Source organism: Saccharibacillus sacchari (genome assembly GCF_037722395.1).
Classification (GTDB): domain Bacteria; phylum Bacillota; class Bacilli; order Paenibacillales; family Paenibacillaceae; genus Saccharibacillus; species Saccharibacillus sacchari_A.
The window spans coordinates 1-55734 of sequence record NZ_JBBKAR010000031.1 but is presented as its reverse complement, the minus strand read 5'-3'; the positions used below and the strand labels follow the sequence as shown (position 1 = coordinate 55734).

Sequence of the window (55734 nt, the reverse complement as noted above, 5' to 3'; positions counted from 1 at the left end):
GAGATCGGAGCGGATCGTTACTTCGTGCTGTCGGACGAATTGTTTGCCGCGGAAGCGGAAGCGATGGTTAACAATCCGGTCTGGAAATCGCTCGACGCGGTCAAAGAAGGACATACGTACGACGTGAGTTCGACGCTGTGGATCGCGTATTACGGTCCTCTCGCCATCAATCTGATCGTGGATCAAGCGTCCGAAGCCCTGCTGGGATCGAACTGATATGAGCGGCTACCTCTCCACGGATCTTTGGCGACAGACCGCAGACAAGCACTCGATCCTGCTCGGCAAGCCGCCTGAAAACTGCGTACGCGCCGTGGCTTTGCACGAGCTGTACGAAGAAGACGCGTGCCGCGCGTATATCGATTGGTTTCGGCAGTATATCGACGCGCCGGATCGGAGAGTGGCCGCATCCATGCTGGCCAAGCGGATCGGCTACCTCTGGACCGCTCCGCTGGTAACGGCCATGACTTTTCATCATCAGCATGTTTCGTTGGAGCTGCGGGACAGTTTTTTGTATCATCCCGCGGATGAGTCGGTGACGCGTTTTCCTTTTTTGGCGGCCGACGGCCTTCGGGCTGAAGCGCTGACGCATGACAGGGAGAGAAAGCGGGAGAAAGCGGTGGCGGACATGTTCGCGTCCCAGCTCACGCCGCTGTTGAAGACGCTATCCAAAGTCTCCGCGCTACCGATGAGCATTCTTTGGGAAAATATCATGGTGCGTATCGGCCCGCTGTATACGCCCGACGCTGACGATTCCGAACAGGAAATCCGGCAAGCGAGATCCGACTTTGCTTATCTGACGCAAGAAGCGCCCGGACAGGCATTCGACGAAAGAAAAAATCCGCTGACCCGCTTCACCACCTGCGAGAACGAGTTTCCGGTTGCCAAAAGCGAACGGATCACTTGCTGCTTTTACTACCAAATGTCGGACGAGTATTGCCGAAAGTGCCCGAAAATTGACACTGAGAATAAATCTCAACTAAAATGACAACAGCAACAACCTTACCTTTGCCGATAGTCTAGCCGCTTTTCGGCCAAGGATGCTATTGTCAGGAGTTGAGAAAAATGCCGCTGCACGAACAAACAAGCCTATGGAGCGATACGACGATCAAGATGCTGGACGGGTATAGCGGTACGTTACAGACAAGCCACACGCTTACTTTTGACGAAACCGAAGTGACCTCGAATCTGCTGCTGCTGGCGGTAGGCGGGGAAGGGGAGCTTGCAATGAACGGCGAAGTTTGCCACATTGGAGCTTCTTTTGCGTGCCATGTGGTAAAAGGAGCTTCTTTTACGCTGACGTCCAGATCGGACGAACTCTACTATATCGTGATTACATACAAAGCTTCTTCGCTAACCGGAGTGTCCCATGATCTGCCTTCGTATCGCAAACACCCGCTGCAAATCTCGTTTATTCAAAGCACGATGCTGCAAAACGAATGGGTGCAGACCGCGGAAAAGATCATCGCCAAATGGCGCCGCGGCGAAGGATTGGAATGTTTTCACGCCAATGCGCTGCTGCAAGGCATGATCTACGAGCTGATTATGGAATACGAATGCGGCCAAGGCGGCGAGGAGTCGGATATCGTGGAAATCGTCGCCTCGTATATCGCCTCGCATTACCGTCAGGACCTGGAGCTGAAAGATCTGGCGGCGCTTGCCGGATGCGGCGTCAGACAATTGCAGCGGCGGTTCAAGCAGGAAAAGCAGTTGGGACCGATGGAGTACGTGATTCAGTTGCGGATGGCAAACGCTTCGCGGATGCTGCATCATACGGAAGCTTCCGTCGGGGAGATCGCTGAACGGGTCGGCTATAGCGATACGTATTACTTCAGTCGCGCTTTTAAAAAAGTGTACGGCGTTCCTCCGCTGCATTACCGGCTGAACAAAGTATCGAAAACGGACGCGGATTACGCCACGGCTTTGCTGGAAAATCGCCTGGCTTCTTCATACGATTCTCCGCAAGGGCCGGTGATCTGCCATATGCGTGGCGAGTATCCGGTCACGGAATCGCCGCGGCGAATCGCCGTGCTTGACGTGCAATACGCGGATCATTTGCTGGCGCTTGGGTTGTGTCCGGCGGGAAGCGTGGGATCGGGCAGTTTGTCGGTCCATTTTCCGCAGTATATCCGGGCCGGGCTTCAAGATACGGAGCTGCTCGGAACCTACGAATACCCGGATCTGCCTGCCGTGGAAAAACTGTCGCCGGACCTCATCGTTTGTACCGAGGTGCATGAACCCTACATGGAACGGTTAAGCGCGATCGCTCCCGTGCTGATGTTCAAGCGCAACGAAAGTTGGCAGACCATACTGAGATTGTTCGGCGAACTGACCGGCAAACGGGCAGAAGCGCAGCGCATTTTGGCGGATTACCATCGGCGCACCGCTTTGCTGTCCGAAGAGTTGGCTCCCGTATTGGCGGGGAAAAGCGTGGCGTTGATCCGTCCGCTCGATTCGCTGGTTCGGGTGCATTCGGCGGCTCATCGCACAGGTGCCGTGTTGTATCGGGATTTGGGCTTGCCCGCGCCGTTGTTCGTAGCCGATGCTTCGGATACGGCGTATCATATTTCGGTCGATCGGCTTCCCGCCGTGCAGGCGAGTCACTACTTTTTGCTAAGCAACGAAGCGATGCAAGGCGGAATATCCGCGACCGAGCAACGGGTTCGGGTTATGCTGAATGCGGGCGACCGACAGCATATCCATGCGGTGGACGCGGCGACCTGGATCGGCTGCTACGGCCCGACAGGAATCAACGGCATCGTGGATCAGATCGAGCAAGCTTTGTTGGTTGGCGAGATCGGCAGGACTGCAAGCGAACGTATCGAATACTAAAGAGCAGAGCACAAGACATCGGCGGTCCTGTCCGGTGTCTTGTTTGAGGTTCTATACTGTAACGAAAAAGGAGCACTACCATGAACTTGATCCCCGAACAATGGCATTCCGCAAGACTCAGTCTATCCGATTTGAAAGAAAACGAAATCCCGGCTGTGCAAAAGCTTTACGAGACGAGTCGGTATATGAACGAATGGGACGGCGAAACGTACAAGCCCGACCATATCCAAAATTGTTTGTTCAACGGCAACCTGCCTCCCGGAGGAGTGTTGCGAAATTATAGGATGCAAACGGTCAGAAATCGGGAAAATGCGTCGCTTATCGGCATATTGAGCGTTTATCACGGGCATCCGAGCAGTGAATCCGTATATCTCGAATTTTTATATATCGATTCGAATATTCAAAAACAAGGCTTCGGTCAAGAGTTGACCAACCGATTCACGGAAGTCGTGGCCGATCTCGGTTATCGGGAAATTCGGCTTAACGTCGCGTTGAAAAATTGGCCGGCTTTACGGTTTTGGACGCAATGCGGGTTTGACCGCATCAGCGGCATATTCGGCGATCGCCAAATTTCGGACAACGCCTTCGCGAATTTGGAATTGGTCAAGACGTTATAACGGTATGGACATCTCGATGAACCTTGAACCGCACGGCTGGCTGGACGTTCTGCTTATATCCGATGCGGGCGAACGAATAGAAATCCCGGTTTCTTTTTTAACGGATGCTATTCATGATTGGGCCGAGCAAATATCCAGGCTGAAAGGCGACGTCCGCCAAGTCACGATCGTCATGCAGACCGAACCCGGAGAGTATCGGGCACGGATTTCGAAAATTTCGGATCAAGAAGTTCGATTCGAACTGCTCTGCATGAACGATAATTTCAGCTCGCAGCCTAACGAAGCGGGGAAAAAAGTGTTTGATCAGAATACACGCACGATAAAACTGAAAAAAACGGTGTACCGGGAATTGACCAAACTCAAAAATTTAGGGGCAGACGAGTACAAAAAAAGATGGGCTGAACCGTTTCCTTCGGAAGCCTATGAAAAAATCGACCGATCGCTCGGTTATGCAAACTCAACGAAAGGCTGGATGACATGAAAGCTTATATCCAAACCAACGCAAACGGCGAATTTTATAATATCAACGCTTTTTCCGCTTACGAAGGGTTTGCCGCGCTGGGGTGGGAGATCGTCAAATTTTACAACGTCGAGCAAATCGCGGATCGCGACCCGGCAACTATCGTGGTCGGCGGAATCGGCAATGTCCGAAAAAGGCTTGAACTGCTAGGCATGGAAAAAAAGACGGCCGAGATCGATTACCCGGATTCGCTGCAACCGTATTTCGGCAGAAAAATTTGGGCGACCACGCTTCGGACGCTGTTCGAGGACGAGCCAAGTTGGAACGTGTTTATCAAGCCGAAAGACATCACAAAAAAATTCGCCGGAAAAGTCGTCAAGCAATATGCGGACTTTATCGGATTGATGGAAGAAGGCACGGATACCGAGATATGGTGCTCGGAGCCTGTGGACTTCGTGACGGAGTGGCGCTGCTTTATCCGCTACGGCGAGATTCTCGATATCCGCGTGTATAAAGGAGCCTGGGATTCCAAATTAGACCTCGACGTGATCCGCAGCGCGGTGCGCGATTTTGCCGACGCGCCTGCCGCTTACGGTCTGGATTTCGGCATTGACCGCGACGGAACCATGAAGCTGGTCGAAGTGAACGACGGCCATTCTTTGGGAACGTACGGCATCGCGCCCGTGAATTATGCCAAGTTTCTTGCGGCCAGATGGGCGGAGTTGACGGGGACGACCGACGACCTGGTTCATTTATAAAAGGAGGGTTAAGATGAACGACTTTCTCGCAAAGTTCGAAGCACATTTTAAAGCCAACTTCCTGCAAGACCTGACGGATACGCTCGCCCAGACGCAAAACGAAAAAGTGTATGCCTGCGCGTTTGGAACCGACAGCGACTTTGGCACTCTATTCCTGGCGGTCAACACGGAAGAATCATTGGCTCGCCACATCGCCGACATGAAGCAAAAAGACTTATGCGATACGCCCGAGGACGAGATCTACTACCGCTGGGGCTGCTCCGAATATCAATATGGAGAAGACACACACCTGAACGGAATCAGTGACATCCTTCAGGAGATCGACAATGCTTATGATTACAAATACCGGATCATCGAGATTATCGTTCAAGTTCTGCGCGATACGGACGAGGCGGTCTTTCGGCAATATGGTCAATCCAAGACCGACATTGTCTTCTTCGTATCCATAACGGACGACGATGAGGCGGAGCGATTGGAGAACGAAACCGTCGTGCAGATGACAGAAGCGAAGCTTGCCGCCAGTTTCTTGAAGCGGTACGACGGGCAGCAGTAGGCGTATGCCATGCAATGTCTAAGGACTATCCAGCTGCGAACTTCAGTCCTGACGATGGTCAGAGACAGTCGCAGATCGCTATTCTTTTTCACAACCCGATCGCTGCCGCCCGTCGCCACACCATTGCTCTCCGCTCCAACGGAACCGTCTTCGCTACTGGAGACAGCCGCCAAGGCGAATGCAAGGTGAACGGCTGGCGGAATATGATCGCTGTAGCTGCCGCCAATGTTCACCAAGCAAGCAACACGGGAAGTTCGCATACCGTCGGACTGCGCTCGGACGGAACGGTACTCGCTGTCGGCTGGAATCAACAAGGCCAATGCGAAGTCAGCGAATGGCAGGACATTATCGCGATTGCTGCCGGTTGGCGTCGCACGATCGGTTTGACCGCGACAGGAACAGTTGTTGCAACTGGTCGCAACAACGAAGGCCAATGCGAGGTGAACGACTGGCACGATATCGTAGCGCTTGCGGCAGGCGATTGGCATACGCTTGGCTTGCAATCGGACGGTACGGTGATGAGGTCGGGCAATCGTCGGTACGGTCTGGCAGACTCGGATCGTTGGCGCGATATCAGAGCGATAGCGGCGGGCTATCTGCATAGTGTGGGAATACGGGCAGACGGAACAGCCGTCGCGGCAGGTTCCGACCAACATGATCAGTGTCAGGTGGATACGTGGCAGGATCTATCGGCAATCTCGGCGGGCAGCTATCACACCATCGGCTTGAAAAAAGACGGGACGGTACTCGCCACAGGCTCCAACGAGTACGGGCAATGTGACGTTGGCTCTTGGCGTGACGTTATCGCAATCTCCGCAGGCTGCACGCATACGCTTGCCCTTCGATCCGATGGCACGCTTTTGGCCGTAGGCAGCAATGAATATCGTCAATGCGAGGTGAAAAGTTTCCTGGGAAATTGACTTCCGATCTGCTGGATTCCAAGCTTCGCTTCGAACAGGGATTGTCCGTCTCATGGTCGTTCCATGCCAAAGGGCAGCGGTGGCGATTCCAGATCATGAAGAATATCCTGTTTACGAGCCGCACTGAATGAGTAGGAAAGGAGCCTTGCCTAATATGCACGCAATTACGCTGCAATCGACGCTTTCGCTGGATGCCTATCTTCAGCCTTCGGATTATATTGATTTTCATGATGCCGATATTCAGGAACGTATTCGAACCTTCGATCAGCCGACAGAGCTTGAACGGATTCAGGCTGCTTACGAGTTCGTACGTGATCAGATCGACCACTCGATGGACATTCGCAGCTCCGAAGTCACACGCCGGGCTTCTGAGGTTCTGCGGAAAGGCCACGGTATTTGTTACGCCAAATCGCATTTGCTGGCCGCGCTGTTAAGAGGAATGGGCATTCCGGCAGGGATGTGTTATCAACGGCTGGCTTGGGACGATACGGTTGAAGGCGGATATGTTCTTCATGCGTTGAACACGGTCTATTTGCGGGAAAAGGAGCAGTGGATCAGACTCGACGCGCGAGGGAATAAAACAGGCATAAACGCCCGGTTTTCCACACAGATCGAGCAATTGGCTTACAACACGCGATCTGAATTTGATGAAGTCGATTACGAGACCAACTTCCACGAGCCGCATCCTGCGATTATTGAGGCTTTGGAGAATCATTCAGACTGTATGCAGATGTGCGCTACGGGACTGCCGACGGAGTTAATTGACTAAGAGTTTGACTTGCCAATCAGGGAAAAAGCTGATCCATCGGCCATGATGAATCATTTATCGCAAGTGTGTCGTTCTTTGATCAAAGCAGTCTCGGCTATATACGCGGAGGCTGCTTTTTAATAGGTAGTAGAGTGGGAGGTAACGGGTAATGCTTGTTGAACGTTTATTCGTTATGGGAAAGGGGTAGCGTAGCTTATGTGTTTTTCAGACGAAGCAAAGATTGATTGGCAGAAATCGCAAATGGAAGAGTCGCATTCTCCGCTTTGGTCGTCAACACCGTGCATGGCTTGCAAAAACTGACCAAGGAAAAGGTGGAAGCAGAAATGAGGTCGAATTATACAAGATGCCTCCTGCCGAATCTCCAACTTAAAAACCGGGGAAGAACATATTAAGATCGAACAAATTCAGCGTTGAACAGATCGATGAGGAGGTAAACCCTATGAGCGAGAATAGGATCCAGGCGAAAAACGCTACGATTTGCACAGAGAGCTTCGGCGATCCCATTCATCCAACCTTGCTACTGATTATGGGCGCACAGTCTTCAATGATCTGGCGGACGATGCGATCCATGTGCTGGATGCTTACGGCATCGAGCGGGCGCATATTTTGGGGATGTCGCTCGGCGGGATGCTGGCACAGATAATCGCATTGCGGTATGCAGAGCGTGTCCAGAGTCTGGTTCTGCTCGCGACTTCCAACTTTGCTGTACATCTTCCGCCGATGGAGGAGAAGGTCGCGACCTTTTTTGCCAATATGGGAGCGGTTGATCTGACGGATCGGGAGTCTTTTGTTCGGTTTACTATCAATCGCTCAAGAGTGTTAGTGGGATCGAAGCATACGTTTGACGAGGAAAAAGTGGATACATTGGCGCAGCTGGATTTCGATCGAGCGAACCGTCCAAGCAGCATGACTAATCACGCGCTGTTAGCCGGTGGAGAGTCTGATATGGCGAGAACGAGCGAAATTACAGTGCCAGCTCTGGTTATTCACGGCGCCGAAGATCCGATTATTCCTCATGTGCACGGAGAGCATCTGGCGAGCGTTCTTCCGAATGCAGAGCTGTTGACCCTTGTAGGGAGTGGGCATGAGCTGCATGAGGATGATTGGGGTGTGGTGATTGGAGCGATTGTCGCACATGTGCAATAAACAAGGGGAGGTGTCGCATGCAGCAAATCTTTTTGGATATTAGGAATGGAAATGTGGAAGGGATCAGGAACATTTTAAAAGCCGGTGTTGACCCGAATCAAATCTACGAAAACAGTTGGACCTTACTGAAAGCAGCAGCCGAACATGAGCAAGTGGAAATCGTTCGACTGTTGGTGGAAAGCGGGGCAGATGTCAACCTACAGCCCAACGGAGGGTGGACAGCACTTCATCAAGCGGTGGACATGGCTATCGACGGAACGATCCAGACTGGCGGACAGACAGGGGATGAGCCGGTAGACCTTATTCAATATTTGTTGGAACATGGAGCCGATGCAGAGCTGCGGGATGCAAACGGAGATAGCGCTTTGGATATCGCAGAAGCTTATCAGTCGAAGAAGGTAATCGAAGTTTTGCGCAGCAACCTTAGCTGATAACGATACAGAATCCACAACTTTCGAAAGGATCGTGTCCCATGACAAAAGTAATCTTCGGTATGACGATGTCGCTCGACGGATTTATTAGCGATAAAGATGGCAACATTTCTATGCTGTATCCGAATCATCAGGAGTTTGGCGAATCCGAGATTATGCAAGAGGCCATTCGAGATACCGGAGCTGTCGTGATGGGGCGTCGAACCTTCGAATTGGCGGGTGATACCGACCATTATGCGGTGGATTATGAGTTTCAAGTGCCGATCTTTATCGTGACCCATCATACTCCTGACAAAAAGCCGCAAGAGAACGAAAGTATCAGTTTTACCTTTATAGATAAGATCGAGCAGGCGATTCAATTGGCGAAGCAAGCGGCTGGAGATCGGGATGTTACGGTAGTCGGCGGAGTGAGCATAGGTCAGCAATTGTTAAAAGCAGGGCTGGTGGACGAATTGCAAATCGGAATTATGCCGTTATTGCTGGGTAGCGGACAGAGATTGTTCGATGGACTTGGGGAGCTACCGATCACGCTGGAGAAAACGAGAGTGGTCGAAACGGGAGCGCGTACGGACATCTTTTTTGCGGTGAAAAATAAAGAAATCGGGGAGTAAGCATGCTGGATTCGCTTTTTAGTTTTTATAGGAAAAATTTGACGACTTATCGACTTGTGTTCCAATTCATGCGGACTTGGTATGTATTGATGCAGGTTTCTTTTCTTTGCTTTCTGTGTTCGACCTACTTTTCGGTTTACGGAGCTTTGGTCATGTTGCTTACGCAGGAATTGGTTTGGTTTAAAAGCGGAGTGATTGCGTTTATAGGCTCGGCTCTGTTTTTTGCGTTTTCGACATGGGGATTGAACGAGAAGGCCAAATGGATTTTGAAGCATCAATACGGTATGGGAACGATTAAAGGTATATGGAGAACTCCGGAATACGAGAATCTGCAAGCCGATCTGCTAAAAGACTATCTGAACGAACATCATCTGTACACGGACGAAAAGCTGAAGCTGTTGATCGAAGGCTATGAAAATGAGACTCGAAAAAACAAATATCCGGTCTTGCTGAATTCGGGGATCGTGATCTCGCTATCCGTCCCGTTATGGATTCAGTATGTGACGTTTATTTTCAGATCCGTAACTACGTTGGAAGAAGCGACTAGAGTTTTGATAAACGGTATTATTTTCGTTCTGATCGTGATCGCTTTGATCGGATTTACGAAATGGTTTTTCGGCGAATTCCATGAGGCTTTTCTTTTTGGAGAAAAAGCGCATCGCAAAACGTTGATCGAAAAACTTCAGGATGCAAGACTACGTTACCGAAAAGAGAAAGCTGCGGATAACGAAATTGCTCCTATCGCGAACCTGCGCAGAATTCGAGGAAGTTCGTCGCCGCGTATTTTAAGAACGTCTCGAAAGAAACGATGATGAAAAAAGAGTTCAAACCTACCTATAAAATCAAGCACTAACGAAGTTTATTTTACATAGAAAACAGGTGACCTATGGGGTGTATGGTTTTTATCGTGGCCTTGATCTTGTGCGGACTTGATTTCAAATGAAGATTACATCCGGTGAAGGAGACAGGTACATATGGGAGGTTGTCTAAAAAGTATTTTTGTTTTTATTGTGAGCTTGTTTGCTTCTTATTTTTTTTATATGTCTTTGGGGAGCATCATTATTGACTATATGAGCCAATTGTTTAGAGGGGAAAAAGTAGAAGTCATGGCTTACGCTTTTCAATGGGCGCCGTTATTGAGTTTGATGACTGCTTTGATTCCTACAGTTCTTGTTTTGCGAAAACAATACGCGGATCGGGCGGAAGCGTTGAAACAAAAAAGCGAAGAGGAACATTCAGCGGAATGAAAGATTTAAAAAACTCGCTTTGATAGCTTAACCTTAACGAGACCGAAACGGATTTTTGCCGGAAGCTTCTCGCTTTTCGAACCGGTGCTGCTTTTTCGGCAACAAAAAGGCCCGCCGCTAAGGCGAGCCTTTTATCTTTTTTACTCCAACCGCTCTTTCATCGCCTCATACATCTTCTCCGTGTACAGATCCACCTCATCGCGCGACATCCGAAGCCGTGCGACCGACGTCCCGTACCCGATCTCTTCCAAGCCGTTCTCCAGCCCTTCGAAAATGCCATCCGTGAACGCATCCAGCGGCTCGCCGTGCGTATGCTGTCCGGCTCCGCCCAAATCCGTATTCACGGCCGGAGGCGCGATCTCGATCACTTCGATCGACGTATGCGAGAGCTGGTGACGCAGGCTCATCGTGAAGGAATGCAAAGCAGCCTTGGTCGCCGAGTAGAGTGGAGCAACGGCCAGCGGCGTAAAGGCCAGGCCGGAAGTGACGTTAAGAATCGCCGAAGCTTCTTTTTGCGCGAAAAATGGAGCGAACATCAGCGAGAGATGCACCGGCGCGTCCAGATTGGTCGGGATCTCCCGGCTTACATCGCTCCAATTGACCGTGTCGGCTTTCAGTAGATTCAGCGGCTGCTGAATCCCGGCATTGTTCACCAGCACATTGATCTCCGGGTAGTTCGTTGTCGCCCAGCTGAACAGATCGATCCGGCCCGACTCGGTAGAGATATCGCTCACGTAAGTGACCAGACCGGGAACTTTGGCTTGGGCTTCGGTCAGTATTTCTTTGCGGCGTCCGCAGACAATCACCGTGTTGCCCAATTTCGCAAACCTTTCCGCAAAAGCCAATCCGATCCCTGAACCGCCGCCCGTGATCAAAATCGTATTTCCTGTCAATTTCATAAATGAACCTCTTTTCTATGAGTAGGATCGTCATCTGACTTCTTGTTGCCCGAAGCATCGTCTTTGTTTTTCCATCCGTTCACGCGCTTTTGGTAACGTTCGATCTTGATATTGATTCCGTCCAGCGCTGTATTCATCTCTTCAATCTCATTCAGCACCGCTTGTCTGTGTTTGAGCATCATATCTAGCCGCGGCTCTGTCGTTTGCTCGCCTTCGACGACCCAAGCCACATACTGGCGGATCGAGGAAAGCGGCATATGGGTGCGTTTAAGATTCAGGATCACCTGGAGCAACGTCATATGAAAGTCCGAAAACAATCGCCTTCCGGCTTCGTCGCGTTGCAGGTAGGGAAGCAGTCCTTTTTTCTCGTAATATCTCAGGGTCGATTCGGGAACGCCGTAATGCGCTGCGGCTTCGCTAATCGATTTGTTTGTCATGGCGGAGGCCTCCGAAATTGAAATGTATATGTCGACAAGCTCATAATAGTTCTTAAACCATAGTTCAAGTCAAGCGTCGTTTTTAAGGAAAAAAAGAATTTTATCCTTTGGTACCGAGCCGAACGAAGGAAACGAACGCCATAACGCGAAACTTAACAGGATGAAGCCAAATTTTGTTCGAAAAGAGGCGAGCAGCATGCAGACCACCCAAAAGCTGTTTCAGCATGTAGACTGGGCGAATCAGGAAATACTAAAGGCTTTGCGCAATACAGAAATAAAAGGAAAATCATTGGAGTTATTCGCGCATATCCTGCTTGCCGAGCGGGTATGGCTGACGAGGTTGCGAGGAGAAGACAGCTCGGGCTTGCCGATCTGGGCGGAACTGGATCTTGGTCATTGCGAGGAACTTATGGAGCAGAACGCAAAAGGCTTCCGTGCTTTTTTGGCTGATCCGCTGCTGTCCGATCCCGAACGCATTGTGGCGTATGCCAACAGTAAGGGGATGCTGTTCGAGAACGCAGTCGGAGATATTTTGGCACATGTCACGCTGCACGGCCAGTATCATAGGGGACAGATCAATCTGCTGCTCCGGGAAAATCATTTTGAGCCGGTAAGCCTGGACTATATTATGTTTGTTCGATAAAAAGGAGAGAGCCCGATGCTTGAAGCCCTTAACGCATCTGTAAGCTTAACCGGCCTGATCTGGCTGGGCCTGGTGATGTTCGTCATTCATGATCTGGAAGAAATCATCTGGATTAAAGCGATTCGTTCAAAAGGAAAAGCGCATGTCCTGAATCGAATTCCAAAGCCATTGGTATCCATGTTCGACCGCCTGTTGGATACGACGAGCGCACAGTTTGCGGTAGCCGTGCTTTTGGAGACGTTGATCCTGACCGTCGTGACGTTTGCCGCTGCCGAAAAAGGTTGGTATCTGGGCTATCTGGCATTCATGACCATCTTTCTCCTACATGTGTTTACGCATATCGGACAAACGATCCTGCTGCGCATGTATACGCCGGGCGTGGTCACTGCGCTTCTGGTCGTGTTTCCCTTCACAAGTTATACGCTGTATCGAATCGTTGCTTCATCCCCGGTCACTACACACGACGTGCTTATCAGTATTCCGTTCGGTTTTCTGATCGTACCGGTGGTGCTGATTGGGCATGCCATAGGAAAGAAGGTTGCATTGCCCTGAAGCTTCAGTCCTGCTATACTTCCGGTATATCATTTGTACTGGGGGTTATACCGTGGCAACTTGGATCGCACCGGATTGCTCGTTTGCTAGAAAGGCCTTACGCAGAGCCTGAAAAGGGGCGGACTTTGTGTAGGGCGACGAGACCTATCGTGATCGTCCCCCGAATGTGGGCTTGGCAGGTTCCGAAGAGCCGCAAGTCTCCTTCAAGCAGCATGAATCTTTAACTCCGCAGGCTTTGCACCTTATCTTTTTTTCCAAACCAAATAAGGGGCTGAGAGCTATGCAAAATCCAACACCGTTTATTCATAATCACCAACTGAACGTTATTAAAAAACAAGCCAACTTCCTGTTGAAAACACTTCGCAGTGTCGCGGATCGCAAAGTGCTGGATACCGTGCGTGATACGGCTGTCGGCAAAGCGATGGACGTGTTTGACGAGTTGACTGCCGACCAGAAAAAACTGTTGGAGCGACTGGCCGAACAAGAAGAAGCCCAACATATTCAGGACTATTTGGATTCACTGGAACCGTACCTGGTACCGTTTCCCGAAGTGACCGCCAAGCAGGCACAGAAGCTGTTCCCGAAAGTGAAAAAGCTTAAACTCCCGGATCTGGAACGACTGGATTACGCGCATACGACTTATCTGAGATGGGTCGATATCGCTACAAATCGTTTATTCATCGTCTATGGACAGCCGGATCATTTTGTCGGAGTTGAAGGCCGGATCACGCCCACGAACAAAAAAGGCTTCTGCATGTTCTGCAACCGGCATCAGGAATTGGGATTCTTTAACGTGAAGCTCAAAGGCAGTTCGCCGGATCATTTCTCTTCCGTCGGTCAATACATCTGCATGGATGACGAAGCTTGCAATCATAGCATCACGGACAAAGCGCCGCTGGAAAAGTTTTTGGTTTCGGTAGCGAAGTAGTTTCGGCGGCGACAGCGAATATAAGGGAATAAGAAAAAGGCCGCTCTCAAAAGCGGCCTTTAGGCTGTCGCGAAAGTTGCGTAGACGCGCGAAACGAGCCGACTCCAAGAAAAATTGCCAGCATAGGCTTCCGAAGTGCATTTCTTCGAAATCCTGTATTTCACTGAATTTTCTCTCCGCCGTCTCGCTTCAGGTTTCGTCGGACTTTCTCGCCAGTCTTTCTTGGTCTCTTCTTCGTGTATTGTCTTTAAGCAAGACAGGATGCGGATTTTGAAAATAAGTGCGAATATGCACTTTTTTTCTTCGAATTTTACGTTCTCGGAAGAATAAGTGCGGATATACACTTAATTGCTCGCTCTTGGGCTATTTTACTCGTTTTTTTTTCAAATAGTTGCAGATTCGCACTTGTTTGAAGATTCGGGAGCAAATCGATCGAAATAAGTGTATTTTAGCGCTTATTTCAACCACATTGGGTCATCGAGCCACACTGGGCTATCGAACCTCATCAAGCGGGCGAACCCTTTCATTCTTTTTCCCGACAACCGAAGGCCGCTCCCAAGAGCGGCCTTTTTCCCACGGAAACACTGATTTTTTACGTCGTTCCGAAAAGCTCTAACGATACCCTAAGCTTTCGGTAAAATGGCGAACAACCCAATAAATGCGAACATGCTTTTATTTTTTCGGAACCCGGATCGGAATCGTCTACTCGATCTCCCCGCGCTGCTTTTTCAGTACATACAGCGTATAGGCTATCGCCGGAAGCGCCATCTGAAGCTGGTAATACGAAGTGCCGGGCAGGCCGATACCGGCTTCGAATAACCAGATGCGTTTGCGGTCATCGAGGCCGAGATCGAGCGCGACTTCCTGAAAGCCGCCGCCGCTTGCTTCTTCCAGATAATTCGCCATGCGCAAAGCATAGTCGTCGATACGAAGATGCAGAGGGCCGTCTTCTTTTTCGCCGAACTGATTGCGCAAAAAGTCTCCCCACGTGCTGGTACCGCGATACGTGCTTTCGGAGTTGGTGACCCGGACATGCGGAGTCAGCGACAAGCCGATCGAATGAAAAGCTACGGTCCAGCGGTTTTGGCCGTTTTTGGACAGATGGACGCGCACGTGAAAAGGATGGCCTTGCGGGGTTACGCTGTGGATCATTTTTTGCGCGAAATACTTTTTGGCTTTGAGCATTTCGGTCAAACGAGGCAGATCTTCGCGCGAAAAGCGATGCAGATACTGCTGATCGAACAGCTCGATCACATCGTTTTTCAATTCGACCGTCAGCGCGTTTTTACCCAAATATCCGCCGTTCGTTTTGAAAATGACTTTTTCGTGCCGCTCGATAAACGCCATCAGGCTGTCGGAATCTTTGACGGTCATGTACGGGATCAGGCTTTGGCTAAGCTGCTCGTTTCGTTGAATGATCCGGTACACTTTGCTTTTGTTCATGGAACGTCCTTTGATCGTGTGGCCCATCGGGATGCCTTCGAGCTTGCGGTACGCTTCCGCGAACAAAGCGATGCCGCGCCGCCTCGTGTAGTCGTAGATCGCGTCGGGGTACGGAAACTCGCCGCTGACCCATTCGTCGTTTTCCAGCTTCATGCCGATGATGGTGTTTTCTTTGATGCCGGACATGCGAAAATAGTAAAAGTCCGCTCCGTGATACGCTGCCGCCACCGCGCAAGCGCGCGGCAAATCCGGCGGGATTTTCCACCCCAGCATCATGCCGATCAACGGTTTTCGGTTCATTCTTGCTCCTCCTTCATCGGCTGTCCGTCCTCGTCCAATTCCCCGCGATGCCGTTTGAGCACGTACAGCGTGTACGCGATCGCGGGCAGCGACGCCTGCATCTGGTAATACGGCGAACGCGGAAGTCCGAGTCCCGCTTCGAACAGCCAGAACTTGCCTTTGCTGTCGACGCCGAGATCCAAGCCGACCTCATGAAATTCGCCGTCGATCTTTTTTTCCAAAAACGCCGCCAGCTTCAGTCCGTATTCTTTCAAACTTTCGTCCGTCGGCCCGCCTTCGTCTTCGCCGAATTGATGTTCCAAAAAGTCTTTCCACGTACTCGTTCCCCGATACGTAAAATCGCTGTTGGTGACTTTGACCTGCGTCATCAGCGACATCGTGACCGATTTGTACGGCACGGTCCATTGATTTTGCCCGTTTTTGGAGACGTGCACGCGAATATGAAAAGGAAAACCGTGCGGCGTCACGCTGCGGATCATTTTTTGGGCGCAATACTTGAGCGGGATCATTCCTTCGAGCAGGTCAAGCGTTTGCTGCCGGTCCAGCCGATGCAGATGCTGCTGGTCCGACAGTTCGACGGTGCCGTTTTTTTTCAACACGAGCGTAAACGCGTCCCTGCCCATGAACCCGCCGTCCGGCTTCAGGATGACGCGTTTGTGCTTTTCGATAAACGCCCAGCCTTTTTCCGCTTCGCGCAGCGTCATGAACGGGATCAGATGCTTTTTGAGTTCTTCGTCGCCGCGGATCATGTTGTACACTTTCGTTTTGCCCATCGAACGGCTGCGGAGCGTATGGCCCATCGGGACATGTTCCAGTTTGCGGTACGCTTCCTTGAACAACGGATTGCCTCTGCGGCGGGTATTGTCGTAAATAACGTCGGGATAGCGGAACTCTTTTTCCAACCATTGATTGTCTTCCAACCGCATGCCGATAATCGTATCTTCCTTAATATCGCGAGTCTGAAAAAAATAAAAGTCCGCTCCGTAATGCGAAGCCGCCAGTGAACACGCTCTCATCAAATCTTGTCGGACCGGCCAGCCCAGCATCATGCCGATCAGGGGTTTGGGGTTCATGGAATTCTGCCTCCTGCATTCTGGATGGTATAATTGGCTTAAGCCCATTTTACCCTAATTCGAAGATACGCCAAAAAAATGAATTCCAAAAGGGCAACTTGACTCCGAAAAGGAAAGGACAAGGACTCATGAACGATCGGATGCGCACTATGGTAAAATAGGATTGAATCTTTTCGAAAAACGAACCCAAGGAGGAGTGAACATGAAATGGCAGGAAGTAAGAACACTTTTCCCCGACCAATTCGTCCTGGTTTCGATCTTGGGCTATCATGAAGAGGGCGAAAAGAAAATCGTGGATGAAGTAGCTCCTATTCGTGCTTTGTCTGATTCAGAAGCGAATAAGGAATTTTTTCGAACAGAACCCGGTAAGTTCGTGTATCACACAACCCATCCCGAATTCATTATTCGAATTCGCAGAGATCCATTGATGAGAGTGAGACGTCAAAATCATGAAGATCAACTATGACGGCAATCTGATTACGACTTCGTTGTTTCTTACATTCAGAGGAGTTTCCTTGCAAGTTGATGATGTCGTGATTGACACTGGCGCTTCGCACACTGTTATAAGTCCTGATGCCGTTGAAGAGATAGGTATTTGTTACGAGACAGGAGATATCGTATATGAAGCCTACGGAATCGGAGGAAGTGTTCCTTTTTATACAAAAGTGATGGATGAAATTCGAATCGGACAAACGTCAGTTACAGGCGTGGAGATTGACATTGGGGTCTTGCCGAAAGAACATAAAGGTCTTCTTGGATTGGATATCTTAAAAAAGAGCGGCTTTATTATCGATCTAAGTAAATTGGAATTACGTTTACCCTAGTTTTTTAGGTGCAGAGAAAGAAAACTAAAGCGATTTACCTTCAATAAAAGGCAAATCGCTTTTTGTCTTAGTTCGGTTTAGAAAGGAGACACATAAAATGAAATCCATGTCTGCCGAACAAGAGGAATCATTGGGAATCAAAGCTGTGCATCACGAAATGGATAACGGAGAAAAGCGTTTCCGATTGGTCGGTTCCGACGGCAGTTCCTATATTCGTACGGAGAGCGCGGCGGATGGAGCTTGGCAGAATAGCCATTTTCATGAGCGGATGTAGGAAATTTATATCGTGGAAAAAGGCTGGATCGTTTATGCAGAGTTAACGGATGAGCAGGATTTCGTATTGCGTTTGCTTGAAAAAGGAGAGAGTATACACGTTCATCCCAAGCATCCTCACAATATTTACATGCCGCCGGATTCGGTTACGCATGTAGTGAAATTCGGTGGCGATCCCCAGATCGACCCGGATTGGTTTGCTTCAGCGGAGTTGGACGGATTGACGAGATACTTAAGTGATAAGGAACTACGTGAACGTTTGGCGGCATCATCGCAAGCCGTTGAGTTTCCTTAGTCATTCGTCTATAACTTCAGTACCGTCACCGGCTCATTGTCGCACACTTCGCCGTTATCGCGGAAGCCGAAGCTTTCGTACAACTTTTTCGCGGCAACATTATCGGCTTCATACTGAATCCAGCAGTATGTGGCAGGCCCGGCAGGATAGGTGCGAATAAATTCCAAAATCTTAATCATGGCTTCGCGTCCGTAGCCTTTTCCCTGGTACTCCCGATCAATCATCAGGCGTAAAATACAGTAACTGTCGTGCGCGATCGACGGGATTTCGTAACCGGTGATGCCGTACGTAATCATCACGAAGCCGACAGGCTGCTCATCTGCGTATATAGCCAGAGGAAAAGGCGTGCCGCCGTTCGTCAACAGGACATAACAGGAAGCGACGCTGGACAGATTGGACGTCACGAAGCGATTTTGATCGTCGGCGACTTCCAGATTGAAGATTTGGCGACGGTTCTCCAGGGTGATTTTACAAAGAGAGATCATGATATATCTGCTCCTTCCAAAATAGAATGGATAACGCTTACAAAAAACGAACTTATTCAGTATAAACGGTCGTGGCAAAAGGAGGATACAGAAATATGAAAAATCAGTTTGAGCCGCAAGCAGACGAACGACAGATCAAGGGTTCGGTGCCAAAAAAGGTAGACGCTCTGGACGTGGCTTTGGCCGTCACCGGACTGGGGATCGCCGCGCTGCTTCCGTATTATCACGCGCTGCCCACAAAAGATACTATTCGCACAACGGATAGGCCGGACAGCTTTCTGATCGACACGCCGAACCGGACCGATCTTCAGCCGAAAACGGAATGTGCCGCTTTTTCGAGCGCTTACATGTTGCGGCATCTGGGGGTCGAAACGGACGGAAATGAATTGTACAAAGGCTTTCCGCGCAAGCTGCTGGACGGTACGGTCGATCCGCGCGGGATTCTGGTTCTTTTCCGGCGTATGGGCTATCAAGCTTCGTTTTACCGAGGGAATATCGAGACGCTCAAAAAAAGGGTCAGCCTCGGCGTTCCCGTGATCGCGTTTATCAAAGTTTTTCCGGGTAAAAGATATGCGCATTTCGCTCCCGTGGTCGGGTATGACCGCGAGCATCTGTACCTGGCCGAATCGTTGAAGCACAAAACCAACTCCACAGCGAACGGCTACAACCGCAAACTGCCGATCTCCGAGCTGGAAAAACTGTGGCGGACGAATCCTTTTTACAAGCAGTCTTATATCGTGGTCGAAGGGAAAGCGTGAAGACGGTCAACTTGGCGAAAGGATGTTGGGTGTCCGATAAAAATCCATCAACGCGGTTTGAAATCCTTTGGCGGTCGCACTGTGCTCCCGGTTGCGGTGAGCGATCAGGCCGTGCGTAAAATTCATTTCGGGAGCAAAAGGCAGGACTTGAAGCGTGCCCGTCTGGATTTCGTTGCGGATCGCGATTTCGGGGACCAAGGCAAACCCTTTTCCGCAGCTTACATATTGTTTGATCATCTCCAGGCTGGGCAGCTCCAAAGCATCTTTTACCGTAATGCCGGCTTTTTTCAACACATCCGAGGCCGACGTATGATATAAGCACGACGTGCCGTTACTAATAAACAGTTGATCGCCGAGCACCTGCGCTCCCGCCTTCTGCACCTGCCGGGCGACGGGTTCCGATGCGGCAAACACGATCGTTTCTTCCAGCATCGGATCGAACAGCAGTTCATGCCGATTCGGATTTTGCGGAACGATGCCGAAGTCCAGTTCGTGATTCAATACGCCGTTTAGAATATCCTGATGCGTCCCGTGTTCGATCCGCACGTTCACGCTCGGCATGCTGCTTGTATAGGCTTGAATAAAAGGAAGCATTCGCGTCAGGAAAAAGGATTCCTGCGCCCTGATCCGGATCGTGCCGGACGGCTCGGTCAATTCGTGCATATGCTCGTCCAGCGATCGAATCAAATGGACGTATTGATACGCGTACTGCGCAAATACTTTCCCCGCCTCGGTCAGTTCCATGCCTCTCGGATAACGATGCACCAATTTTTGCCCGACGATCTTTTCCAACTGCTGAATATGCGTCGTGATCGTGGACTGCACATAACCCAAACGCTCGGCGGCCCGGCTGAAGCTTTTTTCCTCCATCAACGCGATAAAAGCCAGAAAAAACCGCCCTTCCAACGCATCAATCATGTTCGGATCAACCTTTCGTATTTCATTTTGAAATCATAAGCATTCGAATTATTCGTTAGTCAAATAGATGATTATATTATACGATCTCTTTAGTTATTTGTGTGAATAAAAAATAGTGAGGGAGATGCAATAAGATGAACATTCGTTATCGGCAGCAAAAAGTGGGAGAGGTTGATGTTTTTTATCGCGAAGCCGGTCCGAAAGACGGTCCGATTCTTTTATTGCTGCACGGATTTCCGTCGTCGAGTCATATGTTCCGTGACCTGATTCCGAAGATAGCCGAGCATTATCGCGTTATCGCGCCGGATCTGGCCGGTTTCGGGCAAACGCAAACGCCGCCGCACGGACAATTCGAGTTCACGTTCGATAATTTGTTCAAAATCATTGAAGGGTTTACCGAGGCATTGGCTTTGAATAAGTATGTCCTGTACGTATTCGACTACGGCGCGCCTGTCGGATACCGACTGGCCTTGGTTCATCCCGAGCGCGTTCAAGCGATCGTCAGCCAGAACGGCAACGCGTATCTGGAAGGGTTTAGCGAAGCTTGGGGACCTTGGGAGAACTATTGGCATTCGCCGACGCCGGAGAATCGCGAAGCATGCCGCGATTCCTTGGCGCCGGAAACGATACGGGACTTCCAGTATTTGCACGGAGCGGACGCCGACCTTGTATCGCCGGACGGATACTCGTTGGATATTGCCTATATGGAGCGTCCGGAAGCCGAAGAAATTCAATTGGACCTGATTTTGGATTATCGGACCAATGTGAAGCTTTATCCCGAATTTCAGGCGTATTTCCGACAGTACCAACCTCCATTTCTGGCCGTATGGGGAAAAAACGATCCTGCTTTCCTTCCTGCCGGAGCTGAGGCGTACAAGCGCGATCTTCCGTCTGCGGAAATTCATCTCTTGGATGCCGGACATTTTGCGCTAGAGACGCATACGGATGAAATCGCGGCGCTTATGCTGCGGTTTTTGGAGCATGTGGAAAAGGATTGACCGAGGAGGTAAGGTATGTGATCTTAAACGATTTTATGGATAAGCAATTTCCGGGCTTGCCTTTGCGCAAGCCCCTTTTCTACTCATGGGGCATCGGAATCCGCTTCGAGCTTGGCGATCCTGAATTGGACATGTCGGAAAAAGAACGCTACTTGCGCGAAGCCGGCGACCGGGCGGTACATCTGTATGGATGGCTGCATCAGGAAGAAGATAAACTGTTGGTGGTGACGAACGCTCATTTCCTTGATCGGCTGCGTCGTCATGAGCGGAAGCTGAATGTGTACCGCCGTCGGGTCAACGATTATCGGATATTGAGAAAGCTCAGTCAGGTCGCGATTCCGTACATTTATGCTGACGGAGAAGACGACGAAAATATCGAAACGCATCGGTTTGTGTTGGAGTGCCAAAGTCGGGATCTCCGATCCGCGCATCTGGTTCGATCGTTGTGCAATGCGGATTTTAATATCAAACCGTCGATCAAGCATGAGGTATACGTGATTAACAAAACGACCGGGACAATCTTTCATGTCTACGACGATCGGGGCTGCGATGTGATCTCGACTTCGACGGACGCATTACGCGAAGTGTATACGGCTTGCAATGATTGGGTCTTAGAGTACGACCGTCAACGAATCGAAACCATATTTGCTTAAAATCTGCGCAAGGCACAACCTGATTAACGATTTTTTATCCAAGCGGGAACCGACAGGAATTTGCCGCGTACCCGTTCCGCGGAAATCGAAAAGTCTTTCGGATCATGTTGGTTTGTATGACGGTTTATTTGCTGTTTGCAGGAAAAATTTGGATTAATGCAACACGAAAAGAGGACGACAGATGATTCATGGAACAGCTTTTGAGCGTAATTTGGATCATAAGCCACCAACTGAATGCGAAAAGGCGGTCAGACCTTTTGCTTCCGAGAGGAGTGCCCCATGAAAAAGTCGTCGTTGTCGTTTGCGCTGAGAGGAATTTCGCTGCTGTTGGGCATTGTCGGCATATTGCTTGTACTGCGGAGTACGGAGTTTGGACTGGCTCAGGCGGATTCGTTGACAAGCAGTCAGGATGAGTACGGTTCGGGAACGAGGTTTTGGTTGGTGCAGCAGAGCGGAATTGCCGCTTATCGGACGCTCGGAGCTATTTTGGCCGGAGTAGGGCTATTTCAGGCGTTACGTCCGTTGAGTCGATCGGAGATGCAGCGCATTACAGTCGCTACTGAGCAGGAATCGGATGTACGTGTGGCAAATGCTTTGCCGACATCGGGTTTTGCGCAGGAAAGAACGGGCAGCGTCCAAGGTCCGCGTACGGACTCGGCTTTCCGTACCATTCAAGCCTCGCCGCAGAAGCTGTATTGGGCATTCGTTGATCCGGACGTGCTGGTTCGCTGGCTGCCGCCGGAGGGCATGAAGGGGAAAATCGAACGCTTCGAACCGCAAGCGGGCGGTGCTTACCGGATGGTTCTGACCCATCTGAACGGATCGGGATCGGCTGCGGGAAAGTCGTCAGCAGACACGGACATCGTGGAAGGGCGGTTCGTCGAATTGATTCCCGGAGAAAAGATTGTGCAGGCGGTTACGTTCGACTCGCCCGATCCTGCTTTTGCCGGAGAAATGCGTATGACCTGGAAGCTGCAAGCGTCAGGCAGCGGGACAGAGGTCATGGTGACTTGCGAGCAGGTGCCGAGCGGAATCGGACAGAAAGACCATGAGCAGGCCCTGGCCTCCACGCTGCAAAATTTGGAACGGATCGTGAGTTAATCCACCGTTAAGCCGCCGATTATAGATCTGCGGCTTTTTGATTCGGGCGCAGCGCTATTCAAAACACCTTTACATGGCCTGACTTTTGCCGATATTCGCGCGGGCTCATACCGGTCCAACGCTTAAACTGCCGGCTGAAATGAGGCAGGGTGGAGTATCCGAGCATAGCCGCGATTGCGGTGAGAGCGAGATCCGGTTGCTGAATAAGCTGTTTGGCTTCGTGAAGCTTAAGCTCCGACAGATAGCTGCGCGGCGAAGTGCCGTATACCTGACGAAATACTTCGAGCGCGTAACCGGGGCTGATACCGAGATCTGCCGCGATCTGCTCGATTCGGATATCGCCGTGCTGAAGCTTCTGCTCCTGAACGTTTTCCATGCTAAAAGCCGACTTGATCGACTGGGCAATCAGAGTCGCGTAGTGTCCGGCCGTCGGCGATACGCTCGTCTCCGTGTGATTCGAAGCATACTCTGCAAGCAAATGCAGCACTTCAAACAATCCGGCCTGAATACGAAACAGATCTGCGGTAGTATATTGGCCGTCGCTATGGATCAACCGCACCCATTTTTGCATCGTGGATTTCAAACGTTCGTTATCCTCGCTGCCGGAACGGAAATGCAGCGGGCCGCAGCGACGCATCGCTTGCCGGAACAATGGATCGTCGAGATTGAAATGCGCGATAAAATAATGCAAGCCTTCCGGCTCCCGGCAATCTGTCGCATGGCGCACGCCGGGCGGAATAAGCAGGATATCGCCTTCGCGCAGATCGTATCGGATTCGCTCCAGCCTCGTACGTTGCGAGCCGCGCAGGATCAGCATCAGCTCGAACGCCGTATGCGATTCTTCGGGCACCTTCCAGCCGCAGGGGACTTCCTGGGTATGCGCGCCGAACAGCTTCACGTTCCAATCGATGGCCGGCATCCAGCTTGATTGCGGCGATAGATAAGAGCGGTAATTTTCAGGGATTTCGATAAGATTCACCACCTTGGATTAGGGCAAGTTTTGCTTGGATTAGCGTATCTGCATTTGTGAAAGCGATTGCTATAATGACTGTAACGTATTGGTTTCAGACACGCAAGACCAAGGAGGAAACGCAAATATGACCCGTTTGAACATTCAACATTTTTATACGGACGAACAAAACGCTTGGCAAAAGAAAGAGTATAAACAAGTCGAAGGTAGCGCCAATTTGTCGTTTACCGGGCAGCAATTCCAACAGGTCGAAGGCTTCGGAGGCTGCTTCAACGAATTGGGTTATCGGGCGTTGGAGCATTTGGATCAGGAAAAGCGTCAGCAATTGATGCACGCGCTATTCCACCCGGAAGGCGAGCATCGGTTCACGGTTTGCCGACTCCCGATCGGGGCAAGCGACTATGCGGAAGAGTGGTACAGCCATAACGAGCACGACGGCGATTACGGGATGCAGCATTTTTCGATCGAGCGGGATTTCAAGTCTTTGATTCCGTATATTCGCGAGGCGTTAAGCTATAATCCGGATCTGAAGCTTTTTGCCTCGCCGTGGAGCCCGCCGACCTGGATGAAGACGCCGAAAGCTTATAACTACGGGACATTACGCTGGGAGCCGGAGGTACTGAAGGCATATGCGCTGTATTTCGTGAAGTTCGTGCAGGCTTACCGCGAAGAAGGGATTACGATCCATCAGATCCATGTGCAAAACGAGGTCATCGCGGATCAAAAGTTTCCTTCGTGCGTCTGGACGGGCGAGCAGTTGCGCGAATTTATTGCCGACTACTTGGGCCCGGCCTTCGAGGAGCACGGACTGGATACGGAGATTTGGCTCGGCACGATCAACGCGCCGGACCCGTGGGAAGAGCTGATCAAGAAAAAAACGACCGATTTCGACGATTACGCCGCCGTCGTGCTGAGCGATCCGCAGGCATATCGGTATATCAAAGGGGTCGGCTATCAATGGGCGGGCAAGCACGCGATTCAGCGAACGGTTGCCAGCTATCCCGAACTGCGTTATATGCAAACGGAAAACGAATGCGGCGACGGCTTGAACAGTTGGGGCTACGCGCGTTACGTGTACAATCTGTTCCAGCACTATTTCGCGAACGGCGTAAATGCTTATATCTACTGGAATATGACGCTTGAACCGAAAGGCCGCAGCACATGGGGCTGGGAGCAGAATTCGATGGTGACGGTAGAACCCGGAAGTGGGCAACTGACGCTCAACCCGGAGTATTACGTGATGAAGCATTATGCCCGTTGTGTCGTGCCCGGCGCTTACCGGATCGGACTTGCAGGGCCATGGGCCGGTAAGTCCACGGCGTTCCGCAACCCGGACGGCAGCCTCGTGGTGATCGTGAATAATCCGTTTGCGGACAGTCGGGAATTGGATTTGGAACATGACGGACAGACGCTGCGTTTTGAGCTGGCGGCGGGTTCGTTTAATACGATTGTGATCGGGTAGGGCTAATCGTCGACGGTAAAAAAAAGCTTCGCGGGAAAACGACGCCGCGAAGCTTTTTGGCATGTTTAGCAAGAAAGTGAGGAAGCGCTTTAGATTTTATATGCTTATCTTGCTTTATGACATGCACATCATACATCCTGACATTCTCTATTTAACTGCTTTCCTTTTATACTGGGATTGTTATCAGTAATTAAACTGGGATCATGCCATGCAAGTCGTTTGCGGCTACCGGGCAGTCTTGGTATTATCGGTTCAGTATTGCTTATAGCGTTAAACCTAGTCCGAAATGGAGGATTTTCCCTTGCCTATTTTCTTCGATTCCAACCATCAAACGTTCCATCTGCAATCGGCGGCATCCAGTTACGTGATCGAGCTTGTCGAGTCGGCGCACCCTGCACATGTATACTGGGGACCCAAGTTGTCTCAGGAAACGTTCGATAAACATATTTTCTCGATTGAGCGTTGTTCGTTCCACCCGAACCTGAGCGCGGATGCGATGCAATTCTCGCTCGATACGCTGCCTCAGGAATATCCGTCGTACGGCAGCGGCGATTTCCGCGAGCCTGCTTTCGAAGCGCGTTATGCGGACGGAACAACGATCAGCCGCCTTGTGTATGAGCGCCATGAGATATTATCCGGCAAGCCTGCGCTTGAGGGACTTCCGGCGACTTACGTGGAACATGACAACGAAGCGGATACGCTGCATCTGCATTTGCGCGACGAATTAACGGGTCTGCGCGTGGTGCTGAGCTATAGCGTATTTAACGGGCTGGACGTCATTACCCGCTCGGTTCGTTTTATCAACGAGGGGCAAGACGCGATCGCGCTCGGCCGCGCGCTCAGCGCCAGCGTAGACTTCAACCATAGCGATTTCGAGTTCATGCAGCTTTCCGGCGCATGGATTCGCGAGCGTCATATTCACAAGCGCGATCTGGTCCCGGGCATCCATCGCATTGACAGCAAGCGCGGTTCGAGCAGCCACAACCAGAACCCGTTTATCGCGTTGCTTGCCAAAGATTCGGGCGAAGACTTCGGCGAAGTGTACGGATTGAGTCTGGTCTATAGCGGTGGCTTCCTGGGGCAGGTCGAAGTCGATTCGTACGGAACGGCACGCGCGCAGCTCGGGATTCAGCCGTTCGACTTCGAATGGAGACTCGAAGCGGGCGAAACATTCCAAGCGCCGGAAGCGGTCATGGTTCGGTCTTCGGAAGGGCTCGGCGGGATGTCGCGCACGTATCACAAGCTGTACCGTACCCGCCTAAGCCGCGGTGAATTCCGCGACAAAGCGCGTCCGATCCTGGTCAACAACTGGGAAGCGACGTATTTTAACTTCAATGCGGACAAAATCAAAGAAATCGCGGCATCCGGCCAAGAACTGGGCATCGAATTGTTCGTGCTCGACGACGGCTGGTTTGGCAAACGCGATAGCGACGACAGCTCGCTCGGGGATTGGTTCGAAGATTCCCGCAAGCTGCCGGAAGGATTGTCCAAGCTCGCTAGCGATATTACCGCGACCGGCATGGAATTCGGATTGTGGTTCGAACCGGAGATGGTATCGCCGAACAGCGAACTGTATCGCAATCATCCCGATTGGTGCCTGCATGTGCCGAACCGCAGCCGAACGGAAGCAAGACGCCAGTTGATTCTCGATTTGTCGCGTCAAGACGTCTGCGACTATATCGTGGATTCCGTGTCCAAAGTGCTGGAATCGGCGCCGATCACTTATGTAAAATGGGATATGAACCGCAACATGACCGAGATCGGTTCGGAGTTGCTTGCGGCCAATCGCCAACGCGAGACGGCTCACCGGTATATCCTCGGCTTGTACGACGTGCTGGAACGCATCGTGTCGCGCTTCCCGCATATCCTGTTCGAAAGCTGCTCCGGCGGCGGCGGACGCTTCGATCCCGGCATGCTGTATTACATGCCTCAGACTTGGACGAGCGACGACAGCGATGCGGTCGAGCGTCTGAAGATTCAATACGGAACGAGCATCGTGTATCCGGCGAGCAGCATGGGCGCGCACGTATCCGCGGTTCCGAACCACCAGGTCGGCCGCCTCACGCCGCTCGAAATGCGCGGACACGTCGCGATGAGCGGCAACTTCGGCTACGAACTCGACCTGACGAAGTTCACCGAAGAAGAGAAAACGGCAGTGAAAGCGCAAGTTCAACAATACAAAGAACTGCGTGACCTGATCCAGTTCGGCAACTTCTACCGGATCAAAAACCCGTTCGAAGGCAACGACACCGCTTGGGCTTACGTGTCCGAAGACCGTTCCCAAGCATTTGCCGCCTACTTCCGCGTACTCGGCGAGCCGAACGCGCCGCTGCGCCGCATGAAGCTCAAAGGCCTTGATCCAATCAAACGCTACACCGTCGAAGGCCGTCTAGGCACAGGCGAAAGCGGCCAAGTCTACGGCGGCGACGAACTCATGAACTTCGGCCTTCCTCTGCCGATGCTAAACGGCGACTTCCAAAGCGTACTCTACGTCATCCGAGAAGTCTGATCGCCTGATCGGTAACGGAGTCAGGAGAGACGGTCGAATAGGGAAGGGGAGCGGCCGAGTAACGCCGCTTCCTTCCGATTCGAACGCAAAAAGCTGTTCCCAGCCCGTATTCCACGGCCGGAACAGCTCTTTTTCGTGCGAATTCGTAAGCTCGACTATCTCATTGCTACCCGGATTCGTTCCCCCGCTCCCGCCCCAAACCGACTAGGGTGTGTACGCAAACCCCGAAGGGCGCAGATTGAGCTGAATTTTCGTTCTCATCCAGGAACTTTTCCGAAGGCGTGCCGGGGCACGTCAAGGGAAAGTGACGTAGAGGAGGGCGAAAAGGCAGCTCAAGATGCACGTCGCCTGAGTTTGCGTACACGCCCTAGATAAATCCCGCCTTCTCTACAGTTTTCACTACCACTTTCCTCGAAATAAGTGCAGGACTTCACTTATTTTTCTCCAGATCCGCCTTTTCTAATCAATAAGTGCTCAAATGCAACTAATTCCTCTTCCTATCGCCAAATCTCTTTGTTTCCGCTCAAATAATTGCATCTGTACACTTATTTTTGATTTCAATCCCAATCACGTCGAAATAAGTGCAGAACTGCATTTATTTCTCTTATTGCTTCTCTCTTTTCTTTAAACTCTAACCCCCACCGTGGAAGGCCCCAGCAGATTGTGAAGCATTTCGAAGAAATGCACTTCGGAAGCCTATGCTGGCAATTTCTCCCGCAGCGCCACCCTTCCACCTACCCCCTCAAATCATGCTCCATCACCAACAAATTATTTTTCATCTCCTTCATCCCGTTCCGCGACAGCTTACCATTCTCGAACATCCGCTGAATCTCGTCGCGTTCCAGTTGAATGCCTACACGGGCTACCTCGTCCAATTCCTCCTCGGAGCTTCGACGAGCAGCGAGGGCTTCGGGATCTTTTTCCCGACGAAGCTGGAACTGTTCATACCGCAGCAGTGCCACATGAATATCTTCCGCTTCGATGTCCGTTTGATCGGAGGCCAACAGCGCTTGAAGCCGTTCCACGACGTGATCGCTAACCTCTGTTTTAAACGCGTCTTCGGAACGTCTGCGTTCTTTCAGCGTATCGGCGGACGGATCGACGAATTGTCTCAATTGCTTCATGCTGCCCCGAGGCAGCCGCCGCAGTTCGGTCAGATAACTTCGATCGCGGGTATACCGATACAGCAGCTTGTTCAACTGACGCACAAAGCGATAAGCCACGAACGGATTGACTTGTTGGCTGCGTGCCGCTTGCGTCGCATATTCTTTTTGCCACTTGAGCGTTTGGATCATCAGGGTCTGCGGAGACTCTCCCAGTTGAGACGTTTGCTTAAGTTTGAAAATACGCTGGTTGTACATATGGGCGACGATTTTCACCGCTGTGCCGTTTTCCGTGTTCGCTTGATCGTTCAGCGCAACCACGACGCCGCGTAAAATCTCAAGCTCTGCCTGTACATCTTCGTTTTCCGGCGTCTCCTCGTTGTGGATCAGCAGCGGAAGGAGGTAATTGGCAGCCAGCAGCGTCCAAAGAATCACCCCGGCGGCCAGGAAAATAATGAGGTGGCGTTCGGGAAAACGGGTGCCGTCATCGAGCAAAAAAGGCAGCGACAGCGCACTCGCGAGCGTGATCGTACCGCGTACGCCGGCGAGGCTGAAGATCAGAGCGTTTTTGAATCGGCCGGGCTGCGCATGACGATGTTCGTTACCGCTGTCTTTCGCCTCCGTCACCCGGGTCAGCAACACCCAAACAAATCGAATACCGAGCAGCAGAACCGTCAGCAGCAAGGAATGGCCGATCGCTTCGAGGTTGCTGATTTCCCGGCTTTCCCAGATCGTACGCACGATCTCCGGCAGTTGGGTACCGAGCAGCAGGAACACCAGGCCGTTTAGCACGAAAATGATCACCGACCAGGTACTTTTGGAAACGATGTTCAGCTTGGCGATCTCGGGATTCAGCTTGCGGTAGCCGATCGAATGAGCGACCCCTGCGCTTACCGCCGCCAAAATGCCGTTGACTCCGAGCTTTTCTGCCGTCAGGAAGATCAGGAACGGCGTCAGCACTTCGATCAGCATATGCAGCGTGACCGTCTCCATCCCGAGCCGCCGCAGCCACATCACGAATATTTGCTTCAAAAACGTCATGACCAGACCCAGCGCGATTCCGCCAAGCGAAATCCCCACGAAAGCCAGACCCGCCGACCAGATCGAGAACGCTCCGGTCACCATCGCCGCTACGGCGAATTGGAACGATACCAGACCCGAAGCATCGTTGATCAGCGACTCGCCTTCCAGAATCTTCATCGTCCGATGCGGGATCGCGACTTTATCCTCCAACGCTCCGACCGCAATCGCGTCTGTCGGAGCGAGCGCTGCCGCCAACGCGAAAGCCGCTGCTAACGGAAGAGACGGAAGAAGCCAGTTCAGCATATAGCCAAGCGAAGCTACCGTGACGAAGACCAGACCGAGCGCGAGCAGCAGAATCGGTTTCCGCAAACTCCAAAACGATTTCCGGTCCGTCATGCGCCCGTCGTTGAACAGCAGCGGCGCGATAAACAGCAGCAGGAACAACTCCGGATTGAGCGTAATCTCGAAATGCGTCGGCAAAAACGTCAATCCGACGCCGAGCGCGATCTGAATAATCGGAACCGATACCGAAGGAACAAAACGATTGATCAGATTGGACAGCGCAATCGCCGATAGCATCAACAAAATAAGTTCGAACATTTCCAAGTGCGTCACCGTCTTTCTGATAAGGAGTTCGTAACGTGTCTGTTCATACATACTTGATTTCCAGGAAAATGTATACCCTTAAGCGATATAATGGAGTTGAAATGTTAGGATCATCCAAGCCATCACAGATCGTATTCGCATGGATCGGGAGGATTACGTAATGGGTGGATAAGCGTTATTTTCAAAAAGGTCGCGTGGAGCTGCCTATGCTGGAAAGCTGGAGATTCGATGACGATTCGGACGTAATGCAAAAAATGCTCATTCATTTGGAAAATCGGGATCAGCTTACGCAAGCGACTATACCGTTATCCGTTTCTCATTCATAATCGACAACTTATTTCGGCATAGAATCAAGACACAATTCCATTAGAAAGAGGGCTGTGAATATGCAAGAACCCGTAGTTATCGTCCCCTATGATGCGCATTGGCAGACAGAGTTCAACACAATCGCCAAGAAACTGCGCGAAGCGATCCGAGACGAAGCGCTGCGTATCGACCATATCGGTTCAACGGCAGTTCCCGGACTTGATGCGAAGCCTGTCATTGATATTCAAATCTCCGTGAATAAGCTGGAGCCGATGGCTTATCGATCTGCGCTCGAAGTCGTCGGCTACCGTTGCCGCAGCAACAACCCGGATCTCACCAAGCGTTATTTCCGCGAAAAGCAAGGGATGCGCCGAACCCATATCCATGTGCGTGAAGCGGGAAGCTGGTCGGAACAGTTTGCTTTGTTATTCCGTGATTTCCTGCGGCAGAGCAAGGAGTGGCAGCAATTGTATGCGAAGGAGAAGCACGTGTTGGCCCAACGGTATTCGACGCCGCATGAGCGAGAACTATACGTGGACGGCAAAGAAACGATCGTTTGGAAAATTATGCAGGAAGCCAGCCGATGGAGCCAACAGACAGGCTGGAAACCGGCAGCAAGCGATTATTGAGTTACGCTATGTCTTTTTCGGCAGCATACCATGAACGAAGCCCAAATTAATCTGCTGCTAACGATCTCCGTAGCGATGATCGCAAGCGAATAGGTATGGACCATGCGATGGTTTGATTGGATGGGCATCACAGGGTAAAGTATGAATCAGGACATATGTCGCGCTTGGGAGGGTTTCGATGATTAATCATATGACGATGCTGGGATTTCAAATGCAGGAGGAAGAAGATTTTTTGCAGCTTGCCAATTATGCGTATGAACACGGCACGTTAATGCAGACGCAGCAAGGCGCTTATGTTCGTTTGGAAGCCGGAGGAGGAGCAGAGTTATGGCTTCAGCTCAACAGCGAGGGTGTGGCGATCGGGATGCACCCGCATTTTACGGGAGCCGGATTGATGGAGATCGGGATCGAAGCGGAAGTATTGCGCGAAGACGCTAACGAGCTGGACGGGACGTTTTACGCGCGGGCGGGAGCCGATCCGGGCAAACCGGGCGAAGGGCTGTATTCGTTCGTGTTCGACCTGCCGGACCGGGACCGTTACGGACCGCTGGGCCAGCCTTTTTTGCGGCACGTACAGTTGGCGGCGTTCGCGCATGAACTGAATCTTTTTGCCAACGAAGTCGAGTACGAACATTACCAGCTCAGCCAGTCGTTGACGGCGCAGATTGTCCCGGCTCATCATTTTGTGTCGACGGGGCTGAACGATCAAGGCGGCGAAGCGGTCTCGACAGCCGTGTTCAGCGGAACCGTACTGCGTTCGGGCTGGGTGAAGAACGAACTCAGCGGATCGTATTTTCAATGGGTGCTTGTGCGGACGCTGGGCGGGGATATCGACGTCGTGGCAGACGAGCGGCTGGTCGGCGAACGGGAAGTGCGGGAAGGCGAGATTTTGAGCGGTACGTTTTGGCTAAGCGGACGGTTGGTTGAACGATCTTAAAAGGAGGTTTTATCATGGAACTGAAAAATATCATTCCGATTTTGCGTATTTTTGACGAGGAGATCGCAAGAGCTTTTTATATTGATTATTTGGGATTTCAAGTGGACTGGGAGCATCGGTTCGAAGCGCATATGCCTTTGTACGTTCAAGTCTCGCGAGGGCCTGTTGCGCTGCACCTGTCCGAACATCACGGGGACTGCACGCCGGGTGCGGCCGTTCGGATCGGGGTCGAAGACTTGCAGGCGCTACACCGGGAATTGACGGACAAGCCGTATCGCTCGCTGCGTCCGGCTATCCACGAGAAGCCTTGGGGATTGAAAGAACTGGCCGTCACCGACCCGTTCGGCAACCGCGTTATTTTTTACGAATAGTCGAAAAAAGTGCATGAAGGCGAAAAAGCGAGGAACGGCTGTGGAGCAATAATTTTCAGATGTATACTAGACGTATGAAATAAAACGAAAACGGCTTAAATATAGTATTAAAATAGATTTTTCTTGTATACAAGTTTCCGAAACATAGGTAGAATAAAAGAGCGAAACGTATTCCAGGCATTTATTTGGAAGCGTTATCTTTATGTGCTGCGAACTCTATTTCTATTTATTTCGGAAAGGATGCTGACGATGACGACCACTCAAGTCCCCGCTACGATGAAAGCCGCCGTGATGCACCGATTGAGAGAAATTACGATCGAGGAAATTCCCGTACCCGAGATTGCTGCGGATGAGGTATTAATTAAAGTGATGGCTGTAGGCATTTGCGGTTCCGACCTGCATTATTACGATCATGGGCGAATCGGTCCTTATGTGGTAGACGGGCCTTTTATTCTTGGACATGAATGTGCGGGAGAGATTGCGGCTGTAGGTAGCGAAGCGAATCGATTCCAAGTCGGCGACCGCGTCGCGATCGAGCCGGGCGTAACGTGCGGCAAATGCGAAATGTGCAAAGCGGGCCGCTACAATCTGTGTCCGAAAGTCGAGTTTTTGGCAACGCCGCCGTATGACGGAGCCTTTGTCCAGTATTTGAAAATGCGCCAGGACTTCGTATTTCCGATTCCAGACCATTTGTCGTATGAAGAAGCGGCTCTCGTCGAGCCTTTTTCGGTCGGCATCCATGCGGCCAGCCGCTCCAAGCTTCAGCCGGGGTCGAGCATTGCGATCATGGGCATGGGGCCGGTCGGCTTGATGGCGGTTGCGGCTGCGAAAGCTTACGGAGCGGCGACGATCATCGTGACGGATCTCGAACCGCTGCGTCTGGAGGCTGCGAAAAAGATGGGCGCGACGCATACGATCAACGTGTTGGAACAAGATGCCGTCGCAGCGATTAAGGAAATCACGGACGGAAAAGGCGTCGACACCGCGTGGGAAACAGCCGGCAATCCGAAAGCACTGCAATCCGCCCTGGGCAGTCTCGGCCGTGGCGGCAAATTGGCGATCGTCGGCTTGCCCGCGCAGGCGGAGATTCCGCTGAACGTACCTTTTATCGCGGACAACGAAGTGGATATTTACGGCATTTTCCGCTACGCCAACACCTATCCAAAAGGCATCGAATTTCTCTCCTCCGGGCAGATCGACGCTTCGGTTCTGGTGACGGACAAGTTTCCGCTGGAGCGTACGCATGAGGCGATGGAGCGGGCGTTGAATCATAAAAGCGAGTGTTTGAAAGTCGTCGTGTATCCGAACCCTATAATGTCTACATAACGATTATGAATGTTGAACCGGAGTATTTAAAACCGTTCGTCCTATCCCAAGCCCTATCCAAGGAGGCGTAACGCCATGAAAATCGCTTTTCTTATCATCGACGTTCAAACCGAGCATGTCAGAGACGTTCCGCCGCACAAGATCGACAAAGCGTCCGAGTATATCAACTACGTATCGGGCTTGTTGCGGTCGGCCGGGCATCCGATCATTCATATCCGCGATATCGAAGGCATGACCGAAGAAACGGCGGACCGTTACGACATCATTGAAAGCATCGTGGTCGATCCGTCGGATCTCACGGTAACCAAAGAATACTCGAACGCATTTTGGAAAACGAATCTGGACGAAGTGCTGGTGCAGCACGGCGTCGAAAAGCTCATTTTGGCAGGCTATGCGGCGGAGCACTGCGTGCTGTTTACCTACAACGGAGCGATCGAGCGCGGCTACAGTCCGGTGCTGCTGCAAAACGGTCTGCTCAGTCGCCACGACGATACGATTGCCGCAGCTTCCCGCGACCGCAATCTGATCTCGTATACGGCGGTAGAGTGGTTGGCCCAGAACTAAACGCTCACCGACTTTTCCGATACCCCAGCGGCGTCTCGCCTGTTTTGCGTTTGAATAACCGATAAAAAAACTTCATATCGCTATATCCCACGGCCGCCGCAATCTCGGGAATGCTGCGGTGCGAGGAAGACAGTAACGTACAGGCCGCCTCCACGCGCGTGTTTTGCAAAAAGGCCGAAAAATTCATCCCTGTCCGCTGCGCAAACAAACGGCTGAATTGGCGTTCGCCGAGCCCGACCTGCGCAGCCAATTCTTTTACCGTCAGATTGTCCGCATACCGTTCTTCGATATCCCGCACGGCTTGTTCGATAGAGGAGCGGGAAAGCGGTGCATCGGTCGGTCCAGAACCGAGAGACTCGCTTTGCGAGTGCCGATGGAGCGTTACCAGCATACGGACGATCATCGCGGTCAGCACGGCTTCACAGCCAGGAAGCCGTGCTGCATATTCCCGAAACAATTCTTTGAACCCTTCCCGGAACTCTCCCGGATCGCGCAGCCGCAGCCAGGAACGTTGAGGTTCGCGGAAAAAGGCAAGCATCTCGGCTGCATCCGGGAAAAAAGTTTCCAGTTGCTCCACGTACGTTGTCGGAAACAAGCAGTTGTATACGATCAGCTCCCGTCCGCGTCCCGGTGCCGACGGACGGAACACATGCGACGTTCCGACCGGAATAAAAAACACATCCCCTTGCGAGACGCGCAGACTTTCTTCCCCGATATAATGCACGCCCGAGCCTTCTCCGATATAGGTGAGTTCGATAAAATCATGCGTATGCTCGGACAGATCGAAATTTTCCGCGACCCGGTTCACGTAGATCGGCAGTCCATCGTCAAAATAGCTGCTCCCCAGCATTCGGTCCACGTTGCGCTTCATTTTTCTCCTCCTTGTTCTGCCTCTTGAACGGACTTCTGCCTTCATGCGTCGATCCTACTCTTTTTCACTTCTATTTGTCCATATCCGCCTATCATTTTGTCCGAATCAGCCCCATCATTCTTTTGCCTATTTGACTACAATGAACCTGAAGATCGATGAATGAGTCAAAAAAACCAAACTTAAACAGCGGGAGGAATTTGGGTTATGCGTTCAACGATGGTGACGGAGCTGCGTTGCGAATATTTGAAAAATCCTGTGGGACTTACGGTTGCTCGTCCGCGTCTGGGGTGGAAGTTGCTGACGGATCGTCGCAATGTGCGGCAGACCGCTTATCAGGTGCAGGTTGCGGAAGATGGCGGAGAGCAGAGTTGGGATGTAGCTGAAAAGCAGAATGGTCTGGTATGGGACAGCGGACGCGTAGAATCGGCAGAAAGCGTACATGTCGAATATGCGGGAAAAGAACTCCGGTCCGTATCGCGTTATACATACCGGGTACGCGTCTGGGACGATCGGGAAGAAGCTTCGCCTTGGAGTGAGAACGCTTTCTGGGAAACGGGCTTATTGCAGGCCGAGGATTGGAGTGCGGATTGGATCACTCCTGACCCGGACGAGATACACCCGCAGGCTCGCGAAGTTTTTTACCTGCGTCGTTCGTTCAAGTTAACAGGCAAAACCGTACGCCGGGCGACGGTGTTTGCCACTGCTCTGGGAATGTATGAGCTAGAGCTGGACGGACGCCGGGTCGGGGATAGTTTGTATACGCCGGGCTGGACCAGCTATAAGCATCGTTTGCAGGTTCAGGCTTACGATGTGACGACGCAGTTGTCTGGCGGATCGGGTGATGGGCATGTGATCGGCGCAGCGCTGGCGGACGGTTGGTATATCGGGCGTTATGCCTGGAAAAAGCGCGGTGAGCTGTACGGAGATCGTCGCGCGTTGCTGTTGGAGCTGCATGTCGTTTATGAAGACGGCACGACCGAAGTGATCACCAGTGCAGGTCGCGATACCGATGGCGAAAAAGCTTGGAAAGCCGCGACAGGCCCTGTTACCGCAGCCAACCTGTACGACGGAGAAACTTACGACGCGCGCTTGGAACGAACAGGTTGGAGCACGGCGGCTTACGACGATTCAGACTGGAAAGCCGTTTCCGTTTTGGATAGGCCCGAAACGAGGCTGACCGGCGAACAAAGCGAACGGATCAAAGTCACCGAAATCCTCAAGCCGATCTCCGTGATTCGCACGCCCGCGGGAGAAACGGTATTGGATATGGGACAAAATATGGTCGGACGCATCGCCTTTACCGTGAAAGCTTCCGCCGGAACGGCCTTGAAGCTGCATCATGCGGAGGTATTGGATCAAGAAGGCAACTTCTACGTCGGCAATCTGCGCAACGCGCGGCAGGAGGTGGCGTATACCTGCCGAAGCGACGAAGCGGAGAACTACCGACCGTCCTTCTCGTTCCAGGGCTTCCGCTACGTGCGGCTCGAAGGCTTCCCGGAACCGATCGATCCCGACCATTTCGCCGGCGAGGTCATTCATACGGACATGCAGCCTGCCGGATCGTTCGAATGCTCCAATCCGCTGCTGAATCAGCTTCAGCAAAACATCGTTTGGGGACAACGGGGCAACTTTCTGGATGTGCCGACGGATTGCCCGCAGCGCGACGAACGGTTGGGCTGGACAGGCGATGCGCAGGTGTTTATCCGCACGGCCGCGTTCAATTACGGCGTCGCCCCGTTTTTCACCAAATGGCTCAAAGACCTGGCGGCCGATCAATGGCCCGACGGCGGGGTGCCGTTCGTGATTCCGCACGTGATGGACGATGATCCGCATTCTTCGTCGGCCTGGGGCGACGCGGCGGTCATCTGCCCGTGGACGATCTACCAATGTTACGGCGATACGCGCATTCTGCAAGAGCAATATGACAGCATGACAGGTTGGGTCGAGTACATCCGGGCGCAAGGCGACCAGGAGCTGCTGTGGAACACCGGCTTCCATTACGGGGACTGGCTCGGACTCGATGCAAAAGAAAACAGCTACGTCGGCGCGACCCCCCGCGATCTGATTGCCACCGCCTTTTTCGCCTATTCCACTTCGCTCGTAGCCAAAACGGCGGCGGTGCTGGGCAAAAAAGACGACGCGCGCAAATACGAAGACCTGCACGGCCGGATCGTTCAGGCGTTCGCCGACGAATTCGTCACGCCGAACGGCCGTCTGGCCGGACACACGCAGACGTCGTACGTGCTGGCGCTGATGTTCGATCTGGTTCAAGGCGAGACGAAGCGTCGCGTAGCAGATGCGTTGGCCGAATCGGTGCGCGAAGAGAAGATGCACCTTACCACAGGATTCGTCGGAACTCCGTATCTGTGCCATATGCTGTCGGAAAACGGCTACCACGATCTCGCGGTGCAGCTCGTCCAGCAGGAAGAATATCCGTCGTGGCTGTACTCGATCCATCAGGGAGCGACGACGATCTGGGAGCACTGGGACGGGATCAAGCCGGACGGCTCGTTTTGGAGCGACGCCATGAATTCATACAACCACTACGCGTACGGCGCGATCGGGGATTGGTTGTATCGGGCAGTCGCGGGGTTGGATCTGGACGAACAAGTACCGGGCTACAAACGAATCGTGCTGCGTCCCAATCCGAATTCCGGCCTGACCCATGCGCGCGCGCAGTATGATTCGCCGTACGGCAAAATCGTCAGCGGCTGGAGTAAACGGGAAAACGGCGAGGTGACGTACGAGATCGAACTGCCGCCGAACACGACAGCCGAACTGCGATTGCCGGACACTGCGGGAAAAACCGTCAAGGTGGACGAACGCGATCCGGCGGACGTGTTGGACGCGGAGTCGCGCCGGGATGAAGGCGGAACGCTTGTGCTCGAACTCGGTTCGGGCCGGTACGCGGTGAAAGTGAGCTGAGTTTCTCGACAACCTGGACGTTGCCGCATATAAAGCGGCAACGTCTTTTTTTATACAGTTGGAGCAGGTGGAGAAGAACGAAAAGTCGAAGGTAGTGATGAGCAGTGAAAAAGAAGTAAGAATAGGGTGGACAAAGCGTAAAGACATGTATGCCGATGAGGTTGAAGCGACTGAAAACGAATTAGCGAAGTTTAAAAGAAAGCCGCAACAGGAATTGAAGTGGATGGGAGTGGTACAATAGAAGCAAACAACGGGATCGTCCCGTTTTGCAGGAGGAAACCATCATGATCCAATCTATCGTACATATCGCGCTCGTCGTGAACGATTACGACGAAGCGATCGAGTTTTACACGAAAAAGCTGCATTTTACGCTAGTGGAGGACATTGATCAGCCGGAGCAGGATAAGCGTTGGGTCGTCGTCGCCCCTCCGGGATCAGCAGGCACGACGCTGTTGCTCGCTCGCGCATCCAAGCCGGAGCAGGAGCCTTTTATCGGGAATCAGGCAGGCGGACGGGTATTTCTGTTTTTGAACACGGACGACTTCTGGCGCGACTACCGGGAGATGGTGGCGAACGGGATCGAGTTTGTCCGCGAGCCCAAAGAAGACTCTTACGGAACGGTGGCGGTATTCAAAGACTTGTACGGAAACCTGTGGGATCTGCTGCAATTGAACGAAGATCATCCAATCATGCTTCGCGCAAAGGAGTAATCTTATGACAACCCTGGAACAACAGCTCGACAAACTTGCCGCGCTCGGGATCGCATTTCATACCCCGAAGCCGAGAATGTTGGATCGACTGACTCGCTACTACGACGCGAACTTTTACGAGCAAGACCCGTATATGCGCCTGCTGCCGGAGCTGGGAACGGGTCTGTCGGCGAATATCTGGAGATTCGATCTCGAATGCGCGGAAGACGCGGACATCTACGAGCAGTACATCGCACGCATGATCGGCTTGTCGGAAGGCATGATCGAAATCTCGGACCTGCACGGCAAATTCGACCCGACCGAAAGCGCGACGCGAATTTCTTTCGTATACGAAGAAAAAAGGCATGAAATCTCCGCCATGAATCAAGGCGACTGGTTCGATCTTTTCGCGCTCGGAAGCGTGCAAAACATCGTACAAGGTCCCGATCGCCGATTCGTGCATCACGTTCAAGATCAGACCGTCACGGTTCTGTTTTGCAACGACGACGCCCGCCAACAATTGCAGGAATTGACGAACGGGGCTTACGGGCCTTTGATCTAATAGCGGTCAAAATGGCGAAAACGGCCGATCCAACATCTGCGTCAACTCTTCGGCTTGAAGCAGCGAAGATAGCGGATCGGATAAAAAGTAGCGATTCCACGGCAGATCGACGATCCGATGGCGCTTGGCGATCTCGTCGCGATCCCAATCCGGCGCTGGGTTCAGGCCATAAAAGTCGTCGTAGTTCATGACCAGCACCCATTCGCCCAAGCCGGCTTGAAGTTCGGACGCCGAGATGCGCGCCGAATCTTCGCCGCTGCCGAGCAGCATACGCCGCAACGCGGGCGGAGCAGGCAGATTGAGCCGATCGTAGACCGCTTTGCCTCCGCGATGCGCCGCGTTGCCGATCAGCGTAACCTGCGTGTCGCACCAATACGGATCGGCCAGCGTGAACGTCGAAGGCCGCGCGAAACGTTCATTCAGACGCGCCCGCAGCCGATGCGTGCGCACGCGTGCTTGGCGAATCCAGGCGGAAGCTTCTTTTTCGCGTCCGATCCATTGACCCAGCAACAGCATCTCGCGCTCCATGCCGCCGCAGCGGTCCGTTTCGAACACGAGCGTCGGCGCGATGCGGGCATACGATGCGTAAGCTTGCGGATTCCAGGTCAGAATCAGATCCGGCTCCATGGCCGCGATCCGCTCGCACGAAATCGCGTTGTGTGTGCCGACCGTCTCCGGTTCGAGGTTCCAGTACGCGTCGAGCAATCCGCCGTTGTCCAGCAGCGTCGAAGGCGCGCCGATTGGCTGCTCGCCCAAAGCCAGCAGATGACCGATGCTCCAATCCGTCACGATGCGGCAAGGCCGGGCCGGTACTTCGACGCGTCCGATAATCGTGCTTACCGTTCGCGTTGGTTTCGACAAAACGACGGCCGGAGCGCCCGGCATAGGCGAAGCGTTCGCGGTCGGCGGATCGGACTCGGCCAGACTTGCAAAATAAGCTTCGGCATTGCGCGCAGCCTGCAAATCGTCGCTTAAACGCGCTTGCGCCGGGGAAACGCCGGGACCGGACACAAGCTCCCGATATCCCTGAGCATCCTGTTTGCGATAGCGTTCCGGCGAGCAGCCGCAGCTGTGTTTGAATTGGCGGCTGAACGAATAGGCGTTGGCGTACCCGACCTGTTCGGCGATTTGCTGCAAGGTTGCGGACGTTTCCCGTAGATGTTTTTTTGCTCTTTCCATGCGCAGGCCGATCAACACTTGAAAAGGCGAGCGTTCGAAACGAGTATGGAACAATTGGGAAAGCCGGCGCGCGCCGCAACCGGCCGCTTCGGCGATGTCCGCAAGCGTGACCGTCCGCGACACATGCCCCTCCATATACCGCAGCGCCCTCGCAATACGGGGGTCTGCGGTATTCGGGCTTGCTTCTGTTGTCGCTTCGTGTTGTTGCTTAAGCAAAATATGCACCAATTCATACAGATGCGACGTCAGCCGAAGCTGGTCCAACGCGCCCAGCCTGCGCCACTGCTCCAGCAAAGCGTCGAACGCCCGCTTGGTTTCCAGCAAGTCGGAAAGTGCGAACGGGCAATCCGCCGACCGATCTTGGGCTTCGCTTGCCGGGCCGCTGGAAGGCACAGAAAAAATATAGTTGAACAGATACAGTTCCGTATCGCGTTCGGGCGTGAGTCTCAGTTCCGACCCGCCGGATACATGGAGCGCGCAGCCGCCGTCGAACGAAGTCGTCAGATTCCCGAGCCTAAGTTCTCCTTTTCCCCGAGAGATCAGCACGAACGCTGCCGAAGAGATTTCCCCGTATCGAAACTTTTCGTTTGGTTGTAAGGTTGTGAACACGACGTCCAGCAATCGGGCCGGCCGCGTGTTCCATTGTCGGATCAAGCGATCCGTCGCAAGACCGTTTGGCATATGAAGATCACTCTTTTCAGGGTTGCGTTCTCTGGATCGCGCATATCGAGAACGGATTATCCGCATATTTTAAATGATAATAATTCTCAATTCAAGAGAAAAGCGATCCTGCTACGCGAAATATTTCCGGATCGTCTTCGCGAATAGCATTTCCGAATAGGGTATGCCTGATTTCTATTACGGACATTGTGCGGCTCTTTTCGGGATTTTATACTGGGACAAGTTGATGAAAACGATTCTCAATCAAGTTTCGCTTGCCCAACGCAAAGACCGAAAGGGGATAACAGAAAAAGATGAAACAAAAACGCAATTGGGGGATATTTCTCGTCGTTATGCTGATGTCGGTCATGCTGCTCGCCGCTTGCTCCAACACAAACGACCCGGAAGCGCAGGCTGCGTCGACAGCCGGGAACCAAGCGCAATCCAGCGACAGCAAGGCGCAGGCTTCGGCCGAAAAGGCAGAAGATGCGGCAACGTCATCCGAAACCGAGGCTTTCGGACAGAGCGGAATGCGCAAAATGGACACCCCGGTCGGCGAAGTGGAACTTCCGGCGCATCCGCAGCGCATTGTCGCGGATTGGAACGTCGGCCATCTGCTGGCGCTTGATATCATGCCGGTCGCAATCCCGCACAGCCTGCTCGAATACGGCAAATTCCTGCGCGAATCGGTTCCCGATACGGTGGCCGATCTGGGCGACCATAACGCCATTTCGTTGGAGCAGCTTACGGCCGTGCAGCCGGACCTGATCATCACGTTTTCGGCTGATAAGTACGAGACGTACAGCAAAGTCGCTCCGACGCTCGTGTTTGATACGTCGCAGTATGACACGATGCAAGATCAGATTACCGCGTTGGGCGAGTACCTGGATCGTCAGGACGAAGCGAAAGCCTGGAATGCCGAGTTCGATGAACGGCTGGAAGCGGCCCGTGCCAAAGTCCAAGCGGCCGTGTCGCCCGACGATACGTTCACGTTGGTCGATTACAACTGGGAAGGCGGCGTGCTGGTGCTTGGCGATTCGGAAAACCGCGGCGGCAGCGCCTTGTACGAACTTCTGGGTCTGAAGCCGGACGCAGACGTGCAAAGCCGGATTATCGACAAAGGCGAAGACAGTGCCGTTATCAGTTGGGAAGTGTTCGACGAGTACGTCGGAACCTACCTGCTGGAGCTGACGGACGAAGCCGCGGCGCCGCAACGGTTGCAGACCGTATGGTCGCAACTCGACGCCGTCAAAAACGATCGCCGAATCGAGCTGGATCTGCGTAAATATTTCAGTGCCGATCCGTTCACCGCTATTTTGCAAGCCGAAGAAATGGCCGATCTGATCGTCGCCAAAATCGAGAATCCATAGAGTTGATCCGCAAGACCCGTTTAACAAGCAGACTTTCGCCGAGTGGCGGAGGTCTGTTTTTTTACGCGTTCAGACATGGTACGATGAGAAGCAGAGGAATGGGAATGACAGGAAAACGAACAGGAGGGCGGAAATGGGCGATAATTCGAACCTGAACGGGAAAACGCCGGACGAACCGGTTCGCTACACGAGCTACGGCGAAGAGCAGATGGAGATCGTCCGAAGCGGCGCCGAGGCAATCGAGAATTTTTTGCTGAATACGGACGACGCCGGGCGGTTGAGCCTGTTGCTGTGCCTGGACCGATACCCGGATCCGTGGTTCGGTTACGATTTGCCTTACACGGATCAAATCTTTGAGGTATTGCAGCGCGAGGTGCTTCAAGAAGCTTTGGACGCGCTGGGAAATACGTATAATGCCGAATATGCGACTGTCGTGCAGCGTTTCGCGGACCATGAAGATCCGGCTATGAGGGGGATGGCTAGGCAAGCATTGGAACTGCTGGTTTCGGCGAAAAAATAAATGTGATAACGAAAAACCAACTCATTCGGAGCGTTGTTCGAAAAATAAGTGCGATTTTGTAATTATTTTTCCTTGTTCGGCTTCGGAATCGGAAATAGGTGCGTGTATGCAATTATTTTAGCGAAAAATAGCAGAGTACTGGGCAAAAAAAGAAATTAAGTGCATTTGAGCACTTATTTCTACAAAATTAAGAAATCCGGAAGAAATAATTGCAGATCTGCACTTATTTTTGTTTTCCGTCAAGCGAACCTGATCATCAAGCACAAAGAAAGGAGCGAAAAAATGGGATATATCACGGAACTGCGCAAGCTGGTCGGCAGCAGACCGTTAATCATGGCCGGAGCGTGCGTGATCGTGGAACAAGGCGGAGCGATTTTGCTGCAAAAAAGGACGGACAACGGATTTTGGGGACTGCCCGGCGGAGCGCTTGAACCGGGCGAGTCGATGGAACAGGTGGCACGGCGCGAACTGTTGGAGGAAACGGGTCTCACGGCCGGAAAGCTGGAATTGCTGGCGGTTTTTTCGGGCGAAGGTTTGCATTACAGCTACCCGAACGGCGACGAAGTCCATAACGTGGTTACCGCTTATGTTTGTTGCGACGCGCAAGGAGAACCTTTCGCCGACGGGGAAGAAGGCTCGGAGCTGAACTTTTTCCGGATCGACGGGCTGCCGCCTGTAGAGCATTGGAACCCGGCGGATCGGCCCGCGCTGAACGCTTACCTCGATAAAAAGGAGGCCTGACCATGATCTTTTACGCAATCGGTTTGACGTTGCTCGGCCTGTTGTTGCTCTTTTTGACGCCGCAGTTTATGGGAGCCGCGATTCTGATCGTGATCGTGTTCGTGGTCAGCGTGTTGAATTACATGCGTACCCGCCAGCTTCAGGACGATATGCGGGAGATCCGCAGGCATTTGGGTGTGATGGGAGAAAAGGAAGCGGCAGGCTACGATATCGAGCGCCAGATCGACCGAGTCGACGAGTTGAGCGACCGCGAGCGCGCAGAGATCGATCGACGCAGCGAAGCGGAACTGGAACAGGAATCCCGAAACCGAAGACCCTAGGAGGAAGCGCAGATGAAACTGTATGCCGACAAACGTTTTCAAATAGGCTTGACGGTGCTGTACCCGATCTTGATCGGTTTGTTTTTCGTGACGATGCAATCGGCTTTTTGGCTGCTTGCGGTTCTTGCGATGTTGATCTACTGCGCGTTATGGAAAAATATCGGGTACGTGCTGCTCTCCAATCTGCTGCTGCTTTTGTTGTCGATCGGGCTGTGGGTCACCGACGTCGATTACATGCAGATGGGCAGCGTGCGGGAAACGAGGGTTTGGCTGCCGTTCTCGTATCTGTTGTACGGCGCCTTTTGCCTGATCCCGCCGTTAGTGCTGGTTCCGCTTCGCAATCTGCTGGCAAAAAAAGACCGGCAAAGACATACATAATCAAAGGAGACGGGTATGGGATATACGTTGCAAGGATGGATCGGTTCGGCGAACGTGTTGAGAACGCTGGGCCTTCGTTTTGAAACCGCGCAAGTCGTAGCTTTATCGGACGATCTGGCGCTGATTCCGTTGGACGATGAGTTGCAAAAAGAGATCAACGGCGGCGCCGCTTCGCTTATCGAGCCGTGGGACGTTTTGACGGAACAGATCGAATCGGCGGGGCGTCGTCTGTCGATGCATGGAATCGTCGCTTACGTGGAAGCCGATTATTTCGGAGGAACAGGCGACCAGTCCTGTATCGTGTGGGAAAAAGGAACCGAGCGCTTGCGCGAAACGCGCGCGGACAAAGCGATCAACTGCGCGCTGAAGCTGCTGGGCGTGACCGTCTCTGCGGACGCTGCCGACGAATTCGACACCATTCGTCTGGGAAGGCATCGCAGCGTAGAGCGTTGGACGCAAGACGCGCGGCATCGACTTCAGGCGTTGCAAATCCGCGACGTGAGGGCGAACCAAGAACGGTTGGCCGAAGCCGTGGACTACTTTTGGAGCCGTTGGGGCGACGAATCGACGTTGAACTTTTACCGGGATTGCATCGAACGCTCCTGCGATACCGACGCCGATCTGCCGCGATTCTATCTGTTGACGGACGGGGAAAAAGGAGCGATTGCCGGAGGATATGCTTTGCTGCGCAGCGATTTGAACAGCAGGCAAGACCTGTGTCCGTGGCTGGCTTGTTTGTATGTCGAACCGGATTGGCGGAGCCTTCGTCTGGGCAGCCTGCTGCTCGACCATGCCGCGCGCGAAGCATCGGCAAAAGGTTATGACGGATTGTATTTGTGCACCGATCTGGACGGCTACTACGAGCGCTACGGCTGGACGCATATCGGAAAAGGCTACGGGATCGACGGCGAAGAAACGAAGATTTACCATCTTGCCTTATCGACGGCAGACCGGAATCGCGAATCGGCTGTTATCGAAAATAACCGATCACGAGTATGAAGAAAATTGCATCCTTTTGCTTGATTGCTTCGTATAATTCCCCTGTGAGTCCAGATAATGGAGAAACATAGAAAAGTTACAGGGGGAATCAAGCATGAAAAAAGGATTTATGGTAAGCGTGGCGATCTGTTCCTTGCTCGTGATGGCGGCCTGCGAAAATGACAAAACGCAAGAAACGGCGGCAGCGCCTGCGGAGCAAGCGGCAACGCAAACGACGACGCAGCCGGCCGAGCAGAAAACGGAAACCGCAGCGGCGGCCGAGGTTGAGACGGAAGAGGTTGTCGTCGAGGACATTGCGGATGCCGAGGCCCGCGATGTAAATCAGAAATCGGAGTTCGTATCCGATTCCGATCAACAACTCGCCAACGATTACATCATGGAATTGGAGCCGGCTATGACCGCAGCAACGCCAATCACAAATAATCTTGCCGCTGCTTTAAAAGCATGGCTTAACGAAGAAATCGACGATGCTACCATGCGGGAGTATTTGGTTTCGGCGGATTCGGCTTTCGAAATGCTGGAGAATGAGCTTACACGCGTAGCCGTTCCGGATTTTGAATCCGCGCGTTTGCACGATGCCATCTCGGAATTCCGCAGCGTGATGTTGGGTATGGGAGTCGACGGAGGCAAATCGGTCGACCTGTTTATCGAAGCGATCGATACGCAAAATGTGGACAAAATCGAGGAAGCTTATGACGCTATAGCTCCTTTCGAAGATTATGTATCGCGCGGGGAAGCTGTTTTTGCCGAATTGCAGACCATGATTGACATGGAATAATTAGTAAAAGACATTGGGCGTTTGAAGCTCGATGTCTTTTTGTGTACCCTCTTATTTTGCTAATATATGAACTATAAATTTAATAAGGAGGAATCCCCCCATGCCCTGGCCTATGGTTCACTTCGCTGTCGCGGCGGCGACGATGCCCGAGCCTTCTGCCGAATTTTTGATAGGAAGCCTGGCGCCGGACGCGGTACATGTACGCAGCGACGATCGCAGCGACAAAGCCCGAACGCATCTGATGATCGTCGAAGGCGAGTTTTTGACGGATCAGAAATTGCACGAAATTTTTCGGACCAATGCCGAGCGTGTCGAGGCCGATCCGGCTTTTCTACTCTATTTGCTCGGCTATATCGCCCATGTCTACACTGATCGCCGATGGACGTTCGAGATTTATCCCGGTTACGAAAAGCATCCCGAAGAACGCAAACAGTATCATCGGGAAGTAAAAGCGATCGAGTCCATGCTGCTGCAAAACAAGCCGGACGCGCAACAATGGCTGCACCGACTCAAAGCGGGTCGCGCTTTTGAATTCGGCGGTCTATCGGCGGAAGACGTACATACGTATCGGGATATGAAGCTGCTTGATTTACAGGAAAATTCGGCCGACGAACCGAAAGCTGCGCTTGAGGTATTATCGGCCGCAAGGTTGGAACAATTTATCCGGGCTAACGGACAAGATCTTCGTCGATTGTTCGCCCAATGGGGCGTCACGCCAATTTAACAAGTCCATGATAATAAGTAGCCTGAGGGAGGAAGAGTCTTATGGTATCGCCGAAAGAACCTGACCCACAAGACCCCGCATTTTTAAAAATCGACAAAGCTCATACCCCGTTCCTGCTCAAAGCGATCGAAGCCGTACAGCGTACGAATTGGGTGCAGTGCTACGACCTGAACCACGTTTACATTTCCATGCGCGAAGACCGCTACAAAGGCAGGGATTGCATTGTGGTTCGTTTTTATGCGGCAGATCTTGCAAACGACGATTGGATGGACGTGACGTCTGCGGACATCGGAGGAGCGCATGTGTACATGGAAGCCGCCGGAAGAGCCGTTTTGCATATCGGGATCGAACATTGACCGGAAAGTTTTACGGAAAAAGAAAAGAGAAATCTATGCGTGTATTCGAATAAGGCGATATCGCGCTGCGTGAACTCGAACCGCAAGACGCGTCGTTATTTCTGAACTGGCTAAACGACCCGGCAAGCGTAAATTCGATACAAAAAAAGCGGGGACTGCGCACCAAACCGCGCAGTCCCGCTTTTTCGAAATCAAACTTCATTTTCCCATTGCGTCCGAAGATGCCGTACCATATGGTCGGCGATCTGCTCAGGCGTCAGCGTGTCGACGTTCACCGTATGGTGGTTGTCGGCGTAGATGATTTTGCGGCTGTTGAATAGTTCTTCGATCTCTTCGATCGAACGGCTTTGCAAAATCGGACGCGTATCGATCAGCTCCGCGAAACGTTCTTTCCACGATTCCCAGGTTAGATCGAGATGGTATACAATACCGCTGTGCAGGCAGGCGCTCCGAATCTCGTCTTGCATAAACGACCCGCCGCCGAGCGACACGACTTGTTCGCGCGACTGTTGGCACAACTCGACGATATAGTCTTTTTCCATCTGCCGAAAAGCGGGTTCGCCCAGCGATTTGAAAATTTCCGTGACCGGCATGCCGTGCAATCGTTCGATCTCCTGATCGGCATCGAGAAAGCGCCGTCCGAGCTTTTCCGCCAGCAGTTGGCCGATCGTCGTTTTGCCCGCGCCCATGAATCCGATTAAAATAATGTTTTTTTGGTTGAGCGGAATGTCGATATTCTTTATAATCATCACCGTACTCCTTTGCCGCTTCACATGGAATGAGTATGTTCATTATAAAAGGCAAGGCGTTCCCGGGCAAGGAGTAACGCGAAGACGGGAGGAATCACGATGAATCCGAATTTGGAAAACGGCGTCAAGCCGAGCGCGTTCAAGCGACAGTTGCAAGCCGCCGCCGAGCTTCTTTGGTCCACTTGGGAGAGCGGAACGCTGACGACGGCGGAACTGGACCGGATGGAAAATGAGTTTAAAAAGCGGCATGCCGACGGCGGCGAGCCGGAGTGCCTGTGGCTGTTGTCCGAAATTCAGGTTTACCGGTCCCGACTGATTCGCCGAACCGGAGCCGAAGCCGCGTTGGAAGGACTGCGCCAGGCGCCGGAATCGACCGGACTGCATGACAACTATGTCGCGTGCATGGACGGGGCTTTGCCGGATTTTCATAAACGCAACCATCATCGGCTGATCGCCGAATATGAGCGGATCGTCGAGCGGCATCCCGAGCTGTTGATCGCCCGCCGTATCCTGATCGAGCATCTGATCGCCGATTACCGGTTCGACGAAGCCGAAATCCATATTGCGGCGGCGCTTCCTTACGCGGCCGGCCGGGAATACGTGCTGGACTTTTACATAAGCGAAATTTTGTATCGAAAAGGCGAGCGGCGGGCGGCGGAGCGGCTGTGGTCGTCGGTTTGCCGCAGACATCCGGGCGATTCCGCTTGCCTGTTCCTGCTCGGCGAACAGTATGCCAAATTCGCGCGCTACGAAGAAGCGGCGAACGCGTACGAGCGTTCTTTCGCGCTTCAGCAGTCGCCGAGACGGATCGACGCGCTGGAAGCGCTCGTCCATGTGCACGAAATTCGCGGCGACGACGCGTCGTTGCTGCACGCTTTGAGCCGGATCTTGAACGTGTTGGCGCAAGATTACGGCATTACGGAAGGCGCCGAAGCCGATCCGTTTTTGCGTCAGCGCGATTCGGTGCGGAGACGGGAAGCCGTATGGAGCTGATCTTCGTGCGTCACGGTCAAGGCGAGCATAATCTGGACGTGCCGGGTCGTTTGGAACGCAAGCATCCGAACTTGACGCCCGAAGGGCGTAGGCAGGTGCTTGCGCTGTCCGGCAAGTTGGCCGCGACGGAGCGCGATCTGTTCGTAACGGGGCCGACGGTACGCACGATCGAGACGTTGCTGGTACTCGCGCAGGGATTGAAACAAGCGCAAGTGTGCATGAGCCCGCTGGCCGGACCGCGCATGTTTCCGCAAGACCCGGCCTGGTCGACGCTGCCGTGCGATCTTCCGCTGACCAAGCGCGAAGTCGCGGCGGCGTATCCGCTGCTGTCGCTCAGAAGCGAAGACGACGAGGCAAGCTGGAACGACGGAATCAACACGTTGCCGGAACAACGATTCGTTCGCCGGGGCACGGAATTTTTGCAGTGGATCAGGCAGCAGGGAGCGGAGCGCGTCATTTTCGTCAGCCACGACGGCACGATCAACGCGTATCGCCAGTTGCTCGGGGAGCGGAATTTGAGCCGTGACGATTTTCTCGGCGAAGCGGGGACATATACGATGTTGTTGTCTTTATGAATGATTCGTTTTGCATAGTAAAGGAGAAGTGCGCCTATGTCCGAAAATATCGACAGCCGTTTAAAAAGATTGGGAATCGAACTGCCGGAAAGCAGCGTGCCCGCTGCGGCCTACGCCAATGCGGTCATCGTGAACGGTCTGATGTTTGTCGCGGGCAAAGGCCCGACCGGAGGAGCGAAAGGCAAGTTGGGAGATACATATACCACGCAGCAAGGGTACGAATTTGCGAGGCAAACGGGAGTTGAAATCTTGGCGGTCCTTAAAAGTGAACTGGGATCGTTGGATCGAGTCAAGCGTGTGGTCAAGCTACAAGGCTTTGTTAACGCGACAGCGGAATTTGAAGAGCATCATAAAGTGCTGGACGGCTGCTCCGAGCTAATGCTGGATGTGTTTGGCGCAAACGGTTCCCATGCGAGATCGGTATTCGGCGCAGTGTCAGTTCGGGACAATTTGCCGATTATCGTGGATTCGGTATTCGAGGTAGAGTAAGCAAGCAAAGGAGGCTGCAATCATGTCTATGTACGAATACTCGTTCATCCCGGCCGACGATATGGATTTTGTTCCGACGCCGGAAAAGATTGAGCGGTTGCAAACTTTATTGGAGCCGTACTCAACGCATTTTAGCGTGAAAGCAGGCGGCCGCCGTGAGTTTTTTGGGAGCGGATTTATGTACGAAGGCATTAGGTGTCCGTTATGCGGACAGGAGATCGACGAGATCTGGTGGGTCAAAGAACTCGAACGAATAAGCGAACAAAACGGATTTGAAGATATGCGCATCTTAACGCCCTGTTGTGCACACCCTTCGTCATTGGACAAACTAACGTATCCGTGGCCTGCCGGATTCGCCAGATTTTCGGTAAAACTCGGCACGGACGACGAACCGGATTTCGATAACGGCCCGGCGGAGCGGCTGCTGCCCGAGATCGAACAAACGGTCGGCCGCCGGATGAAGTTGATCGTGGAGAAATATTGAAGATGATCGCAGAAGGCGATATTCAAGGAGGAATAACGATATGCAACGCAAAACATACCAAACAGGTTCGCCCTGGGAGCCGATCGTCGGCTATAGCCGCGCGGTGCGCGTAGGGAATACGGTGGAAGTGGCCGGAACGACCGCGATGAAAAACGGAGAAGTGGTTGGCGTCGGCGATCCTTATCGGCAAACCGCCGAAATTCTTAAAACGGTCGAAGAAGCGCTGACGCAGGTCGGAGCGAAGTTGGAGCATGTCGTGCGCACCCGCATGTTCGTCACCGACATCTCGCAATGGGAAGAGATCGGCCGCGCCCACGGCGAAGTGTTCCGCGATATTCGCCCCGTGGCGACGATGGTCGAAGTCAAAGCGCTGATCGACCCGGAACTGCTGGTGGAGATCGAAGTCCAGGCGATCGTGACGGAGGAATAAATCAATCACACGAAAAAGGAGCGCCTTTCCTCATCGGAAGGCACTCCTTTTTCGCTTTTTTTCACGCAACCGACAACAAGATCAACGAAGCAACGGTCAGCAAAGCCCCGCCGCCCAGAAAGCCCAGCTTCAGCCGATGCAGCGTCGAGCTTTTCCAAGCGGCGTGCGCCGGATCGCGGCGCAGCCGTTCGTCTTCTTGCTGCAAAGCCCGCGATTTGCGTCCGAACGCTTGGCCGACGCCGGAGAAGCCGCGCAGGAAAAGGGTCAAAAAGCCGCTTTGCAGCACGTAAAACAAAGCTCCGACGACCAATGCGGACAATCCGTATAGGAACAACCGGTCGGCGAGTTCGGCAGCGTTCAGCCCGGTCATGTTACTGCTCCGTGCGCACGGCGAAGCGCAGGTCCGGGTTCGAGCGCGTATCGAACACGACGCCTTTGATTTTCGGACTGATCAGCGCAGTGTCCGCGGAGAACTGGATCGGGATGATCGGCAGCTCGTCCATCAGGATGGCTTCGGCTTCATGCAACTGTTCGAAACGTTTGGCCGGATCGAGTTCGTACGTCGAAGATTCGATCAGTTTGTCGTAGTCGGCATTTTTCCAGTTGGTGAAGTTGTTCGAATTGGCGCTGGTGTAGTGGGCCAATACGCCGAGCGGATCGAGGAAGTTGCCTTCCCAGCCCATTCGCGCCGCCTGGAAGTTTTTCTGCTTGAACGTATCGATATACGTTTTCCATTCCTGGTTTTCCAGCGTCACTTCGATGCCCAAGTTCGTTTTGAGCAATTCCTGAATCGCTTCGGCGACTTTTTTGTGCTTGTCCGACGTGTTGTATTTGAACGTGACCGCAGGCAGCGAAGTCAGTCCTTCTTCTTGCAGTCCTTCGGCCAAAAGCTGTTTCGCTTTTTCCGGATCGAACTCGTAATATTTCGGCGCTTCGTCGCGGAAGTCTTTGCCCGAAGGCGCCGTGATGCCGTAAGGCACGTAGCCGTAAGCCGGCGTCTCGCCGCCTTTGGTCACGTTGGTCGCCAGCACTTCGCGGTCGATCGCGTAGGCAATGGCTTGACGGATCTTTTTGTTGGTAAAAGGCTTCTCGTCGACGTTGAAGGAATACGTGTACACCGAGAACGACGGATGCGACAGGAATTCCGGATTGCTTTTCTCCTGATCCAGCGTATCGACCGGGAGGCTCAGAATCATATCCAGATCGCCCGTTTTGTACATTTGATAGTAGGTCGTGGCGTCTTGCACCATTTTGAAGTTGATCGTCGCCATCGTGATGGACTCGTTGTCCCAATACTGATCGTTTTTGGTCAGCGTGATCGACTCGTTATGCTTCCATTCTTTTGCCACGTAAGGACCGTTGCCGACGATCGTCGACGCTTCGGCCGCCCATTTGTCGTCGCCTTCCGCGACCGATTGGCGTACCGGCAAATACGGCGTGCCTACGGCGATCGTCGGGAAAAAGCCAAGCGGCGATTTGAGCTGCACCACGAGCGTTTTGTCGTCTTTCGCCGTGATGCCGACGTCTTCCGCTTTGCCTTTGCCCGTGTTATATTCTTCGGCGCCTTTGATGTAATACAGCGAAGACGGATCGTAAGCGGCGGTCTCCGGGTTCAACACGCGTTTCCACGCGTACTCGAAGTCTCCGGCCGTGACCGGCTCGCCGTCGGACCATTTGGCGTCGTCGCGGATCGTGAACGTGTAGGTCGAGCCGTCTTCGGACACGTCGACTTTGCTGGCCGCGCCTTCGACGATCTCGCCGGATTTATCGTAGGTGTACAGACCTTCGTACAGATTGTTGATGACGAAATAGGAAGTCGTGTCCGACGCGAACGCCGGGTCGAGCGTATACGGTTCGCCGCCCGCCAGGTTAGTCGTGATCTCCTGCGTTACGTCCGTCGGCACGTCTTCCGGCGTAGCCGCCGCCGTCGAAGCGTTGCCGGTCGACGCCGGTTCCGCGGTCGTCGCCGTATTGCCTCCGCCGGAGCATCCGGCCAACGCCACCAAAGCCACCAGCAGCGTAACGGACAATCCTTGAATCTTTTTCTTCATTGTTGTTTCCCTCCCGTTTTGTGATCGGTGCGACCATGTCTATGTATATTCAGACCTTGGAATGCGGATCAAGCGCATCCTGAAGGCCGTCGCCCAGCGTGTTAAAAGCCAGCATCGTAAGCGAAATCAGCAGGCCGGGGAAAAAGAGTCTCCACCATTGCCCGCTCAAAATGACGCCGAGCGAATCGTTCGCCATCGTGCCCCAGCTTGCGGAAGGGGACTGGATGCCCAGACCGAGAAAGCTGAGAAACGATTCGGCGAAGATCGCGGCCGGGATCGAAAACGTCAGGTTCACGATGATGATACCTGTCGCGTTCGGCAGCAGATGCCGGAACACAATGCGGCGGTGGCTCGCGCCCAGGCTGCGGGCGGCGGTCACGTATTCGTTTTGCTTAAGCTGAAGAATCTGTCCGCGCACGATACGCGCCATGCCGACCCAGCCGGTCAGCGACAGCGCGATAATCATCGTTAGCAGACCCGGCTTCATCACCACGAGCAGCAAGATAACGACGAGCAGATACGGGATGCTGTACAGGATCTCGGTCAGCCGCATCAACGCGCTGTCGATCCGGTCGCCTTTTGCTCCGCGTCCGGCGGCGTATCCGGCGATGCTGCCGATCAGCACGCCGAGCACGAGGTCGATCGCCGCCGCGGAAAAGCCGATCAGCAGCGAGATGCGCGCGCCGGCCCAGGTACGCGCCCAGACGTCGCGGCCCAGATCGTCCGTGCCGAACCAGTGTGCCGCCGACGGCGGAAGATTGGTCATCAGCAGCGATTGGTCGCTCGGCGCGTAAGGCACCAGATGCGGGCCGACGGCGGCGAGGCCGAGAATCAGCAGCAGCAGGCACAGACCGAGCACGGCGAGTTTGTTTTTAAGCAGTTTGTGAAGCCGGATGCGCCAGTACGATTCCGTCGGACGCCGAAACGCCGCCGCCGGGATTTCGTCTCGCGCAACCGGGCGGAATAACTCTTTGTTTTCGGAAGCGGATGCGTTTTCCATACTATTCTCCTTTGCTGACCAGTTGGATTCTCGGATCGACCGCTCGGTACGCGATATCGATCAGGAACAGCGTCACCACGAGAATCGCGCCGTAAAAAATGGTCGTGCCCAGGATGACGGGATAATCGCGGTTGAAAATGCTGTCCACGAAATATTTGCCGATGCCGGGAATGGCGAAGATCTTTTCCACGACGAACGTGCCGGTGATGACGGAAGCGAACAGCGGCCCGATAAAAGACAGTACGGGGATCAGGGCGTTGCGCAATCCGTGCCGCAGCGTGACCGCCGGACCGGACAAGCCTTTGGCGTAGGCGGTGCGGATATAGTCGCGGTTCAATACGTCGAGCATGCTGGTGCGCATAAAACGGGCGATGACCGCAAGCGGCGAGACGGCCAGGGCGATCGACGGAAGAAGCGTATGTCGCCACGTTCCCCAGGAAGCGACCGGCAGCAGCTCCCATTTGACCGCCACGTATTTGATCAGCAGCGGAGCCAAAATAAAGCTCGGAATCGACACGCCGAGGATCGCGATAAACATCGAAATATAATCCAGTGGTCGATTATGGTGTAAAGCAGCCAACGTTCCGAGCGAGATCCCGGCCACTAACGCGATGATCAGCGATTGAAGACCGAGGATAGCGGACGGGCCGAAGCCTCGCGCGATCAGGGTGTTGACGTCGGTCGTTTTCGATTGAATCGAAGGACCGAGATCGAGCAGCAACAGGTTTTTCAAATACAGCGCGTACTGCACGATATAAGGTTCGTCCAGATTGTAGCGGGCGCGCATGTTTTCGAGCACGGCAGGCGGTATCGTTTTCGAATCGTTGGAAAACGGGTCGCCGGGAATGACGTGCATGATGATGAACGTCAGCGTGACGATGATCCACAGCGTCAACAGCATCAGACCAAAACGTTTCAGTATGTACATAGGCAAAACTCCTGTTCAAGCGAAAGGATAAAAGGAATAAAGGATTAACGCATGAACTCGTCATTCCATTAAATCGTTAATTCCAATGATAATACTAGGAAATGCTATCGTAATTCACATGTCCTGTCAAGGATAAAGGAGGAAGTTGTTGATCAAAAGCCAATCGGATTCAGCGGGGGAAGGGCTTTGGGGAGGTCCTGTTCGGGGAGGGCTTTGCGGGGGCGGCTGCGGCTGCG

The 55734-nt window shown here is 52.8% G+C and carries 64 protein-coding genes and 1 pseudogene (1 of these 65 only partly in view); 50 read left to right on the top strand and 15 right to left on the bottom strand.

Translation table 11 applies throughout. The features are described 5' to 3' along the window. The 14 genes and pseudogenes from WKI47_RS08925 to WKI47_RS08860 form a co-directional block, all read left to right on the top strand. On the top strand, positions 1-216 hold the end of the coding sequence (locus WKI47_RS08925; RefSeq protein WP_340226805.1) for an iron-siderophore ABC transporter substrate-binding protein. Its footprint begins 843 nt before the window's first position; 216 of the gene's 1059 nt are visible here — the last part of the coding sequence; its start codon lies beyond the left edge, outside the window; the stop codon is at positions 214-216. A gap of 1 nt (position 217) precedes the next feature. Next, positions 218-985: a ferric iron reductase gene (locus tag WKI47_RS08920; RefSeq protein WP_340226804.1), complete on the top strand. Its 768-nt coding sequence runs from the start codon at positions 218-220 to the stop codon at positions 983-985. Between the two features lie 77 nt (positions 986-1062). After that, positions 1063-2829 (top strand): AraC family transcriptional regulator, encoded by a 1767-nt coding sequence (locus tag WKI47_RS08915; protein WP_340226803.1) that lies wholly within the window; start codon positions 1063-1065, stop codon positions 2827-2829. An 80-nt stretch (positions 2830-2909) separates the two neighbouring features. Continuing rightward, positions 2910-3446, top strand: coding sequence for a GNAT family N-acetyltransferase (locus WKI47_RS08910; protein WP_340226802.1), 537 nt, complete (start codon positions 2910-2912; stop codon positions 3444-3446). Between the two features lie 4 nt (positions 3447-3450). Then, positions 3451-3927 carry a hypothetical protein gene (locus tag WKI47_RS08905; protein ID WP_340226801.1) on the top strand — a complete coding sequence of 159 codons (477 nt, stop codon included), beginning with the start codon at positions 3451-3453 and terminating at the stop codon, positions 3925-3927. Further along, positions 3924-4664, top strand: coding sequence for an ATP-grasp domain-containing protein (locus WKI47_RS08900; protein ID WP_340226800.1), 741 nt, complete (start codon positions 3924-3926; stop codon positions 4662-4664). Before WKI47_RS08905 ends, WKI47_RS08900 begins: the two co-directional genes overlap by 4 nt. Positions 4665-4677: 13 nt before the next feature. Then, positions 4678-5217: a DUF4303 domain-containing protein gene (locus WKI47_RS08895; protein WP_340226799.1), complete on the top strand. Its 540-nt coding sequence runs from the start codon at positions 4678-4680 to the stop codon at positions 5215-5217. A gap of 14 nt (positions 5218-5231) precedes the next feature. Then, positions 5232-6137 carry a chromosome condensation regulator gene (locus WKI47_RS08890; RefSeq protein ID WP_340226798.1) on the top strand — a complete coding sequence of 302 codons (906 nt, stop codon included), beginning with the start codon at positions 5232-5234 and terminating at the stop codon, positions 6135-6137. Between the two features lie 154 nt (positions 6138-6291). After that, entirely contained in the window at positions 6292-6906 is a 615-nt protein-coding gene (locus WKI47_RS08885; protein WP_340226797.1) for a transglutaminase family protein, read from the top strand. A 439-nt stretch (positions 6907-7345) separates the two neighbouring features. Continuing rightward, a pseudogene (locus WKI47_RS08880) lies at positions 7346-8052 on the top strand (alpha/beta fold hydrolase). A gap of 17 nt (positions 8053-8069) precedes the next feature. After that, the gene (locus WKI47_RS08875; protein ID WP_340226796.1) at positions 8070-8483 is read left to right on the top strand and encodes an ankyrin repeat domain-containing protein; all 414 of its coding nucleotides are present in this window, start codon (positions 8070-8072) and stop codon (positions 8481-8483) included. 41 nt (positions 8484-8524) lie between these two features. After that, entirely contained in the window at positions 8525-9094 is a 570-nt protein-coding gene (locus tag WKI47_RS08870) for a dihydrofolate reductase family protein (protein ID WP_340226795.1), read from the top strand. A gap of 152 nt (positions 9095-9246) precedes the next feature. Then, positions 9247-9906, top strand: a complete 660-nt coding sequence (locus WKI47_RS08865) for a hypothetical protein (protein WP_340226794.1) — start codon at positions 9247-9249, stop codon at positions 9904-9906. A 162-nt stretch (positions 9907-10068) separates the two neighbouring features. Continuing rightward, entirely contained in the window at positions 10069-10341 is a 273-nt protein-coding gene (locus tag WKI47_RS08860) for a hypothetical protein (RefSeq protein ID WP_340226793.1), read from the top strand. 140 nt (positions 10342-10481) lie between these two features. Here the strand turns inward: WKI47_RS08860 and WKI47_RS08855 are convergent, their stop codons facing one another. Together WKI47_RS08855 and WKI47_RS08850 are read right to left on the bottom strand one after the other, a co-directional pair. After that, on the bottom strand, positions 10482-11240 hold the full coding sequence (locus WKI47_RS08855) for an SDR family oxidoreductase (RefSeq protein WP_340226792.1): 759 nt from the start codon (positions 11238-11240) through the stop codon (positions 10482-10484). Further along, a complete protein-coding gene (locus WKI47_RS08850) occupies positions 11237-11677 on the bottom strand; it encodes a MerR family transcriptional regulator (protein WP_340226791.1) in 441 nt (146 codons plus the stop codon). Before WKI47_RS08850 ends, WKI47_RS08855 begins: the two co-directional genes overlap by 4 nt. Positions 11678-11873: 196 nt before the next feature. On the opposite strand from WKI47_RS08850, the gene WKI47_RS08845 reads away from it, so the two are divergent. The 3 genes from WKI47_RS08845 (at position 11874) to WKI47_RS08835 (ending at position 13800) form a co-directional block, all read left to right on the top strand. Beyond that, entirely contained in the window at positions 11874-12320 is a 447-nt protein-coding gene (locus WKI47_RS08845; protein ID WP_340226790.1) for a DinB family protein, read from the top strand. A 15-nt stretch (positions 12321-12335) separates the two neighbouring features. Then, a complete protein-coding gene (locus tag WKI47_RS08840; protein WP_340226789.1) occupies positions 12336-12872 on the top strand; it encodes an HXXEE domain-containing protein in 537 nt (178 codons plus the stop codon). Positions 12873-13152: 280 nt separating this feature from the next. Then, positions 13153-13800 carry a FusB/FusC family EF-G-binding protein gene (locus WKI47_RS08835; RefSeq protein WP_340226788.1) on the top strand — a complete coding sequence of 216 codons (648 nt, stop codon included), beginning with the start codon at positions 13153-13155 and terminating at the stop codon, positions 13798-13800. Between the two features lie 702 nt (positions 13801-14502). Here the strand turns inward: WKI47_RS08835 and WKI47_RS08830 are convergent. Together WKI47_RS08830 and WKI47_RS08825 are read right to left on the bottom strand one after the other, a co-directional pair. Further along, positions 14503-15543 carry a YheC/YheD family protein gene (locus WKI47_RS08830; RefSeq protein ID WP_340226787.1) on the bottom strand — a complete coding sequence of 347 codons (1041 nt, stop codon included), beginning with the start codon at positions 15541-15543 and terminating at the stop codon, positions 14503-14505. Then, entirely contained in the window at positions 15540-16616 is a 1077-nt protein-coding gene (locus WKI47_RS08825; RefSeq protein ID WP_340226786.1) for a YheC/YheD family protein, read from the bottom strand. The genes WKI47_RS08830 and WKI47_RS08825 overlap by 4 nt, the downstream gene beginning before the upstream one ends. A 202-nt stretch (positions 16617-16818) precedes the next feature. Here WKI47_RS08825 and WKI47_RS08820 point away from each other — a divergent pair, with 202 nt between their 5' ends. From WKI47_RS08820 to WKI47_RS08805, 4 genes are all read left to right on the top strand, one after another. Then, the gene (locus WKI47_RS08820) at positions 16819-17082 is read left to right on the top strand and encodes a hypothetical protein (RefSeq protein WP_340226785.1); all 264 of its coding nucleotides are present in this window, start codon (positions 16819-16821) and stop codon (positions 17080-17082) included. After that, positions 17066-17440 (top strand): retropepsin-like aspartic protease, encoded by a 375-nt coding sequence (locus WKI47_RS08815; protein ID WP_340226784.1) that lies wholly within the window; start codon positions 17066-17068, stop codon positions 17438-17440. Before WKI47_RS08820 ends, WKI47_RS08815 begins: the two co-directional genes overlap by 17 nt. Positions 17441-17537: 97 nt before the next feature. After that, the gene (locus WKI47_RS08810) at positions 17538-17714 is read left to right on the top strand and encodes a hypothetical protein (RefSeq protein WP_340226783.1); all 177 of its coding nucleotides are present in this window, start codon (positions 17538-17540) and stop codon (positions 17712-17714) included. 12 nt (positions 17715-17726) lie between these two features. Continuing rightward, positions 17727-18008, top strand: coding sequence for a hypothetical protein (locus tag WKI47_RS08805; protein WP_340226782.1), 282 nt, complete (start codon positions 17727-17729; stop codon positions 18006-18008). Positions 18009-18016: 8 nt separating this feature from the next. Here WKI47_RS08805 and WKI47_RS08800 read toward each other — a convergent pair whose 3' ends face one another. Further along, complete coding sequence (locus WKI47_RS08800) at positions 18017-18493, bottom strand: GNAT family N-acetyltransferase (protein WP_340226781.1); 477 nt, start codon at positions 18491-18493, stop codon at positions 18017-18019. Positions 18494-18588: 95 nt separating this feature from the next. Here WKI47_RS08800 and WKI47_RS08795 point away from each other — a divergent pair, with 95 nt between their 5' ends. Beyond that, a complete protein-coding gene (locus tag WKI47_RS08795) occupies positions 18589-19251 on the top strand; it encodes a cysteine peptidase family C39 domain-containing protein (protein ID WP_340226780.1) in 663 nt (220 codons plus the stop codon). A gap of 6 nt (positions 19252-19257) precedes the next feature. Here the strand turns inward: WKI47_RS08795 and WKI47_RS08790 are convergent, their stop codons facing one another. Then, positions 19258-20169 carry a LysR family transcriptional regulator gene (locus tag WKI47_RS08790; protein ID WP_340226779.1) on the bottom strand — a complete coding sequence of 304 codons (912 nt, stop codon included), beginning with the start codon at positions 20167-20169 and terminating at the stop codon, positions 19258-19260. Between the two features lie 134 nt (positions 20170-20303). On the opposite strand from WKI47_RS08790, the gene WKI47_RS08785 reads away from it, so the two are divergent. The 3 genes from WKI47_RS08785 to WKI47_RS08775 all read left to right on the top strand — a co-directional run bounded on the left by WKI47_RS08785 (position 20304) and on the right by WKI47_RS08775 (position 22921). After that, positions 20304-21167 (top strand): alpha/beta hydrolase, encoded by an 864-nt coding sequence (locus WKI47_RS08785; RefSeq protein ID WP_340226778.1) that lies wholly within the window; start codon positions 20304-20306, stop codon positions 21165-21167. Between the two features lie 17 nt (positions 21168-21184). Further along, the gene (locus tag WKI47_RS08780) at positions 21185-21820 is read left to right on the top strand and encodes a DUF3885 domain-containing protein (RefSeq protein ID WP_340226777.1); all 636 of its coding nucleotides are present in this window, start codon (positions 21185-21187) and stop codon (positions 21818-21820) included. A 279-nt stretch (positions 21821-22099) separates the two neighbouring features. Beyond that, entirely contained in the window at positions 22100-22921 is an 822-nt protein-coding gene (locus tag WKI47_RS08775; protein WP_340226776.1) for an SRPBCC domain-containing protein, read from the top strand. A 58-nt stretch (positions 22922-22979) separates the two neighbouring features. Here WKI47_RS08775 and WKI47_RS08770 read toward each other — a convergent pair whose 3' ends face one another. Further along, complete coding sequence (locus WKI47_RS08770) at positions 22980-23900, bottom strand: AraC family transcriptional regulator (RefSeq protein WP_340226775.1); 921 nt, start codon at positions 23898-23900, stop codon at positions 22980-22982. A 118-nt stretch (positions 23901-24018) separates the two neighbouring features. Between WKI47_RS08770 and WKI47_RS08765 the strand changes: the two genes are divergently transcribed. Beyond that, the gene (locus WKI47_RS08765) at positions 24019-25353 is read left to right on the top strand and encodes a glycoside hydrolase family 30 protein (protein ID WP_340226774.1); all 1335 of its coding nucleotides are present in this window, start codon (positions 24019-24021) and stop codon (positions 25351-25353) included. Positions 25354-25654: 301 nt separating this feature from the next. Next, entirely contained in the window at positions 25655-27862 is a 2208-nt protein-coding gene (locus WKI47_RS08760; RefSeq protein ID WP_340226773.1) for an alpha-galactosidase, read from the top strand. Between the two features lie 734 nt (positions 27863-28596). Here WKI47_RS08760 and WKI47_RS08755 read toward each other — a convergent pair. Beyond that, positions 28597-30588, bottom strand: coding sequence for a Na+/H+ antiporter (locus WKI47_RS08755; RefSeq protein ID WP_340226811.1), 1992 nt, complete (start codon positions 30586-30588; stop codon positions 28597-28599). 392 nt (positions 30589-30980) lie between these two features. Here WKI47_RS08755 and WKI47_RS08750 point away from each other — a divergent pair, with 392 nt between their 5' ends. The 5 genes from WKI47_RS08750 (at position 30981) to WKI47_RS08730 (ending at position 34727) form a co-directional block, all read left to right on the top strand. Continuing rightward, complete coding sequence (locus WKI47_RS08750) at positions 30981-31529, top strand: GrpB family protein (RefSeq protein WP_340226772.1); 549 nt, start codon at positions 30981-30983, stop codon at positions 31527-31529. A gap of 178 nt (positions 31530-31707) precedes the next feature. Beyond that, complete coding sequence (locus WKI47_RS08745) at positions 31708-32466, top strand: hypothetical protein (RefSeq protein ID WP_340226771.1); 759 nt, start codon at positions 31708-31710, stop codon at positions 32464-32466. Positions 32467-32480: 14 nt separating this feature from the next. Next, positions 32481-32837, top strand: a complete 357-nt coding sequence (locus tag WKI47_RS08740; RefSeq protein WP_340226770.1) for a glyoxalase superfamily protein — start codon at positions 32481-32483, stop codon at positions 32835-32837. A 249-nt stretch (positions 32838-33086) separates the two neighbouring features. Beyond that, on the top strand, positions 33087-34163 hold the full coding sequence (locus WKI47_RS08735; RefSeq protein WP_340226769.1) for an NAD(P)-dependent alcohol dehydrogenase: 1077 nt from the start codon (positions 33087-33089) through the stop codon (positions 34161-34163). A gap of 75 nt (positions 34164-34238) precedes the next feature. After that, entirely contained in the window at positions 34239-34727 is a 489-nt protein-coding gene (locus WKI47_RS08730; RefSeq protein WP_340226768.1) for an isochorismatase family cysteine hydrolase, read from the top strand. Positions 34728-34731: 4 nt separating this feature from the next. Here WKI47_RS08730 and WKI47_RS08725 read toward each other — a convergent pair whose 3' ends face one another. Next, positions 34732-35598: an AraC family transcriptional regulator gene (locus WKI47_RS08725; RefSeq protein WP_340226767.1), complete on the bottom strand. Its 867-nt coding sequence runs from the start codon at positions 35596-35598 to the stop codon at positions 34732-34734. Between the two features lie 204 nt (positions 35599-35802). On the opposite strand from WKI47_RS08725, the gene WKI47_RS08720 reads away from it, so the two are divergent. The 4 genes from WKI47_RS08720 (at position 35803) to WKI47_RS08705 (ending at position 39774) form a co-directional block, all read left to right on the top strand. After that, positions 35803-38523 carry a glycoside hydrolase family 78 protein gene (locus WKI47_RS08720; protein ID WP_340226766.1) on the top strand — a complete coding sequence of 907 codons (2721 nt, stop codon included), beginning with the start codon at positions 35803-35805 and terminating at the stop codon, positions 38521-38523. Positions 38524-38620: 97 nt separating this feature from the next. Beyond that, positions 38621-38764: a hypothetical protein gene (locus tag WKI47_RS08715; protein WP_340226765.1), complete on the top strand. Its 144-nt coding sequence runs from the start codon at positions 38621-38623 to the stop codon at positions 38762-38764. Between the two features lie 43 nt (positions 38765-38807). Then, on the top strand, positions 38808-39233 hold the full coding sequence (locus WKI47_RS08710) for a VOC family protein (RefSeq protein ID WP_340226764.1): 426 nt from the start codon (positions 38808-38810) through the stop codon (positions 39231-39233). 4 nt (positions 39234-39237) lie between these two features. Beyond that, complete coding sequence (locus tag WKI47_RS08705) at positions 39238-39774, top strand: hypothetical protein (RefSeq protein WP_340226763.1); 537 nt, start codon at positions 39238-39240, stop codon at positions 39772-39774. A gap of 6 nt (positions 39775-39780) precedes the next feature. Here WKI47_RS08705 and WKI47_RS08700 read toward each other — a convergent pair whose 3' ends face one another. Beyond that, positions 39781-41634 (bottom strand): helix-turn-helix domain-containing protein, encoded by a 1854-nt coding sequence (locus WKI47_RS08700; protein ID WP_340226762.1) that lies wholly within the window; start codon positions 41632-41634, stop codon positions 39781-39783. A 293-nt stretch (positions 41635-41927) separates the two neighbouring features. Here WKI47_RS08700 and WKI47_RS08695 point away from each other — a divergent pair, with 293 nt between their 5' ends. The 9 genes from WKI47_RS08695 to WKI47_RS08655 all read left to right on the top strand — a co-directional run bounded on the left by WKI47_RS08695 (position 41928) and on the right by WKI47_RS08655 (position 47799). Further along, positions 41928-42983: an ABC transporter substrate-binding protein gene (locus tag WKI47_RS08695; RefSeq protein WP_340226761.1), complete on the top strand. Its 1056-nt coding sequence runs from the start codon at positions 41928-41930 to the stop codon at positions 42981-42983. 133 nt (positions 42984-43116) lie between these two features. After that, positions 43117-43503 (top strand): hypothetical protein, encoded by a 387-nt coding sequence (locus WKI47_RS08690; protein WP_340226760.1) that lies wholly within the window; start codon positions 43117-43119, stop codon positions 43501-43503. A gap of 282 nt (positions 43504-43785) precedes the next feature. Continuing rightward, the gene (locus tag WKI47_RS08685) at positions 43786-44244 is read left to right on the top strand and encodes an NUDIX hydrolase (protein ID WP_340226759.1); all 459 of its coding nucleotides are present in this window, start codon (positions 43786-43788) and stop codon (positions 44242-44244) included. A gap of 2 nt (positions 44245-44246) precedes the next feature. Then, positions 44247-44564: a hypothetical protein gene (locus WKI47_RS08680; protein WP_340226758.1), complete on the top strand. Its 318-nt coding sequence runs from the start codon at positions 44247-44249 to the stop codon at positions 44562-44564. A 12-nt stretch (positions 44565-44576) separates the two neighbouring features. Next, positions 44577-44942, top strand: coding sequence for a hypothetical protein (locus WKI47_RS08675; RefSeq protein WP_340226757.1), 366 nt, complete (start codon positions 44577-44579; stop codon positions 44940-44942). Positions 44943-44957: 15 nt separating this feature from the next. Further along, on the top strand, positions 44958-45941 hold the full coding sequence (locus tag WKI47_RS08670; protein ID WP_340226756.1) for a GNAT family N-acetyltransferase: 984 nt from the start codon (positions 44958-44960) through the stop codon (positions 45939-45941). A 94-nt stretch (positions 45942-46035) separates the two neighbouring features. Next, on the top strand, positions 46036-46719 hold the full coding sequence (locus WKI47_RS08665) for a hypothetical protein (protein ID WP_340226755.1): 684 nt from the start codon (positions 46036-46038) through the stop codon (positions 46717-46719). Between the two features lie 100 nt (positions 46720-46819). Further along, the gene (locus WKI47_RS08660) at positions 46820-47443 is read left to right on the top strand and encodes a hypothetical protein (protein ID WP_340226754.1); all 624 of its coding nucleotides are present in this window, start codon (positions 46820-46822) and stop codon (positions 47441-47443) included. A gap of 41 nt (positions 47444-47484) precedes the next feature. Then, the gene (locus WKI47_RS08655) at positions 47485-47799 is read left to right on the top strand and encodes a hypothetical protein (protein WP_340226753.1); all 315 of its coding nucleotides are present in this window, start codon (positions 47485-47487) and stop codon (positions 47797-47799) included. A gap of 191 nt (positions 47800-47990) precedes the next feature. On the opposite strand, the gene WKI47_RS08650 is transcribed toward WKI47_RS08655, so the two are convergent. Next, on the bottom strand, positions 47991-48548 hold the full coding sequence (locus WKI47_RS08650) for a shikimate kinase (RefSeq protein ID WP_340226752.1): 558 nt from the start codon (positions 48546-48548) through the stop codon (positions 47991-47993). Positions 48549-48647: 99 nt separating this feature from the next. Here WKI47_RS08650 and WKI47_RS08645 point away from each other — a divergent pair, with 99 nt between their 5' ends. The 5 genes from WKI47_RS08645 to WKI47_RS08625 are packed head-to-tail and all read left to right on the top strand — an operon-like array spanning position 48648 to position 51519. Further along, positions 48648-49541, top strand: coding sequence for a hypothetical protein (locus WKI47_RS08645; RefSeq protein WP_340226751.1), 894 nt, complete (start codon positions 48648-48650; stop codon positions 49539-49541). Further along, positions 49532-50116 (top strand): histidine phosphatase family protein, encoded by a 585-nt coding sequence (locus WKI47_RS08640; RefSeq protein WP_340226750.1) that lies wholly within the window; start codon positions 49532-49534, stop codon positions 50114-50116. The genes WKI47_RS08645 and WKI47_RS08640 overlap by 10 nt, the downstream gene beginning before the upstream one ends. Positions 50117-50152: 36 nt before the next feature. Further along, positions 50153-50605, top strand: a complete 453-nt coding sequence (locus WKI47_RS08635) for a RidA family protein (protein WP_340226749.1) — start codon at positions 50153-50155, stop codon at positions 50603-50605. A gap of 22 nt (positions 50606-50627) precedes the next feature. Continuing rightward, positions 50628-51089 carry a hypothetical protein gene (locus WKI47_RS08630; RefSeq protein WP_340226748.1) on the top strand — a complete coding sequence of 154 codons (462 nt, stop codon included), beginning with the start codon at positions 50628-50630 and terminating at the stop codon, positions 51087-51089. A gap of 40 nt (positions 51090-51129) precedes the next feature. Next, complete coding sequence (locus WKI47_RS08625; RefSeq protein WP_340226747.1) at positions 51130-51519, top strand: RidA family protein; 390 nt, start codon at positions 51130-51132, stop codon at positions 51517-51519. Between the two features lie 61 nt (positions 51520-51580). Here WKI47_RS08625 and WKI47_RS08620 read toward each other — a convergent pair whose 3' ends face one another. Genes WKI47_RS08620 through WKI47_RS08605 form a run of 4 tightly spaced genes read right to left on the bottom strand, consistent with a single transcriptional unit; the run spans position 51581 to position 55498 of the window. Beyond that, positions 51581-51889 (bottom strand): DUF3899 domain-containing protein, encoded by a 309-nt coding sequence (locus WKI47_RS08620; protein ID WP_340226746.1) that lies wholly within the window; start codon positions 51887-51889, stop codon positions 51581-51583. Position 51890: 1 nt separating this feature from the next. After that, complete coding sequence (locus WKI47_RS08615) at positions 51891-53570, bottom strand: peptide ABC transporter substrate-binding protein (RefSeq protein ID WP_340226745.1); 1680 nt, start codon at positions 53568-53570, stop codon at positions 51891-51893. A 49-nt stretch (positions 53571-53619) separates the two neighbouring features. Next, on the bottom strand, positions 53620-54570 hold the full coding sequence (locus tag WKI47_RS08610) for an ABC transporter permease (protein WP_340226744.1): 951 nt from the start codon (positions 54568-54570) through the stop codon (positions 53620-53622). Position 54571: 1 nt separating this feature from the next. Then, a complete protein-coding gene (locus tag WKI47_RS08605; protein ID WP_340226743.1) occupies positions 54572-55498 on the bottom strand; it encodes an ABC transporter permease in 927 nt (308 codons plus the stop codon). Between the last annotated feature and the right edge of the window lie 236 nt (positions 55499-55734).

Coding starts and splice junctions, on each gene's coding strand:
- WKI47_RS08920 (WP_340226804.1), top strand. CDS start 218: ATGAGCGGCTACCTCTCCACGGATCTTTGGCGACAGACCGCAGACAAG.
- WKI47_RS08915 (WP_340226803.1), top strand. CDS start 1,063: ATGCCGCTGCACGAACAAACAAGCCTATGGAGCGATACGACGATCAAG.
- WKI47_RS08910 (WP_340226802.1), top strand. CDS start 2,910: ATGAACTTGATCCCCGAACAATGGCATTCCGCAAGACTCAGTCTATCC.
- WKI47_RS08905 (WP_340226801.1), top strand. CDS start 3,451: ATGGACATCTCGATGAACCTTGAACCGCACGGCTGGCTGGACGTTCTG.
- WKI47_RS08900 (WP_340226800.1), top strand. CDS start 3,924: ATGAAAGCTTATATCCAAACCAACGCAAACGGCGAATTTTATAATATC.
- WKI47_RS08895 (WP_340226799.1), top strand. CDS start 4,678: ATGAACGACTTTCTCGCAAAGTTCGAAGCACATTTTAAAGCCAACTTC.
- WKI47_RS08890 (WP_340226798.1), top strand. CDS start 5,232: ATGTCTAAGGACTATCCAGCTGCGAACTTCAGTCCTGACGATGGTCAG.
- WKI47_RS08885 (WP_340226797.1), top strand. CDS start 6,292: ATGCACGCAATTACGCTGCAATCGACGCTTTCGCTGGATGCCTATCTT.
- WKI47_RS08875 (WP_340226796.1), top strand. CDS start 8,070: ATGCAGCAAATCTTTTTGGATATTAGGAATGGAAATGTGGAAGGGATC.
- WKI47_RS08870 (WP_340226795.1), top strand. CDS start 8,525: ATGACAAAAGTAATCTTCGGTATGACGATGTCGCTCGACGGATTTATT.
- WKI47_RS08865 (WP_340226794.1), top strand. CDS start 9,247: ATGTTGCTTACGCAGGAATTGGTTTGGTTTAAAAGCGGAGTGATTGCG.
- WKI47_RS08860 (WP_340226793.1), top strand. CDS start 10,069: ATGGGAGGTTGTCTAAAAAGTATTTTTGTTTTTATTGTGAGCTTGTTT.
- WKI47_RS08855 (WP_340226792.1), bottom strand. CDS start 11,240: ATGAAATTGACAGGAAATACGATTTTGATCACGGGCGGCGGTTCAGGG.
- WKI47_RS08850 (WP_340226791.1), bottom strand. CDS start 11,677: ATGACAAACAAATCGATTAGCGAAGCCGCAGCGCATTACGGCGTTCCC.
- WKI47_RS08845 (WP_340226790.1), top strand. CDS start 11,874: ATGCAGACCACCCAAAAGCTGTTTCAGCATGTAGACTGGGCGAATCAG.
- WKI47_RS08840 (WP_340226789.1), top strand. CDS start 12,336: ATGCTTGAAGCCCTTAACGCATCTGTAAGCTTAACCGGCCTGATCTGG.
- WKI47_RS08835 (WP_340226788.1), top strand. CDS start 13,153: ATGCAAAATCCAACACCGTTTATTCATAATCACCAACTGAACGTTATT.
- WKI47_RS08830 (WP_340226787.1), bottom strand. CDS start 15,543: ATGAACCGAAAACCGTTGATCGGCATGATGCTGGGGTGGAAAATCCCG.
- WKI47_RS08825 (WP_340226786.1), bottom strand. CDS start 16,616: ATGAACCCCAAACCCCTGATCGGCATGATGCTGGGCTGGCCGGTCCGA.
- WKI47_RS08820 (WP_340226785.1), top strand. CDS start 16,819: ATGAAATGGCAGGAAGTAAGAACACTTTTCCCCGACCAATTCGTCCTG.
- WKI47_RS08815 (WP_340226784.1), top strand. CDS start 17,066: ATGAAGATCAACTATGACGGCAATCTGATTACGACTTCGTTGTTTCTT.
- WKI47_RS08810 (WP_340226783.1), top strand. CDS start 17,538: ATGAAATCCATGTCTGCCGAACAAGAGGAATCATTGGGAATCAAAGCT.
- WKI47_RS08800 (WP_340226781.1), bottom strand. CDS start 18,493: ATGATCTCTCTTTGTAAAATCACCCTGGAGAACCGTCGCCAAATCTTC.
- WKI47_RS08795 (WP_340226780.1), top strand. CDS start 18,589: ATGAAAAATCAGTTTGAGCCGCAAGCAGACGAACGACAGATCAAGGGT.
- WKI47_RS08790 (WP_340226779.1), bottom strand. CDS start 20,169: ATGATTGATGCGTTGGAAGGGCGGTTTTTTCTGGCTTTTATCGCGTTG.
- WKI47_RS08785 (WP_340226778.1), top strand. CDS start 20,304: ATGAACATTCGTTATCGGCAGCAAAAAGTGGGAGAGGTTGATGTTTTT.
- WKI47_RS08775 (WP_340226776.1), top strand. CDS start 22,100: ATGAAAAAGTCGTCGTTGTCGTTTGCGCTGAGAGGAATTTCGCTGCTG.
- WKI47_RS08765 (WP_340226774.1), top strand. CDS start 24,019: ATGACCCGTTTGAACATTCAACATTTTTATACGGACGAACAAAACGCT.
- WKI47_RS08755 (WP_340226811.1), bottom strand. CDS start 30,588: ATGTTCGAACTTATTTTGTTGATGCTATCGGCGATTGCGCTGTCCAAT.
- WKI47_RS08750 (WP_340226772.1), top strand. CDS start 30,981: ATGCAAGAACCCGTAGTTATCGTCCCCTATGATGCGCATTGGCAGACA.
- WKI47_RS08745 (WP_340226771.1), top strand. CDS start 31,708: ATGATTAATCATATGACGATGCTGGGATTTCAAATGCAGGAGGAAGAA.
- WKI47_RS08740 (WP_340226770.1), top strand. CDS start 32,481: ATGGAACTGAAAAATATCATTCCGATTTTGCGTATTTTTGACGAGGAG.
- WKI47_RS08735 (WP_340226769.1), top strand. CDS start 33,087: ATGACGACCACTCAAGTCCCCGCTACGATGAAAGCCGCCGTGATGCAC.
- WKI47_RS08730 (WP_340226768.1), top strand. CDS start 34,239: ATGAAAATCGCTTTTCTTATCATCGACGTTCAAACCGAGCATGTCAGA.
- WKI47_RS08725 (WP_340226767.1), bottom strand. CDS start 35,598: ATGAAGCGCAACGTGGACCGAATGCTGGGGAGCAGCTATTTTGACGAT.
- WKI47_RS08720 (WP_340226766.1), top strand. CDS start 35,803: ATGCGTTCAACGATGGTGACGGAGCTGCGTTGCGAATATTTGAAAAAT.
- WKI47_RS08715 (WP_340226765.1), top strand. CDS start 38,621: ATGAGCAGTGAAAAAGAAGTAAGAATAGGGTGGACAAAGCGTAAAGAC.
- WKI47_RS08710 (WP_340226764.1), top strand. CDS start 38,808: ATGATCCAATCTATCGTACATATCGCGCTCGTCGTGAACGATTACGAC.
- WKI47_RS08705 (WP_340226763.1), top strand. CDS start 39,238: ATGACAACCCTGGAACAACAGCTCGACAAACTTGCCGCGCTCGGGATC.
- WKI47_RS08700 (WP_340226762.1), bottom strand. CDS start 41,634: ATGCCAAACGGTCTTGCGACGGATCGCTTGATCCGACAATGGAACACG.
- WKI47_RS08695 (WP_340226761.1), top strand. CDS start 41,928: ATGAAACAAAAACGCAATTGGGGGATATTTCTCGTCGTTATGCTGATG.
- WKI47_RS08690 (WP_340226760.1), top strand. CDS start 43,117: ATGGGCGATAATTCGAACCTGAACGGGAAAACGCCGGACGAACCGGTT.
- WKI47_RS08685 (WP_340226759.1), top strand. CDS start 43,786: ATGGGATATATCACGGAACTGCGCAAGCTGGTCGGCAGCAGACCGTTA.
- WKI47_RS08680 (WP_340226758.1), top strand. CDS start 44,247: ATGATCTTTTACGCAATCGGTTTGACGTTGCTCGGCCTGTTGTTGCTC.
- WKI47_RS08675 (WP_340226757.1), top strand. CDS start 44,577: ATGAAACTGTATGCCGACAAACGTTTTCAAATAGGCTTGACGGTGCTG.
- WKI47_RS08670 (WP_340226756.1), top strand. CDS start 44,958: ATGGGATATACGTTGCAAGGATGGATCGGTTCGGCGAACGTGTTGAGA.
- WKI47_RS08665 (WP_340226755.1), top strand. CDS start 46,036: ATGAAAAAAGGATTTATGGTAAGCGTGGCGATCTGTTCCTTGCTCGTG.
- WKI47_RS08660 (WP_340226754.1), top strand. CDS start 46,820: ATGCCCTGGCCTATGGTTCACTTCGCTGTCGCGGCGGCGACGATGCCC.
- WKI47_RS08655 (WP_340226753.1), top strand. CDS start 47,485: ATGGTATCGCCGAAAGAACCTGACCCACAAGACCCCGCATTTTTAAAA.
- WKI47_RS08650 (WP_340226752.1), bottom strand. CDS start 48,548: ATGATTATAAAGAATATCGACATTCCGCTCAACCAAAAAAACATTATT.
- WKI47_RS08645 (WP_340226751.1), top strand. CDS start 48,648: ATGAATCCGAATTTGGAAAACGGCGTCAAGCCGAGCGCGTTCAAGCGA.
- WKI47_RS08640 (WP_340226750.1), top strand. CDS start 49,532: ATGGAGCTGATCTTCGTGCGTCACGGTCAAGGCGAGCATAATCTGGAC.
- WKI47_RS08635 (WP_340226749.1), top strand. CDS start 50,153: ATGTCCGAAAATATCGACAGCCGTTTAAAAAGATTGGGAATCGAACTG.
- WKI47_RS08630 (WP_340226748.1), top strand. CDS start 50,628: ATGTCTATGTACGAATACTCGTTCATCCCGGCCGACGATATGGATTTT.
- WKI47_RS08625 (WP_340226747.1), top strand. CDS start 51,130: ATGCAACGCAAAACATACCAAACAGGTTCGCCCTGGGAGCCGATCGTC.
- WKI47_RS08620 (WP_340226746.1), bottom strand. CDS start 51,889: ATGACCGGGCTGAACGCTGCCGAACTCGCCGACCGGTTGTTCCTATAC.
- WKI47_RS08615 (WP_340226745.1), bottom strand. CDS start 53,570: ATGAAGAAAAAGATTCAAGGATTGTCCGTTACGCTGCTGGTGGCTTTG.
- WKI47_RS08610 (WP_340226744.1), bottom strand. CDS start 54,570: ATGGAAAACGCATCCGCTTCCGAAAACAAAGAGTTATTCCGCCCGGTT.
- WKI47_RS08605 (WP_340226743.1), bottom strand. CDS start 55,498: ATGTACATACTGAAACGTTTTGGTCTGATGCTGTTGACGCTGTGGATC.